The sequence below is a fragment of the Micromonospora sp. DT229 genome, assembly GCF_049844505.1.
Classification (GTDB): Bacteria; Actinomycetota; Actinomycetes; order Mycobacteriales; family Micromonosporaceae; genus Micromonospora.
The window spans coordinates 85,625-143,295 of record NZ_JBNCLD010000003.1; the positions used below are offsets into that span (position 1 = coordinate 85,625).

Consider the following 57,671-nt stretch of genomic DNA (forward strand, 5'->3'; position numbering starts at 1 on the left):
GGTGAGTGCGGGGAGTCTGCCGCCGGGCATGTTGGTGGTCGGTAACTCCCTGGGAGGTTCGCCGACCACGGCCGGCAGCTACACCTTCACCCTGCGGATGACGGACGCGGAGGGCGAGTTCGCCGAGCAGACCGCGACCATCGAGGTACGCGCACCGGAGATCGACATCACCTCGGGTACGCCCCGGTCGCCGAGGTATCTGGGGCAGACGTACGCGATCCATACGGTCGAGGCCAGCGGTGGTACGGCGCCGTATGCGTTGTCGGTGAGTGCGGGGAGTCTGCCGCCGGGCATGTTGGTGGTCGGTAACTCCCTGGGAGGTTCGCCGACCACGGCCGGCACCTACCGCGCCACCCTGCGGATGACCGACAAGAACGGCTTCTTCGGCGAGCAGGACATCACCATCGTCGTGGCCGCTGCCGCAACCGCCTTCACCTCCGGCAACCCGCCCTCCGGCACGGTGGGCCAGCCGTACTCCTTCCCGTTCACCGCCGAGGGCGACGAGAACATCACCTTCTCCCTGGCCGCCGGTGCCCTGCCGAACGGGCTGACCCTGGCCACCAACGGCCTGCTCAGCGGCACCCCCAGCAGCGCCGGCACCTTCGACTTCATGGTCCGGGCGGCCGGCGCCCAGACCAGTGCCACCACCGAGGTGGATCTGGTCATCGTCGCGCGGTCGACCCCCACGGCCACCCCGACCGGTCCCACGGCGACCCCTACCGGTCCCACCGTCACCCCCTCTCCGGTCGACCCGACCGCCACCCCGTCGGAGAGCCCGGCGGCACCGGTCCCCGCACCGTCGAAGACCAGCGGGGCCTGGCTGCCGGTCACCGGATCGAACTCGACGATCGTGCTGCTGTTGCTGAGCGTCCTGGCCTTCTCCATCGGCGGGATCCTGCTGGTGCTGACCGTCAACCACCGTCGACGCTTCAGCGCACCCGAGTGACACCCCGCCTGGGCCCGCCGCAATGACACCCCGCCTCGGCCCGCAGGAGTGATGCCCGGCCGAGGCGGGCCAGGTCCAACGGTTAGGCTTGGCAGCGTTGTGTCCGGATGCCGCCGTGGGCCGGCTACCGCCTGCAAAGCTGGAGTTCTCATGACCACGACGCTGCCCGCGTACGACGAGGTCGTCGCGCGATACGAGCCGGTGATCGGCCTGGAGACCCACGTCGAGCTGGGCACGAACACCAAGATGTGGTGCGGCTGCCCGACCGACTTCGGCGGCGAGCCGAACACCCGGGTCTGCCCGGTCTGCCTGGGCCTGCCCGGCTCCCTGCCGGTGGCCAACAAGGCGGCCATCGAGGCGACCATCCGGATCGGCCTGGCGCTGAACTGCTCCATCGCGCAGTGGTGCCGGTTCGCCCGGAAGAACTACTTCTACCCGGACATGCCGAAGAACTTCCAGATCAGCCAGTACGACGAGCCGCTCTGCTTCGACGGCTACCTGGATGTCGAGGTCAACGGCGAGCTGGTGCGCATCGGCATCGAGCGGGTGCACCTGGAGGAGGACACCGGCAAGACGCTGCACGTCGGTGGCGCCACCGGCCGCATCCACGGTGCCACCGAGTCCCTCGTCGACTACAACCGGGCCGGCATCCCCCTGGTCGAGATCGTCACCAAGCCGATCCCCGGCACCGGCGCCCTGGCCCCCGAGGTGGCCCGCGCGTACGTCGCCGAGCTGCGGGACGTGATCCGCTCCCTGGGGGTCTCCGACGTACGCATGGAGGAAGGTTCGCTGCGGTGTGACGTCAACACCTCGCTGAACCTGCCCGGTGAGGAGTGGGGCACCCGCACCGAGACCAAGAACGTCAACTCCCTGCGCTCGGTCGAGCGGGCGGTCCGCTCGGAGATGCTGCGCCAGGCCTCCGTACTGGATGCCGGCGGTCGGATCACCCAGGAGACCCGGCACTTCCACGAGGACACCGGGGACACCACCCCGGGCCGGTCCAAGGAGACCGCCACCGACTACCGCTACTTCCCGGAGCCGGATCTGGTCCCCATCGCCCCCGACCCGACCTGGGTGGCCGAGCTGAAGGCCGCCCTGCCGGAGCTGCCCCGGCTGCACCGCCGTCGCCTCCAGGAGGTGTGGGGTCTGTCGGATGCGGACATGCAGTCGGTGCTCAACGCCGGTGCCGTCGAGCTGATCGAGCAGACGGTCGCCGCCGGTGCCTCCCCGGCCGCCGCCCGCAAGTGGTGGCTGGGTGAGCTGTCCCGGCGGGCCAACGAGACCGGTGTGGAGCTGGCCGACATCGGGGCCACCCCGGCGCAGGTAGCCGAGCTTCAGAGCCTGGTCGACGCCGGCAAGCTCAACGACAAGCTGGCCCGTACCGTGCTGGAGGGTGTGGTCGCCGGTGAGGGATCACCCACCGAGATCATGACCGCCCGAGGGCTGGAGGTCGTCTCCGACACCGGCGCCCTCACCGCAGCCGTGGACGAGGCGATCGCCGCCAACCCGGACATCGCCGACAAGATCCGCAGCGGCAAGGTGGCCGCCGCCGGAGCCCTGGTAGGCGCGGTCATGAAGACCACCCGAGGCCAGGCCGACGCCAAGACCGTCCGCGACCTGATCCTCACCCGCCTAACCCCCACCCCCTAACCCCAACCCCCCCTCTCGCCTCGTTGATCATGAGGTTGGCTGCGGTTTGAAGATCGACTTTGCCGCTAACCTCATGGTCAACGAGGCGTGGGTCCAGTAGGGCGTCAATGGCGACGTTCGGATGGAGTCCAGTGTGAAGCAGCACGATGTTGGTGTTCTCGATGAGATTCAGCGGCGGGTGTTGTGGTTGGCCACCCGGATTGTGGATGCGGCGAATCGGGAGCGGGTGACCGGGGACGGGGTCAAGGTCGGCGGGCATCAGGCTTCCAGTGCCTCGCTGGTCAGTGCCATGACCGCGCTGTGGTTCGCGCATCTGGATGGCGAGGACCGGGTCGCGGTCAAGCCGCACGCCTCCCCGGTGTTCCATGCCATTCAGTACCTGTTGGGCAACCTGGATCGGTCCTACCTGACTCGGCTGCGGGCCCGGGGTGGTCTCCAGTCGTACCCCTCGCGGACGAAGGACCCCGATGGGGTGGACTTCTCCACCGGGTCGGTCGGGCTGGGCGCGGCCGCGCCGCTGTTCGCCGCAGTGACCCGGCGGTACGTGGACGCGCACTTCGGGGCCCGCCCACACTCACGGTTCGTCGCGTTGATCGGCGACGCCGAACTGGACGAGGGCAACATCTGGGAGGCGGTCGCCGACCCGGCCACCACCGGGCTCGGCAACGTGATGTGGGTGGTCGACTTCAACCGGCAGTCGCTGGACCGGGTCGTGCCGGGGGTACGCATCGACCAGTGGCGGGGGCAGTTCGAAGCGGCCGGTTGGCACGTGGTCGAGGTCAAGTACGGCCGCAAGCTGGCCGAGGCGTACGCCCAGCCGGGTGGGGAGGCACTGCGCGACTGGATCGACGCGATGCCCAACGAGCAGTACCAGTCGCTGTTCGGGCTGACCGGGCCGGAACTGCGCAAGCAGTTCCTCGACGGCGCACCCGCCGAGGTGGCGACCTTCGTCGTGGACATCCCGGACGCCGAACTGGGCCCCCTGGTCACCGACCTGGGCGGGCACGACCTGGCGGCGTTGCTCGACGCGTACGCCCAGTGTGACGCGGTGACCGACCGGCCGAGTGTGGTGTTCGCGTACACCGTCAAGGGTTGGGGTCTGCCGATCGCCGGCAATCCGCGCAACCACTCCGCGCTGCTCACCGGCGAGCAGATCGAGGCCCTGCGGGCCGCGCACGGCCTGACCCCGGACACCGAGTGGGACCGATTGGACCCGGCCTCGCCCGCGGGCATCCGGGCCGGGCAGCGTCGGGAGACGCTGTCCCGCGCGCCCCGCCGGCGGGCGCTGGGGGTCACCGTCCCCCAGACCACGAAGGTACGCGCCACCAAGCCGATCTCCACCCAGGAGGTCTTCGGTCGGGTGCTGGTCGACCTGGCCCGGGATCCGCAGGTGGGCAGGTACCTCGTCACCACCGCGCCGGACGTGGCGACCTCGACCAACCTGGCCGGGTTCATCAACAAGACCGGGGTGTTCGCGCCGACCGCCCAGCGGTCCTGGTCCGAAGACCGGATGCTGCGCTGGACGGAGAGCCCCGAGGGGCAGCACATCGAGCTCGGCATCTCCGAGATGAACCTGTTCCTGCTGCTCGGCCAACTCGGCCTGGCCTGGGACCTGTCCGGGCAGCCGCTGCTGCCGGTCGGCACGGTTTACGACCCCTTCGTGCTGCGTGGCCTGGACGCCTTCCTCTACGGCACCTACTCCGGCGCCCGGTTCGTGGTCGCCGGTACCCCGTCGGGCATCACCCTGGCTCCGGAGGGCGGCGCCCACCAGTCCACGATCACCGCCAGCGTGGGCCTGGAACTGCCCGGGGTGACCTTCATCGAGCCGGCGTACGCGACCAGTCTGGACTGGCTGCTCTGCGACGCCCTGGGGCAGATCGCCGGCCCGGACCAGCCCGCGGCGACCGCGGCACCGACCGAGGACGGGGCGTACTACTTCCGGCTCAGCACCCGGCCGGTGGATCAGGCACCCTTCGAGGCGGCCCGCGCCCGACTCGGTGACGCGGTGCTGCGGCGGCAGGTGCTGGCCGGGGCGTACCGGCTGGTCGACGCCCACCAGGCGTACCCGCACCTGGTCGGGGCCCCTACGGTGCAGCTGGCCGCCTCGGGTGCGGTACTGCCCGAGGTGCTGACCGCCGCGGCGGAACTGGCCGAGGAGGGGGTAGCCGCCCACGTCGTGGACGTCACCAGCCTCGACCGGCTCTACCGGGCCTGGCAGCGCACCCTGCGTCAGGGCGTACGCACGGCGACCGTGCCCAGTGTGCCGGGGGCCCTGCGTTCGGCCTTCGCCGACCGGACGCCGGTGGTCACCGTGCACGACGCCGCCTCGCATGCGATGGCCTGGCTGGGCTCGGCCCTGGCCGCCCCGGCGGTGCCGCTGGGGGTGGACGAGTTCGGCCAGTCCGGCAGCGTCCACGAACTCTACGACCTGCACGACCTGCTCCCCGGCAGCATCGTCAACGCCGCCCTGGCCGCCCTCTCCCTCCACTGACCCCCCTCACCCCCCACCCACCCCGCCGCCACCCCTGCATTTCCGCCTACGCCCCTTCGCCTCGCCGATCTTGCACTTTTTGACGCCACAAACCTCGCAGAACGGGGCGAATCAGCGACCAAAAGTGCAAGATCGGCGAGGCGAGGCGAGGCGAGGCGAGGCGTGGCGTGGCGGGGTGGGGTGGGGCGGGGTGGGACAGGGTGGGGTTAGCGGGTGGGGGTTGGGGTGGGTGGGGTGGGGGTGACGGGGGGAGTGATGACGGTGCGTTCCAGGTTGACCTGGGCTTGGCCGGTGCCTCCGACGGTGATGGTGTCGTAGGCCTGGAGCTGCTTGTCCTGGTCGAAGTAGAGCACCGTCATGGCCAGCGGGGTCGGCTCCTCGCCCTCCAGGCCGCGCAGCCCGGCGCCACCGGTGGAACCCTGCACCATCAGGGTGGTGGGCTGCTGGCCCGGCACCTCCGGCAGCTGTTCGATCTGCCGCCGGTGGGTGTGGCCGGCGAGCACCAGCGGGGTGGTGCCGGACAGCGGGCCGGCGATGACGGGGTCGTGCACCAGCGCGAGGTGCACCGGCTTGGGCGAGCTGCGGATGGTGGCGGCCAGGGTCTGACCGGTGGTGACCAGTTCGTTTGCGGTGGGTGGGATCAGGCCGCCGGCGGCCGGCGAGGTGCTCTTGTCCGGGGTGAAACGGGGGTCGCCGATGCCGGCGATGGTCAGCCCGGCGACCGTGGTGGTCGCATTGTCCAGCACGATCGCGTTCGGTTGGCGGGCCACCGCCGCCGCCGTACGACCGGAGTCGTGGTTGCCCCGGATGTAGACGTACGGCTTGCGCAGCAGGCTGATCGAACCGACGTAGGAGGCCTCCGGCTCGCTGCCCCAGTCGGTGATGTCCCCGGTGTCGATGACCACGTCGATGCCGAACTGCTCCACCACGGTGCGGATGAGCTGCCAGGCGGTCGGGTTGAGGTGCATGTCGGAGATGTGCAGGACCCGGGTGGTGCCGGGATCCTGCTCGTACACCGGTAGCGCCGACACGGTGGTGTAGAGCTGGGTGACGTTGCCGATGAGGCGTTGGAGCTGCTCGGCGTACCGGGTGTAGTCGTTGGCGATCTTGCGTACGTCGCCGACGATGGCGGGGGCGTTAACCAGCAGCCCCTCGTACGTCGGCTCCTCGATGGCCTGTGGTCGCAGGGTCGTCGCGGCGGTGCCCAGGCTGCCCGCGGCGATCAGCAGGGCCAGCCCGCCCGCCCAGGCGGCCCGGCGGGTGTCCCGGAACACCAGCAGGGCCAGCAGCACGGTGGCCAGCACGGTGGCCCCGAGGGTACGCAGCCCGAGCCGCAGTACCCCGTCATGCACCTCGTCGACCGCCGACTGGGTGGCCCGGTTCAGACTCGCCGGGTCGTCCAGCAACGCCTCGACCCGGCTCTGGTCCAGCGCACCCAGCTCCACGGTCAGCTGGGTCGGCCCGTCATGGCTGTTGAGCAGGAGGGCGCCCAACGGCGGGATCTTGATGGTGGTGCCGCCGACCGTGGTCGGTGTGATGGACAGCTTGGCGCGGAAGGGACCGATGTCCGTGTGAACCTGCCCCCCGGCCAGGGTGCCGAGCAGCACACCGGCCAGGGTGACGACCAGCACGGCCAGGGCCGCCCCTGTCCGGCGTAGCCCGGTGAACCGCCCACGGCGGGGTGCCGCGGCTTCGCCCCGCCGCAGCGCCGGGAAGCGGCGGCTACGACGGGTCGGCTTCGTGCCGTCCCGGTCGTGGGACGGCTGCCCGTTTTCCTGATCGCCCATATTGAGACTCTGACCTGCCCGCCGAAGGATCTTGACAAACCTGAGGGTGCTGTATTAGAGCGTGCCTCAGCTTCGCCCAGCTCCGCCACCTGCGAAAACAAGTCGCAACAGTCGGTCGTCCTCGGCGGCCGGCCGGCCCCGCCCGTCGTGGTTGGAGGTGCCCACCCAGATCGAGCCGTCCGGGGCGGTGGCCACCGCGCGCAGCCGCCCGTACCGCTCGGTCAGCAGGGCCTGGGGCTGCCCGAGCACCGTACCGGCGTCGGTCAGCTCGACCAGCCAGAGACGCTGGCCGCGCAGGCAGGCGGTGGCCAGGGTGCGCTCGGTGGCCGCCAGCCCGGAGCAGGAGGCCTCGTCGGTCGACCACTGCACGATCGGGTCGACGTACTTGTCGTCGTCGCCTCGGCCCTCCACCTCGGGCCAGCCGTAGTTCTTGCCCTTGGTGATCTGGTTGATCTCGTCCCAGGTGTTCTGACCGAACTCCACGGCGTACATCCGGTCGCCGTCCCAGGTGATGCCCTGCACGTTGCGGTGGCCCAGGGACCAGACCGGGGAGTCCGGGAAGGGGTTGCCGGGCGCGGGCTTGCCCTCCGGGGTGATCCGCAGGATCTTGCCGCCGAGCTGCTCGGCGTCCTGGGACTGGTCGGTGTCCCCGGCGTCGCCGGTGCTGGCGTAGAGGTGCCCGTCGGGGCCGAAGGCCAGGCCGCCGCCGTTGTGGATGCCGGCCTTGGGGATGCCGGTCAGGATCGGGGTGGGTTTCTCGCCCAGCCGCAGCCGGGCGATCCGATTGTCCTGTTCGGCGGTGTAGTAGACGAAGACCGTCTTGTCCTGCGCGTACTGCGGTGACACCGCGATGCCCAGCAGGCCACCCTCGCCCGAGGCGACCACCTCGTCGATGGTCTGCATCTCGGTGACCCGCAGACCGTCCGTGGTCGACTCCGGGCCGACCTGGACGATCCGGCCGCTGTCCCGTTCGGTGACCAGGGCGCCGCCGTCGGGCAGGAAGGCGATGCCCCACGGCACCCGCAGCCCCTGGGCGAGCACGGTGGCGACGACCTCCCGGCCGCCCTCGCCCGCCCCGGCCGAGGGGGTGGGCAGGTTCGGCGGCTCACCGGCGGGATCCGGCTCCGGTTCGCCGAGGCTGCAACCGGTGGCTACCAGCAGGAGTGTCGCGCAGGACACCCCCAGGAGGGTACGGAGCTTACGGGCACGGGGGAGTGGCAGACGGGCGCTCACGCGGCCCAGGGTAGCCCGCCGTGGACGCCCGCGCCGGTGCCCGCATCCGCCGACCCGCCGTGGCCGTGGCCGTGGCCAGGGCTATCGTCAGCGGGCGTGAAGGTATGGATTCCGCACGAGACCGGCCACGACCTGCTGGGTGAGCTGCCGCCGGAGGTCACCGTCGAGACGATGAGCGACCCGGACCGGCTGCCCTCCTCGACCGCCGGTGTCCGGTTCTGGGTGCCGCCCTTCCTGGCCCCGGCGGCGGCCACCACCCTGCTGCGGGAACTGCCCGACCTGGCGGTGGTCCAGCTGCTCTCGGCCGGGGCGGATCCGTGGATCGGGCGGATCCCGCCGGGGGTCCTGCTCTGCGATGCCCGGGGGGTGCATGATCCCTCCACCGCCGAGTGGGTGGTCACCGCCATCCTGTCCCAGCTGCGCGGCTTCCCGGCACTGGCCCGCGCCCAGGCCCAGCGCCGGTGGGCGTACGACGAGGTGGCCCCGACCGGCGAGTTGACCGGCAAACGCGTGCTGATCGTCGGTGCCGGTTCGATCGGTACCGCCGTGCGGGATCGGCTGGCCCCCTTCGAGGTGCGGTTCGACCTGGTGGCCCGTACGGCGCGGCCGGAGCAGGGGGTGCACGGGGTGGATGCCCTACCCACCCTGCTGCCGCAGGCCGAGGTCGTGGTGCTGCTGGTGCCGCTGACCGAGCAGACCCGGGGCCTGGTCGACGAGTCCTTCCTGGCCGCGATGCCCGACGGGGCGCTGCTGGTGAACGCCGCCAGGGGACCGGTGGTGGACACGAAGGCGCTGGTAGCCGAGGTGACGACCGGCCGGATCAGCGCGGCCCTGGACGTCACCGACCCGGAACCCCTGCCCGCCGACCATCCGCTCTGGGAACTGCCGAACGTGCTGATCACCCCGCATGTGGCCGGGTCGGTACGCGGGCTGCTGCCTCGGGCGTACGACCTGGTGGGGCGACAGATCCGGCGCTTCGTCGCCGGGGAGCAGCCGGACAACGTGGTGGTGGACGGCTACTGAGCCGCCTGGACCTCGCCCTGACCCGCCGCGGCCACCAGCAGCGGCAGGTCCCGCTGGCGTACCGCGGGCAGGACGAGTCGAGAGCCGTCGGCGAGTTGGGCGACCGCCCGGCCGCGGGTGTCGCCGCCCAGCTCGACGATCTGGTCCCAGCGGATCCGGCGGTCGCCGACCAGGGCCCGTAGCCGCAGCCCGTGCCGGTCCGCGTCCGTGCCGGCCCGCCAGGCCCAGACGCCCACGGCCAGGGGCACCAGCAACACCGGCAGCAGGTACGCGCTGGCGCTGGCCAGGGGCAGGGCACCGATGGTGCCGATGATCGCCCCCACCAGGAGGGCCTGATGGTGTCGGAATCGGGTGGTCTCGGTGCGGCTCACCCCTCGATGATTCCACCCGCAGACCGGCGGACGGCACCGGGTCGCAGACGAGGGCCCTGCTGCGTGTGCTCACCCGAGCGCGTACAGTGATCTAGCTCACCGGGCGTCACTGCTTGCGCGCTGGCTCGTTTACGGGGACGAGTGGCCGACTAGCTTGTTCGCCCTCGCACTGCCGCACCGCCCCCGTGCCCCCTCACGAAGGCGAATGTCGTGCCCGTCGTGTCCGTGTTCCGCGCCACCGTCCGACGTACCGCCCTGCCGGAGCTCTGCGTGGTCGCGGTGGCGGCCGTACTCGTCCTGGTCAGCGCCGCCGGAGCGATGCCGGGTCTGGCGGTGGTCGCGCTGGCCGGCGCGGCCGGTTCGACTCTGGCCGGGGTGCGGCTGTCCCGCCTGGCCGCCGGCCCCGAGGTGCCGACCGCCGGTCCAAGCGGCGGGCGGCTGGCCCGTCGCCGCGCGGCCCGGCCCCGTCGGGCCGCCGCTCTGCTGCACGCGGCCGTGGTGATCGCCGGGCTCTCCGTGGCGGTGCTGCCGCTGGTCACCGTCGGTGGCCGCCCGGCGGCGGCCCTGGCCGGACTGGCCGGTACCGCCGGACTGCTGGCCGGTGGCCTGTTCAGCCTGCCCCGCCGGGTGGAACCCTCCGCCCGGATGCGCCGTCGCCGGCTGCTCGACGGAGTCGCGGCCGGAGCCGCCCTGGTGCTCACCGCCTGGCTGCTGCTGCCGTACGCCGGGGTGTCCTCCCGGGTGCGGTTGATCGCCGCGGTGGCCGTCGGGGTGCTGGCGGTCGCCGTGCTCGCCGCGCTGACCGGGCCGCACCGGCACTCCGGTGTCACCCGATGCCGGGCCGGGGCAGGACTGACCCTGCTGGCCCTGACCCTGCTGGCGGCGCTGCCGACCGAGGTGGGGCAGGCGGCCCTGGTGGCGGTGGCCCCGCTGGTGATCGGGGTGCTGCTGACCGCCGCCGGGGTCCGGCGGGTGGTGGAGACGGACTCGGAGCCGCCACCGGCGGCCACGGCGATCTGGCCACGGGTGGTGGTGCCGGCGGCCGGGGTGGTGCTGGCCACCGTCCACCACCTCCAGTCCGGGCGGTTGCCGGACCGCACGACCGTGCTGCTGGCGCTCGCCGTCGTGCCCGCCCTGGTGGCACGCGAGCTGCTAGACACCGGCCCGGAGACCACCCCGACCCCGGTAGGGCGGCCCACTCCGAGCCCGGGAGCGCCGACCACCGGCGGCCAGCCGACCACCCCGGCCTCGGTGACGCCGACTCCCACCGGCCCGCAGAGCACCCCGGACCTGGCTGCTGCGGTCGTCGAGGAGTCCGTACCGAGTGGCCGTGCCGCCCTGCTGCGGGCCCTGGCGGCCCGGTCGCAGTCGGCGGGCGGCACCCTGCTGGTGGTCGACCTGCACCTCACGGAGTTGCCCGGAATGGCCGTGCGGGACGACATGGTCGCCGAGGCCGTCCGCCGGGCCCGGGCTGTGACGACCCCCGAGGACGAGGTGGTCGACCTGACCGGTAGCGGTTTCGCGGTGGTGACCGGTGCCGGGTCGTTGCTGGCCTACGCCCTGGGCGCGCGGCTGCTGGCCGCGTTGAACCGGCCGTACGAGGTGTCCGGGGCGGTGCTGCGCTCGCGGGCCAGTATCGGGCTGGCCGAACTGGCCCAGGGTCGCCCGGAGGACGTGTTGCGCCAGGCGGAACTGGCCCGCCGACGCGCTACCCAGCTCGGTCGGGACCGGATCGAGTGGTACGACGCGTACCTGGAGGAGCAACTGGTCCGCCGACTGGACCTGGAGCGGGAACTGCCCGGCGCGGTCGCCCGAGGCGAGTTGGATCTGGTCTACCAGCCGGTGGTCGGGCTCGGCGACCGGTTGCCGGTCGGTACGGAGGCCCTGCTGCGTTGGCGCAGTCCGGTGCTCGGCACGGTGTTCCCCGCCGAACTGCTGCCGGTGGCCGAGGATCTCGACGTCATCGGCGAGTTGGACGCCTGGGTGCTGGACCGGGCCTGCCGGCAGGTGGCGGAGTGGTCCGTCGGCGGGCGACGGCTGCGGATGGGAGTCAATGTCACAGTCCGCGAGCTGATCTCGCCGGATTTCGTGCCCCGGACGGCGGCGGTCCTGGCGGCGTACGGGGTGGCGCCGAATCAGCTGGTGGTCGAGGTGGCCGAGCCACGGGTGGGTGCCGAGTTGTCGACAGTGGTGGCCCGGTTGGCCGGGCTGCGGTCGATGGGCATCCTGACCGCCCTGGACGACTTCCGGGTCGAGCAGGCCTCCCTGTCCCAGCTCCGGCGACTGCCGATCGACCTGCTCAAGGTGGGGCCGGAGGTGACCGAGGCCGGCGGGGAACGCCCCCTGCTGGACGTGGTGGTCACGGTCGCCGACCGGTTGGGGGTGGAGGTGGTGGCCGACAAGCTGGAATCCGCCCACCAGGTCGAGGCGGCCGGCCGGGCCGGGTTCCGCTACGGCCAGGGGTACGAGCTGGCGCGGCCCGCCACGGCCGAGCGGGTGGAGGCGTACTTCGAGGATTTCCCGTCCGCCTTCCGGTGATCGCTTAACCGGTTCATGGGGCGGGCGGGCCGGTGCTGCCGCGCGGGGTCAGGTGCGCCTGTTCGTCCTGAAGGTCGGTAGCGGGAGCCCCCTCGATGAGCTGAAGGAGTTGCCGGGCGGCATGCGCGCCGTAGGCCGGGATGTCCCGGCCCACCGCGGTCAGCGGCGGATGCACCAGCCGGCACAGTGGGGAGTCGTCCCAGGCCACGATGGACAGATCAGCCGGGACGGCCAGCCCCATCTCCTGGGCCACCGACAACCCGGCGATGGCCATCACGTCGTTGTCGTAGATCACTGCGGTGGGGCGGACCCGGGAACTGAGCAGCCGTCGGGTCGCCCGCGCACCCTCCTCGCCGGTGTAGTCCGTCGAGACGACGACCGAGTCGGCCAGACCCAGACGCTGACACACCTCGGTGAAGGCCCGGGTGCGGATGGCGGTGTGCAGCAGGTCGGGCAGGCCGGCTACCCGGGCCACCCGGCGATGCCCCAGGGCGTACAGGTACTCCACGGCCTCCACCAGCGCTGCGGCATCGTTGGACCAGACACTGGCCAGCCGCCCGGTGCCGGTCGGCCCTCCGATCACCACGGCAGGTAGGCCCAACTCCTCCAGCACCGGCACCCGCTGGTCGCCGGTGCGCAGGTCGCAGACGAGCACCCCGTCGACCCGCCGCTCACCCCACCACCGGCGGTAGACCGCGATCTCGGCCTGCGCGTCGGCGACCACCTGGAGGGTCAGGGCGTACGACCGGGCGGACAGTTCCGCCTCGACACCGCTGATCAGCTCCATGAAGAAGGGTTCTATGCCGAGGGTCTGGGCGGGTCGGGCCAGGATCAGGCCGATGGCCCGGGCGGTCGCCCTGGACAGTGCCCGGGCCGCACTGCTCGGGCTGAAGCCGATCTCGGCGGCGATGGCGAGGATGCGTTGCCGGGTAGCCTCGGAGACTCCGGGTTGGCCGTTGAGCGCGTACGACACTGCGCCCTTGGAAACCCCCGCCCGCCGGGCGACATCCGCGATCGTGGGCCGCTTCACCGGCGTACGCCCCCCTGAGCCTGTCCGTTGTCCGCTGGACAGGCTACCCGCCGACCGCCACCGGCCAGGTGTGGGCCGGAGCGCCGCTACTTGTTCGGTTCAGCGGGTTGGTGACCCACCTTTGACACGCGTGATGCACCCCCGTACGGTGGCCTCACTTATCCGGTTCAGTCGATGTGCCTCGATTTCGGTATCGTCTTGGAGGATGGGTCATGGTGCGGTTCAGCGCCCCGGACATCGCGGCGTGAGCGACACGCGGGGGACCGGTCCGCTCCGGCAGACACTGCACGAGGGTTGGACCCTGCGGGCGGTCTCCGGCCCGCAGGTCCCACCTGAGGTCGAGGGTCGGGTCGTACCGGCCACCGTGCCCGGCTGTGTGCACACCGACCTGCTGGCCGCCGGACTGATCCCCGACCCGTACCTCGACGACAACGAGACCCGGCTGGCCTGGATCGGGCACACCGACTGGGTCTACGAGACCACCTTCGACCGGCCACCCGGCGAGCACCGGCGGCTCGACCTGGTCTGTGCCGGACTGGACACGGTAGCCACGGTGGCCCTCAACGGGGTCGAGATCGGCCGGACGGAGAACATGCACCGCGGCTACCGCTTCGACCTGACCTCACTGCTGCGCGCCGAGCACAACACCCTGGCCGTACGCTTCGACTCCGCCTACCGGTACGCCCACGCCCACCGCGACCGACTGGGGGACCGGCCCAACGCCTACCCGGAGCCGTTCCAGTTCATCCGCAAGATGGCCTGCAACTTCGGCTGGGACTGGGGGCCGACCCTGGTGACCGCCGGCATCTGGCAGGAGATCGGCCTGCACGGCTGGTCGGTCGCCCGGCTGGCCACCGTACGCCCACTGGTCACCGTCGAGGGTGGCGACGGGCGGGTGGACCTGCATGTCGAGGTGGACCGGCTGGCCGAGGTGCCGCTGACCGTACGGGCCCAGGTGGCGGGGGTGCTCGTCGAGGCGACCCTCCCGGCGGGGCAGCGCAGGGTCACTCTGGTCCTCGAGGTGCCCCGGCCCGCCCTGTGGTGGCCGCGCGGCCACGGTGACCAGCCCCGCTACGACCTGGACCTCACCCTGCACGGGCCGGAGGGGGACCTCCTCGACACCCGGCACCGGCGGATCGGCTTCCGCTCGGTACGCCTGGACACCACCCCCGACGCGCACGGTGCCCCGTTCACCCTGCACGTCAACGAGGTGCCGATCTTCGTCCGGGGAGTCAACTGGATTCCCGACGACGTCTTCCCCACCCGGGTCACCCGTCAGCGTCTGGCGCACCGCTTCGACCAGGCCCTGGAGGCCAACGTCAACCTGCTGCGGGTCTGGGGCGGCGGCCGGTACGAGTCGGAGGACTTCTACGACCTGGCCGACGAACGGGGCCTGCTGGTGCAGCAGGACTTCCTCTTCGCCTGCGCGGCCTACCCGGAGGAGCAGCCGTACGCCGGGGAGATCGCCGCCGAGGCCGCCGAGCAGGTGACCCGGCTGGCGTCGCATCCCTGCCTGGTGCTGTGGACCGGCAACAACGAGAACATCTGGGGCTGGCACGACTGGGGCTGGCAGGAGCAGTTGGCCGGGCGCAGTTGGGGTCGCGGCTACTACCTGGACCTGCTGCCCGGCATCCTCGCCGACCTGGACCCCACCCGTCCCTACTGGCCGGGCAGTCCCTGGTCGGGCGCCGAGCAGATCCACCCCAACGACCCGGCGTACGGCACCACCCACATCTGGGACGTCTGGAACACCGAGGACTACCTGAGGTACCGCGACTATCTGCCCCGGTTCGTAGCGGAGTTCGGCTACCAGGGGCCACCGGCCTACGCGACCCTGCGCCGGGCGCTGACCGACGATCCCCTCGCACCCGACTCGCCCGGCATGGCGCACCACCAGAAGGCCACCGACGGCGACGCGAAACTGCGCCGAGGGCTGGCCGCCCACCTGCCCGAGCCGCGCGACTTCGACGACTGGCACTACCTGACCCAGCTCAACCAGGCCCGGGCCATCCAACTGGGCGTGGAGCACTTCCGCTCCCACCGGGGGCGGTGCATGGGCACCATCGTCTGGCAGCTCAACGACTGCTGGCCGGTCACCTCCTGGGCCGCCATCGACGGCGACGGCCGCCGCAAGCCCCTGTGGCACACCCTGCGCCGGGCGTACGCCGACCGGCTGCTCACCCTGCAACCCCGCGACGGCGGGCTGGCCCTGGTCGCGGTCAACGACACCGGCAGACCCTGGCGGGCCCCGGTCACGGTCACCCGGTTCACCCTGGCCGGGGAGCCCAGAGCCAAGACCAGCCTGGAGGTGGCGGTGCCCGGGTACACCACGGTCACCCTGGCCCTACCGGCGGACCTGGCCCGCCCGGACGACCCGTACACCGAACTGTTGGTGGCCGAGGCGGGCGAGGCGGTCGGACGGGCCTGGTGGTTCTTCGCGGAGGACCGCGACCTGCCGTTGCCGACGGCGGACTTCGCGGCCACCGTGCAGCGGGTCGACGGCGGCCTGCGGGTCCGGGTGCACGCCCACACCCTCCTGCGGGACCTGGTGCTCTACCCGGACCGGCTCGATCCCGACGCCGAGGTCGACGAGGCCGGGGTGACCCTGCTGCCCGGGGAGTCGACGACCTTCACGGTGCGCACGGCGCTGCCGATCGACCCGGCCGCCCTCACCACCCGACCCGTGCTGCGCTGCGTCAACGACCTGTCGACCCCGCCACCCGCCTGACCGACCGGCCACCCCGCCCGCCGCCCGCCCCGGTACCGAGTCTCGGGCGGCGGATCGTGGTCGGTGGTCAGTCCGCGACCCGCCAACGTCCGCTGGCGGCCGTGGGGTCCACCCGGGGCCAACTCCACTGGCCACCCTGCTGGACCAGCCCGCCGTTGTCGTTGAGGGCCTGCTGAAGGCTGGTCAGGCTGGTGCTGCGGGTCTGCATGTAGGCGGTGGTCAGGCCCACCGTGGCCGCGATCAGGCCGAGCACCGCGACGGCGGTGGCCCCGGCGTCGACCGGTGCGGCAGGCGCACCGATCAGGGAGGCAAGCAGACCGACCGCGGCGACCAGGCCGACCACGAAGGTGGCGAGGGCACCGGCGATGCCGATCCAGAAGCTGATGACCCCCCAGGCGAGGTCACTGAGGATCTGCTGCACCCGTTCCGCCAGCGGCTTGATCGTCGTCACCGCGCGGGACTGTGCCTCGGCCGAATCCGCGTACGCCGAGGCGGCCGAGCCGGTCCACCGGTTGTCGGCCTTCATGCCGTACGTCGAGACCTTCTGTTCCAGACCGCTGGCCGGCATACCGACGTGCTGGTCCCAGTACTCGCCCAGCCGGAACAGGGTGGGGGGCATACCCGGCTGGGTGATGAACTTCTGCACCTCGTCGAAGATCTCGTTCGCCTTGGGCCGGAACTTCCGCCAGAACCACCGCATCGTCGCCACCACCGGGATGGGCAACCACTTGGCCACCCGGTCGATCCCGTCCGACAGCTTGTTGATCTCCTGCTGAATGTCCTCAAGGAGCTCGTCGACCTCCTTGAGCAGTTCCTCGAAGATGAGTTCGAGTTCGCCGGCCCCCGCTGCGCTCACTTGGGCTCCCCGATCGTCTTGAAGCTGATCGACGCCTCCGCGTCGGTGTACTGGTAGTCCTCGACCACCGAGACCAGGATCCCCGCCATCTCCTGCATGGCGCGGGCACCCTCGGTCAGCAGGCGGACCGCCAGATCCTGCACCTCCTGGTACTTCGTGGTCACTCCACCGGCATCGGCCAGGTAGCCGAAGTGCATCCCGGAGAGGCTGAGGGATCGTGCGTGGGAGGCGGCCGCGTTCAGGGTGTCGGCGGACTGGCGCCAGCTCGAGGCGTCGTGGCGGATCGCCTCGAACGCGGCGGTGACCTCTTCGTTGCTGGGGTTCGACATCGGGCTCCTCGAAGAACGCAGGTGGTCGGAGGCCGACTCAGGCCAGCAGGCCGATGCGGCGCAGCATGGCGGTCGGATCGGCGGCAGTGGACGGATGCGCTGCGGCGATCGCCGGGAAACCGGCCAGCACCTCGGCCGCCTGGGTGGCAGCCCGGTCATAGGCGTCCCGGCAGGCCCGCAGGATCTCCTCGGCCAGTTCCCGACTGCCGGGTCGCTCCCGTAGCCAGCGCGGGCTGATCTCGATGCTGGTCACCTGCCCACCCACCAGCCGTACGGTGACCCGGTCGCCCGCGCGGCCGAGGATCTCCTTCTCGGCCTGCTCCTGGAGGGCCTGCCGGTAGCGCCGCAGATCCGAGCGCACCTGCCGCAGGTCCGTCAGGGTCTGCCGCAGCGCCTCGATCTGACCCGCCAGATCCGGTGCCGGGGCGAAGCGGGGTCGGCTGATCGCCGGGTCCGGCTGCGGCACCGGTCCGGACTCCTCCGCCCGGGTCTCGACCCGACGTGCCCAGGCTTCCCGGCGATCGGAGACCGCCGCCTCGACCGCGGCCTGCACCGCTGTGGGAAGACCAGGTGGGCCCACGATGGAGGCCCACCGAGGAGTGATCTCCAGTCGGGTGACCCGGTCGGCGTGGTCGACCTGAGCGTGGACCACCTGGGCCTCGTCCCGGCCCTCGCCGACGATGTCTGATCCGTCCATCTGCCACATCAGCTGCTGTGCGTCAGCGTGCATGGCGGAAAACTCGCGCTCGGCGACCATCGCATCCCCCCCGGTGTCGTCGCCGGCCGAAGCTAGCAGATCTTGATCGCCCCCGGGGGCCCGTGAAAGGTGGCGGCGGTCAGCCCCGTGGCGCCCGGGTGGCCAGGGCGGACAACTCGTGGGCCACCTCGGCCGCGCCGGGTCGTCGCACGGTGGACAGCACGGTGGCCAAGGCGATCAGTTCGCGCTGCGGCAGCGGCGCCCCGGTGTCAACGGCGAGCATGAGACGGACCGATCCCTCGGGGCCGGTCACCACCAACTCCGGGATGCGTTCCTCGTTCACCCTGGTTGCTCCGGGTGCGGTCACCGTGAACCGGCGGTTCGTCGGCCGCAGGGCCACCTGGTGTGCCGTGGCCAGGTCCACCGTGCGGGGTCGAATCCGCTGCACGGTGAGCCGGGTTCCGTCCAACCAGGCGGCCGACCGCAGCACCACGAGCACGCTGCGGATGACCCAGGCTGTCATGGCCGTGGCCAGCACAGCCGGTGTGCCGAATATCACCACATTGAACAGGGCTCGACTCTCCGTGTCGCTCGAACTCAGCGTCCAGAGCAGGAACATGCCGACGACGGCACCGAGGCAGCCGGCTACCACGACACCGAGTACGCCGAGGAGCACCAGGACCGTCAACCGTCCGGACCGGGTCTGCCGAAAGCCGGACGACAACTGGATTCTCTGGCTGTGGGGGTTCACCCGCTGATCATGTCAAGAAGGCCCGGTCCGGTGCTGCCCCGACCGACCTGGGCCGCCCTGTCGGATTTCTAAGTTGAAGAATCCTTCAAGTGCTAAAGTCTTCAGCGTGCCCGACCCGGGCGCTGTGGAAAGGAGTACGAGGCGTGTCCGTGCCGCTGTACCAGGCGAAGGCGGAGTTGTTCCGCACCCTCGGGCATCCCGTCCGCATCCGGGTGCTGGAGCTGCTCCAGGACGGCCCCAAACCGGTGCGTGACCTGCTCGCTGCCATCGAGGTGGAGGCATCCAACCTCTCCCAGCAGCTGGCCGTGCTGCGCCGGGCCGGCATGGTCACCTCCCACCGGGACGGCCCACTGGTGATGTACGCGTTGAGCACCCCCGACGTGGCTGACCTGTTGGCCGCCGGTCGGCGGATCCTCGGGGCGGTGCTCGCCGACCGGGACGGCCTGCTCGACGAGTTGCGTGCCGGGGGAGTGGTCCAGTGAACGGCGTCGGAGCCGCACACCCCGGCAGGCCAGGCGCCGTGCTGGTCGCCGTCTGGCGGCGTACCCGTGCCCTGCTGCCCGACCGGGCCGACCTTCAGGCGGCCCGGCGAGCGCCGCGTCGCGACCTGGTCGCCGGGCTGACCGTGGCGGTCGTCGCCCTGCCGCTGGCCCTGGCCTTCGGGGTCACCTCCGGGCTGGGGGCGGAGGCCGGGCTGATCACCGCAGTGGTCGCCGGTGCGGTGGCCGCCGTCTTCGGCGGCTCCAACCTCCAGGTCTCCGGGCCCACCGGGGCGATGACTGTGGTGCTGGTGCCGATCGTGGCCCAGTTCGGGGCGGCCGGTGTGCTGATGGTCGGCGTCCTGGCCGGGCTGATCCTGATCGCCCTGGCCTTCGCCCGCATGGGGCGATTTGTGCGCTTTCTTCCGGTCCCGGTGATCGAGGGCTTCACCGCCGGCATCGCCGTGGTCATCGCCCTGCAACAGGTGCCGGCCGCCCTGGGAGTGACCGACGCCGAGGGGGAACGGGTCTGGGCGGTGGCCGCCGACGCGGTGGCCCGTTTCGTCGTACACCCCCAGCCGGCTCCGATCGCGATGGCCCTCGGGGTGGCGGCGGTGATGCTGGTCGGCGCCCGGTGGCGTCCCGGGGTGCCGTTCTCGCTGCTGGCCGTGGCCGCCGCGACCCTGCTGGCGGAGTTCGCGCCGATCGACCTGATCCGCATCGGGGCCCTGCCACAGTCCCTGCCCGCCCCGTCGCTGGACTTCCTGGACCTGGGTGCGGTCGGGGTCCTGCTGCCCGCCGCGCTGGCGGTGGCGGCGCTGGCCGCGTTGGAGAGCCTGCTCTCGGCCACGGTCGCCGACGGCATGACGGTCGGCCAACGGCACGATCCGGATCGGGAGCTGTTCGGGCAGGGCCTGGCGAACCTGGCCGCTCCGCTGTTCGGCGGCATCCCGGCCACCGCGGCGATCGCGCGTACCGCCGTGAACGTGCGGGCCGGCGCGGTGTCCAAGCTGGCCGCCCTGGTCCACGCCCTGGCCCTGGCCGGCATCGTGCTGGCCGCCGCGCCGCTGGTCGGCCGCATCCCACTGGCGGCCCTGGCCGGGGTCCTGCTGGCCACCACGGTACGGATGGTCGAGGCGGCCTCGCTGTGGGCGCTGGCCCGCTCCACCCGGGGCGACGCCCTGGTGCTCGTGCTCACCTTCGCCGTCACCGTCATCTGGGACCTGGTCACCGCCGTGGCGGTCGGGGTGGGGGTCGCCGTCGTGGTGGCCCTGCGTGCCGTGGCCCGCAGCGCCCGGCTGGAACAGGTCCCCCTGGACCGGGGCGAGCACACCGACGAGGAGCAGGCCCTGCTCGCCGAGCACATCGTGGCCTACCGCCTGGACGGCCCCCTCTTCTTCGCGGCCGCGCACAACTTCCTGCTCCAGCTCTCCGACGTGGCCGACGTGCGGGTGGTCATCCTGCGGATGTCCCGGGTCTCCACCATCGACGCCACCGGCGCGCAGGTGCTCGGCGACGCCATCCGCCGCCTCCAGGGCCGGGGCATCACCGTGCTGCTGTCCGGCATCGATCCCGACCACGACCAGGTGCTGGACACCCTGGGGGTGGCCGATCAGCTACGCCGCGACAACCTGATCTTCACCGACACCCCGGCCGCCATCGCGTACGCCCGTACCCTCGCCCTGCCCGCCGCTGCCGCCGCCTAGGCGGGCGGGCGGCCTGCGGGGTTGCCGCCGCCGTTTCGGCGCAATGGCGGGGTCGCGGCGGGCAGGTCACCGCCATTGCGCCGTAACCGCGCACCCGGGCGCCGGGTTCAACGCCAGCCGCTCCGCCGACGGGTCGATCCCGTCCTCGGGCCCTCGGCGCCCGGCCAACGGCGCCGCCGTCGGAGCCCGCTTCTGAGGATCGGCCGCACCGCCTCGTGGTAGGTGCCGGCCGCGAGAGACAGACCAGGGATGAACGCCGGTACGCCCATCCCTGGTGTCTAGCTCATTCGGGCACGCGGCGGTAGGCGCCGTCGCTGGCGGAGGTGGCCATCGAGGCGTACGCGCGCAGCGCCGCGGAGACCGGGCGCTGCCGGTCGACCGGGGTGTACGGACGCTCCCGCTTCTCCTGGGCGATCCGTCGGGCCGCCAGCACCTCCTCCGGCACCTCCAGTGAGATGGACCGGTTCGGGATGTCGATGGCGATCTCGTCGCCCGGCTCGACCAGCGCGATCAGCCCACCGGCGGCGGCCTCGGGGGAGGCGTGGCCGATGGACAGCCCGGAGGTGCCACCGGAGAACCGGCCGTCGGTGAGCAGGGCGCAGGCCCGACCCAGCCCTCGGCCCTTGAGGAAGGAGGTCGGGTAGAGCATCTCCTGCATGCCGGGGCCACCCTTGGGCCCCTCGTAGCGGATCACCACCACGTCCCCGGCGACGACCTCCTTGGCCAGGATGGCGGTCACCGCGTCGTCCTGCGACTCGTAGACCTTGGCCGGGCCCCGGAAGGTCAGGCACTCCTGCGGCACCCCGGCGGTCTTCACCACGCAGCCCTCCGGCGCCAGGTTGCCGTAGAGGATGGCCAACCCACCGTCGGCGCTGTAGGCGTGTTCCAGGTCCCGGATGCAGCCCTCGGCGGCATCGGTGTCCAGGGTGGACCAGCGGTTGGTGGTGGAGAAGGGTTCCGTGGTGCGTACCCCGCCCGGCGCGGCGTGGAACAGCTCGGTCGCCTCGGCGGTGGCCGAGCCGCCCCGCACGTCCCAGTCGGCCAGCCAGCGCTCCAGGGTGGGGGAGTGCACGGCGTGCACGTCCCGGCGCAGCAGCCCGGCGCGGTTCAGTTCGCCGAGGATCGCCGGGATGCCACCGGCCCGGTGCACGTCCTCCATGTGGTACTGCGGGGAGTTCGGGGCGACCTTGGCCAGGCAGGGCACCCGGCGGGAGATCTCGTCGATGTCGGCGACGGTGAAGTCCAGCTCGGCCTCGCGGGCGGCGGCCAGCAGGTGCAGGATGGTGTTGGTCGAGCCGCCCATCGCCACATCCAGGGCCACGGCGTTCTCGAAGGCGGCCCGGGAGGCCACCACCCGGGGCAGCACGGAGGCGTCGTCCTCGTCGTACCACCGCTTGGCGATCTCCACGACGGTGCGACCGGCCTCGACGAACAGGGACCGCCGGGCGGCGTGGGTGGCCAGGGTGGAGCCGTTGCCGGGCAGGGCCAGGCCGATGGCCTCGGTCAGGCAGTTCATCGAGTTCGCGGTGAACATGCCCGAGCAGGAGCCGCAGGTCGGGCAGGCGGAGCGTTCGATCTCGCCGAGTTGGTCGTCCGTGACGGCCTCGTTGGAGGAGGCGATCATCGCGTCGATCAGGTCGATCTTGGAGTGCACGATGCCCTCGATCGCCACCGTCTTGCCGGCCTCCATCGGACCGCCGGAGACGAAGACGGTGGGGATGTTCAGCCGCAGGGCGGCCAGCAACATGCCCGGGGTGATCTTGTCGCAGTTGGAGATGCAGACCAGGGCGTCCGCGCAGTGCGCGTTGACCATGTACTCCACCGCGTCGGCGATCAGCTCCCGGCTGGGCAGGGAGTAGAGCATCCCGCCGTGGCCCATGGCGATGCCGTCGTCGACCGCGATGGTGTTGAACTCCCGGCCCACCCCGCCGGCGGCGGCCACCGCGTCGGCCACCAGGCCACCCATGTCCTTGAGGTGTACGTGACCCGGCACGAACTGGGTGAAACTGTTCGCGATGGCGACGATCGGCTTACCGAAATCGTCATCGGTCATCCCGGTGGCCCGCCACAGGGCCCGGGCACCGGCCATCGTCCGACCGTGCGTGGAGGTCTTCGACCGCAGCTCAGGCATGGGTACCAGTCTGGCACCGTCGCCCCGGCGTCGGACAGGTGAGTCGGATGTGTCCCAACAGATGCACACCCGATCCCCACGGCGCGTGGCCATCCGGCAGAGTGAGGTCGTGCACACACCCCCGGGCATGATCGGCGCCGCGGTGCTGAGCGCGCTTGTCGCCGTCGCGGCCGGGGTACTGCTGGCCGCCGCCGCCCGGCGTCGTGGTGGGCCGCACCGCCAGGCGTACGCCCTGCTCACGGTCGCTGCGGCGGTGTCCCTGATCACCCTGTTGCTGGCTGCGGCCGGCGCCCTGAGCGCCGACGAGCACTGGGCACACGAGCAGGCGCACCGCACCGACTGGGCCAGTGCGGTGGCGGTCGGCACCGCGGTGAGTGGCCTGCTGTTCTGCGGCGGCCTGCTCCGGATGCCCGGGGTCGCCGGTTCGGTGGGCTCGGCCGGTGGACTGGCCCTGGAGGGCGTGGTCGTGGGTGCCGCGCTGTGGTTCGTCGGTTGGGTGCTGATCTCCGAACCGACCCGGCTGCTCGGCGACGCCACCCCGGCGGCCTGCCCGGCGATCCTGCTCACCTCGGTCAGCGCGGCGCTGTGCTGCGGCCTGGCCGCCATCCTGGTGCTGCGGGCCACCCCACCGCGACGTGGCCTGGCCATGCTGGGCGCCGGCATCTCCGTGGCGACCTGCGGGGGCCTCGGGGTAGCGGCCGGGCTCTGCCAGGTCGGTCCCGCGGTGACCTCGGTCAGCCTGGTCGTGCTCGCCGTCGGCCTGCTGACGGCCGCGGTGGCGGTGGGCCGGATCGACCCCTCCGGGCAGCTCACCACGGACGTGATCCGCCACGACGGCGAGTACGCCTTCATCCCGATGGCCGCGATGGCCGGCTCGGCGATGTACCACCTGCTGCGGGGCGGCCAGTTCGACGCCCTGGGCATCATCGCCGGCAGCGTGGAGGGGTTCGCCCTGGTCGCCCGGCAGCACCTCACCCTGCACCTGCTCCGGGCCTACGCCGGGCGGTTGGCGGAGCGGGAGGCCCACTTCCGGCAGCTCGCGCACACGGACGCGCTCACCGGGCTGGACAACCGGCGCGGGCTGCTGCGGGCCCTGCACCGGTGCGCGCAGACCGACAGCCCCTGCATGCTGGTCAGCCTGGACCTGGACGGCTTCAAGAACGTCAACGACATGCGCGGCCACGATGTCGGTGACGCGGTGCTGGCCGAGGTGGGTCGGCGGCTGCGCGACAACCTCCGGCCGGGGGACCTCGCCGCCCGCCTGGGCGGAGACGAGTTCGCGGTACTCATGCACGGGCAACCGGCCGAGGTGGAGGCGCTCGCCGAGCGGTTGCGCAAGGTGCTGGGTGAGGCGTACCGACAGCCCGAGGGGCCGGTCTTCCTCTCGGTCAGCATCGGCCTGGCGACCTGGGCCGACACCCCGGACGTCGAACTGCTGCTGCGGCACGCCGATCTCGCGCTGCGCTACGCCAAGCAGCGGGGCAAGAACCGGACCGAGCGGTACGACGGTGGGTACGACCGGCTGCTGCGCCGGCGTACCACCCTGGAGCACGAGTTGCGGGGCGCGATCGGGCGCGACGAGCTACGGCTGGTCTTCCAGCCGGTGGCCTCCCTGCCCTCGGTGCGGCCGGTCGGGGCGGAGGCGCTGCTGCGCTGGCGCCACCCCGAACTCGGCAACGTCCGCCCGGACGAGTTCATCCCCCTGGCCGAGGAATGCGGCATGATCGCCGAACTCGGTGCCTGGGTGTTGCACCAGGCGTGTCGGCAGCTGTCCCGCTGGCTGGCCGAGGGGCATGACGTCTGGGTGTCCGTGAACGTCTCGCCCCGGGAGTTGCACGCTCCGGCCTACGTGGTCCAGGTGGCCGAGGCGCTGCGGATCCACCACGTCCCGCCGCAGCGGCTGGTGCTGGAGGTCACCGAGCACGCGGTCGCCACCGATCTGGACGAGCTGATCCGCCGGCTGACCGCCCTGCGGCGTACCGGGGTGCGGATCGCCCTGGACGACTTCGGTGCCGGCTACTCCTCCCTGGGACAGCTGCGCCGACTCCCGATCGACATCCTCAAGATCGACCATGGCCTGGTGGCCGAGCACGAGCCGGTCCGCCCGGTCGGGAGCGAGGGGCCGGCCTTCGCCCCCATGGTCGACGTCGTGATGCGGCTGGGGCACCAGTTCGGCCTGGAGGTCATCGCCGAGGGGGTGACCACCCCCACGGAGTTGGCCGCGGTGGTGGCCGCCGGCTGCCGCTTCGGTCAGGGGGCCCTGTTCGGGTGGGGCGTACCGGCCGAGCACCTGGAGGCGATGCTAAAGGCGGCCACCTCGCCGGGGGCCCGCCCGGCGCGTCCGGCCGGGGTGGGGTCGGCGCCCGCCCAGAGGGCCGAAAATGGGACGTCGGGGCAGGTCAAACCGGGTGCTGCGGGCCTGCCAGGGGGCAATTCCCCCGGTCCGTGAACCAAAATGTGGGATCAGTTGACTCATCGCGTGAGATGCGTCAGTCTTGAGCCATGTCGTACCGGTCGCTGCGAGTACTTATCTGAGCGCACTCTCCTCACTGAGAGTGCGCTGGCCCCGTGCATCTGGCACGAGGGCTTTTTTGTTGCCGTCGAACCCACCGCACCCGGCTCGTTCGTGTGCACAGTGTGAGCAGCCCAACCAACTCCAGCCGAAGGCAAATCGCCATGACGAGACCCACACCAGAGACCATTGCCCACTCCGTCCGGCGAGCCCGTAACTCCGCCGAGACCACGGGTGACAACGACCACACCCGCGCGGACGTCACCCCGGCCCCGGCGGTACAGTCCGCCCAGGTCTCGGGGGCCGGCTCGCTGGTGCGCTCCCTGGAGGCGCTCGGGGTCGACGTCGTCTTCGGCATCCCCGGCGGTGCGATCCTGCCGGCGTACGACCCCCTGTACGACTCGACGGTCCGGCACATCCTCGTCCGGCACGAGCAGGGGGCCGGTCACGCGGCCACCGGTTACGCGCAGGCCACCGGCCGGGTCGGGGTCTGCATGGCCACCTCCGGTCCGGGTGCCACCAACCTGGTGACCCCGATCGCGGACGCGTACATGGACTCCGTGCCGCTGGTGGCGATCACCGGCCAGGTGGCCCGTCCGGCGATCGGCACGGACGCCTTCCAGGAGGCGGACATCCAGGGCATCACCCTGCCGATCACCAAGCACAACTTCCTGGTGCAGAGCCCCAGCGAGATCCCCCGCATCCTGGCCGAGGCGTTCCACCTGGCCTCGACCGGTCGGCCCGGCCCGGTCCTGGTGGACATCCCCAAGGACGTCCTCCAGGCGGAGACCACCTTCGTCTGGCCGCCCACCCCGGACCTGCCCGGCTACCGGCCGACGCTGCACCCGCACGGCAAGCAGATCCGCGAGGCGGCCCGGCTGATGACCACCGCCCGCCGCCCGGTGCTCTACGTCGGCGGTGGGGTGCTCAAGGCCGGCGCCACCGAGGGGCTGCGTCGGTTGGCCGAGCTGACCGGCATTCCCGTGGTGACCACGCTGATGGCCCTGGGGGCCTTCCCCGACTCGCACCGCCAGCACCTGGGCATGCCCGGCATGCACGGCACGGTCGCCGCGGTCTACGGGTTGCAGAAGGCCGACCTGATCGTGGCCCTGGGTGCCCGGTTCGACGACCGGGTCACCGGCAAGTTGGACTCCTTCGCCCCGGACGCCACCGTGGTGCACGCCGACATCGACCCGGCCGAGATCGGCAAGAACCGGCACGCCGACGTGCCGATCGTGGGTGACGCCCGGTACGTCATCGACGAGTTGCTCGCGGCGGTCACCGCCGAGCAGACGGCCGGACGGGTCGCCGACCTCGGCGACTGGTGGACCCAGCTCGACGACCTGCGGGAGCGCTACCCGCTGGGCTACGAGGAGCCCTCCGACGGCACCCTCTCCCCGCAGTACGTGATCAAGCGGCTGGGCGAGATCGCCGGCCCGGACGCGATCTACGTCGCCGGGGTCGGCCAGCACCAGATGTGGGCCTCCCAGTTCATCTCGTACGAGAAGCCGCAGACCTGGCTCAACTCCGGTGGTCTCGGCACCATGGGGTACGCCGTGCCGGCCGCGATGGGCGCCAAGGTCGGCAGGCCGGACGCGGTGGTGTGGGGCATCGACGGTGACGGCTGCTTCCAGATGACCAACCAGGAGTTGGCCACCTGCGCGCTGGAGGGCATCCCGGTCAAGATCGCCGTGATCAACAACGGCAACCTCGGCATGGTCCGACAGTGGCAGACCCTGTTCTACGGTGAGCGCTACTCCAACACCGACCTGGGCACCCACAAGCACCGCATCCCGGACTTCGTCAAGCTGGCCGAGGCGCTCGGCTGCGTCGGGCTGCGCTGCGAGACCGCCGAGGACGTCGACAAGACGATCGAGGCGGCGATGTCCATCAACGACGCACCGGTGGTCATCGACTTCGTGGTCGGCAAGGACGCGATGGTCTGGCCGATGGTCGCCGCCGGCACCAGCAACGACGAGATCATGTTCGCCCGCGGCGTCCGCCCGACCTTCGACGAGGATGACCTGTAGTCATGGCCGATTGCACCGAGCGAAGCGAGGGTCAAGAGGACATGACGAGGAAGGCACTGTAATGACGATGCACACGCTGTCCGTGTTGGTGGAGAACAAGCCGGGCGTGCTGGCCCGGGTCTCCGGACTGTTCTCCCGGCGCGGCTTCAACATCGACAGTCTCGCGGTCGGCGAGACCGAGAACCCGGACGTCTCGCGGATCACCATCGTGGTCAACGCCGACTCCTCCCCGTTGGAGCAGGTCACCAAGCAGCTCAACAAGCTGGTCAACGTGCTCAAGATCGTCGAGCTGGACCCCTCGACCTCGGTGGCCCGGGAACTGCTGCTGGTGAAGGTGCGCGCCGACCGCGCCGCCCGGGGACAGGTCCTGGAGACGGTGAGCCTGTTCCGTGCCCGGGTGGTCGACGTGGCCTCCGACACCCTCACCATCGAGGCCACCGGCACCCCCGACAAGCTCGACGCGCTGCTGCGCGACCTTGAGTCCTTCGGCATCAAGGAAATGGTCCAGTCGGGCCTGGTCGCGATCGGACGCGGCCCGCGTGCGATCACCGCCGGCCCGGCCCTGCGGGCCGCCTGATCACCACCGGTCGGCCTGCGGGCCGGGCGTAACCACAGCCACGACGGGCCGCATCGGCCGCCGTACGAAAGGGAAGTCATGAGCGTTGAGGTGTACTACGACGACGACGCCGACCTGGGCCTGATCCAGGCGAAGAAGGTCGCCGTGATCGGGTACGGCAGCCAGGGCCACGCCCACGCGCTGTCGCTGCGCGACTCGGGTGTCGACGTGGTGATCGGTCTGCCGGAGGGCTCGAAGAGCCGCCCCAAGGCCGAGGAGCAGGGCCTGCGGGTGCTCACCCCGGCCGAGGCGGCGGCCGAGGCCGACGTGATCATGATCCTCGCCCCGGACACCGCGCAGCGCCACGTCTACGCCGAGTCGATCGCGCCGAACCTCAGCGCCGGCAAGGCGCTGTTCTTCGGGCACGGGTTCAACATCCGCTACGGCCTGATCAAGCCGCCGGCCGACGTGGATGTGGCGATGGTCGCCCCGAAGGGTCCGGGTCACCTGGTCCGCCGGCAGTACGTCGACGGCAAGGGGGTGCCCTGCCTGGTCGCGGTCGAGCAGGACGCCAGTGGCACCGCTTTCGCGCTGGCCCTGTCGTACGCCAAGGGCATCGGCGGTACCCGGGCGGGTGCGATCAAGACCACCTTCACCGAGGAGACCGAGACCGACCTCTTCGGCGAGCAGGCGGTGCTCTGCGGTGGGGCGGCGGCCCTGGTGCAGACCGGCTTCGAGGTGCTCACCGAGGCCGGGTACGCCCCCGAGGTGGCCTACTTCGAGTGCCTGCACGAGCTGAAGCTGATCGTGGACCTGATGTACGAGGGCGGCATCGCCCGGATGCGCTACAGCGTCTCCGACACCGCCGAGTACGGCGACCTGTCCCGGGGCCCGCGGGTCATCGACAGCCGGGTCAAGGACGAGATGCGCAAGATCCTCGGTGAGATCCAGAACGGCGAGTTCGCCCGCGAGTGGGTGGCCGAGGACGAGGCCGGCCGGCCGAACTTCAGCAAGTGGCAGGCCGAGGGCGCGGCTCACCCGATCGAGGAGACCGGCGCCAAGCTGCGCGGCATGATGAGCTGGGTGGACCGCCCGATCACCGAGACCGCCTGAGATCTTCGCGACGGGTTGCGAGATCCGTCTCACCCGACGGCACCCGCACCGGATGTTCTCCCCGACCTCCGGCGCGGGTGCCGTGCTGTTCGCACCCACCGGCAAGGGGTCAACTCGCACGTCACGTCCGGTTTGTGAGGGCACTCACCCCCTGGTCCGGGCCATCTCGGGCGGCCGGGCCCCTACGATTCCGGGTGGGTGCTCCAGCCGGCACCCTACGGCCATGGCCCTGCCCGCGCCGGGCGCAGCGCAGCGTCCACGCACCGGCCGACCGCTCTGACGACATCTACGAGGACCAATGACTCCTGTCGTACTGATCGCCGAAGAACTCGCTCCTGCCGCAATCGAGGTGCTCGCTCACGACTTCGACGTCCGGCACGTCGACGGCACCGATCGCCCGGCTCTGCTCTCCGCCCTGGCCGAGGCCGACGCCGTCATCGTCCGCAGCGCCACCCAGATTGACGCCGAGGCGATCGCCGCCGCACCCCGGCTCAAGGTCGTGGCCCGGGCGGGCGTGGGTCTGGACAACGTCGAGGTGCCGGCCGCCACCGCGCGGGGCGTCATGGTCGTCAACGCCCCCACCTCCAACATCGTCTCCGCGGCCGAGCAGGCCGTAGCGCTGCTGTTGGCGGTGGCCCGCAACACCGCCAGCGCCAGCGCCGCCCTCAAGGCGGGGGAGTGGAAGCGGTCGAAGTACACCGGTGTGGAGTTGCAGGGCAAGACCGTGGGCGTCGTCGGCCTGGGCCGCATCGGCGTGCTGTTCGCCTCGCGCATCGCCGCCTTCGGCACCCGGCTGATCGCCTACGACCCGTACATCCAGCCGGCCCGGGCCGCGCAGCTCGGGGTGCGCCTGGTCGGCCTGGAGGAGTTGCTGCGGGAGAGCGACTTCATCTCCATCCACCTGCCGAAGACCCCGGAGACCGTGGGCCTGATCGGTGAGAAGGAGCTGTCGATCGTCAAGCCGGGCGTACGGATCGTCAACGCCGCCCGCGGCGGGCTGGTCGACGAGCAGGCGCTGGCCGACGCCCTGGCCGAGGGCCGGGTCGCCGGTGCCGGGGTGGACGTGTACGCCAAGGAGCCCTGCACCTCCTCGCCGCTGTTCGCCTTCGACAACGTGGTGGCCACCCCGCACCTGGGCGCCTCCACCGCCGAGGCGCAGGACAAGGCCGGCCTGGCCGTGGCCAAGAGCGTGAAGCTGGCCCTGCAGGGCGAGTTCGTGCCGGACGCGGTCAACGTGCAGGCCGGTGGGGTGGTCGCCGAGGACGTACGCCCGCTGCTGCCGCTGGCCGAGAAGCTCGGCCGGGCCTTCACCGCGGTCGCCGGTGGGGTCGCCGCCAGCGTCACCGTCGAGGTACGCGGTGAGATCGTCAACCACGACGTCTCGGTGCTCAAGCTGGCCGCCACCAAGGGCCTGTTCAGCTCGGTGGTGGAGGAGCAGGTCACCTACGTCAACGCGCCGCACCTGGCCGCCCAGCGTGGGGTGGAGGTGTCGCTGACCACCCAGACCGAGACCGTGGAGCACCCGGTGCTGGTCACCGTGCGCGGTGCCCTGCCGGACGGTCGTACGGTCAGCGTCTCCGGCACGGTGACCCACGCGGGCACCCGGGACATCATCAAGCTGACCGAGGTGGACGGCTTCGACCTGGAGATCGGGGCGGAGGGCATCCTGCTCTTCCTCCGCTACGCCGACCGTCCCGGGGTGGTCGGCACGGTCGGCACCCTGCTCGGCGAGGCCGGGATCAACATCGCGGCGATGCAGGTGGCCCGCCGGGAGGCCGGTGGCGAGACCCTGATGACCCTCACGGTCGACCAGGCCCTCGGCGCCGACCTGCTCACCTCGGCGGCCGACTCGATCGGCGCGGTCTCGGCCAGCGCGGCGGACCTGCGCGACGAGTAGCAGTTCAGGCGACGCCACCAGGGGCCCGGCCGTCGGCCGGGCCCCTGGTGCTTGACGTCTGCGTGGTGCCGGGTCAGCCGGGCAGCCGGGCGACCGGCGGCGGGTAGACCGAGCCGTCCTGGGCGTCGAAGAGCATCAGCCGGTGCTCTCCGGCCAGCCGCTCGATGTCCAGCAGCACCTCATCCGGGCAGCCGGGGTCGAGATTCATCTCGATATGGTCGGCCGTCGCGTGCAGCGGTGCCACCGCCCAGGGCCCACCCGTGATCCCCGGTTGGTCGGGGTAGCGGGCGGTGATCGCCCGGTAGAAGGCGACCACCCGGGGATCCGGTCGGTGCTGGGCGTGCCAGCCCGCCCGGCACCGCTGCACCGCCGCTCGCACATCGTCAGGCGTCGCCCCGTCCGCCAGGGCCCATACGCTCAGATCGAAACTCACGGCCGACAGCGTGCCATCCGCGATCGTCCCTGTCGAAAACGGCCCTGGCACCGGGCCTACTGTGACCGGTGTGATGGTCCCCTGTAGAGCCTTGCCGCGAAACCCGCCGAGTCGCTAGCGTACCGGTGCGGTTTCTGGCCGATCCGGTGATGCCGGCCCGTCTTCGGGTGGCGAGGTCGACGTCCGACCGACCGGCCCGTACCCCTCGATTGCGCGAGCCATGCGCATTCGTCCTCGACCGGCCTCCGCGGCCGTTGCCGCGGCCGTGGAGGCCGATCGCCGACACTCCACGATGTACTTTCCGCCGCCCTCCGGTCGGGCGGAGCATGTGGACGGTCCCGAAGGGTCAGTGCTGGGTGGCGATGAGGGCGCGGTAGGGCGATCCGGCTTCGAACCAGCTCAGCCCGGTCGGACCGGCGGCGTACAGCGCGGTGGCGTAGGCGTCGGCGACCGCCAGATCCGGGCCCACCACGGTGGCGGCGACCATCCGGTCGGCCGGTTCCCCGGTGCGCGGGTCGACCACATGCCCGCGCCGGCCGGTCACCCCGGAGGTGCCGATCGCACCCGCCGTCATCTCCAGCACCAGCGGCGGCCGGCGGCGGTCGGTCGGATGGTGCACGGCCACCCGCCACGGGCCGCCGTGCCCGGCGTGTCCGCGTACCACCAGGTCGGCGCCGGTGAGCACGGCGTAGTCCGTGATGCCTGCGGCGCGCAGCCGGGCCGCCGCCCGTTCGACCGCCCAGCCGCCGAGCAGGCCACCGGGATCGAACCCGCCCGGCACCGCCCAGGCGTCGAACCAGCCGTCCGTGGCGGCGCGCATCGCGGCGCACCGGTCCACCAGATCCGCCAGCGGCGGGTAGGACTCCGGGCTGATCTCTCCCCGGCGCAGCCGGGACACCAGACTCTCCGGCCGGTTGGGACCGTAGGTCAGGTCGATCGCGCGCAGTTCGGCCACCGCGTCACGCAGCGCCGCACCGACCACCCGCCGACCCAGCGGGGCCGGTGCGTTGACCAGCAGGGTGTACTCGGCGGTGGAGGTGCGTACGGTGTGCCGTACGGTGAGCCCGTCGTCGGCTCCCCGGCCGGCCCGGTCAGGGCGCGGGTCGCGGGTGCCCAGGCGCAGGTCGGGTCGGCGGTAGCGAAAGGTCGCCGGGTCGACCCAGCGGGTACGTGGCTGCTCGTCGGTCCACATCGTGTCCGCCCCCCTTCGACGACCGGCCCACGCCCTAGTGGTCGTCGTCCGGCCCTGTCCGCCGGTTGACGGTCACGTTAGGCAGCCCAGATGACGGCAGCATGAGCGGACGCTGAGAAGCTGCTGTGCGTGTCACATCCCGAAAAGTGGAACACTCGTACCGGGAGGCGGGACGGCGGCGTACCGTCTAGCCGATACGAGCGAAGGAGCTGACGGACGTGGCACGGATCGCAGTGGTGGCCGGAGACGGGATCGGACCCGAGGTGGTCGCGGAGGCCCGCAAGGTCATCGATGCGGTGTTGCCCGGGGTGGAGGCCACCGAGTACGACCTCGGTGCGGCACGCTACCACCGCACCGGCGAGGTGCTGCCGGACTCGGTGTTGACCGAGTTGGCCGGGCACGACGCCATCCTGCTCGGCGCGGTCGGCGACCCCACCGTGCCGCCGGGGGTGCTGGAGCGGGGTCTGCTGCTCAAGCTGCGCTTCGCCTTCGACCAGTACGTCAACCTGCGGCCCTCCCAGCTCTGGCCCGGGGTGGCCAGCCCGCTGGCGGCGGTCAAGCCCGGCGAGGTCGACCTCGTGGTGGTCCGCGAGGGCACCGAGGGGCTGTACGCCGGTGCCGGTGGCACCCTGCACCGCGACACCCCGGCCGAGGTGGCCACCGAGGAGAGCCTGAACACCCGACACGGGGTGGAGCGGGTGGTCCGCGACGCCTTCGCCCGGGCCAGCCGCCGGGAACGACGCAAGGTGACCCTGGTGCACAAGACCAACGTGCTCACCCACGCCGGCTCGTTGTGGGCCCGCGCCTTCGATGCGGTCGCCGCGGAGTACCCCGAGGTGACCACGGAGTACCAGCATGTCGACGCCGCCGCGATGTTCCTGGTGACCCAGCCCCAGCGCTACGACGTGGTGGTCACCGACAACCTCTTCGGCGACATCCTCACCGACATCGCCGCCGCGGTGACCGGCGGGATCGGGCTGGCCGCCAGCGGCAGCATCAACCCCGACCGGACCTACCCCTCCATGTTCGAGCCGGTGCACGGCTCCGCCCCGGACATCGCCGGGCGTGGCATCGCCGACCCGGTGGCCGCGATCCTCTCCGGCGCCCTGCTGCTCGACCAGCTCGGCCACGCCGAGGCCGCGGAGCGGATCACCGCCGCGGTCGGCGCGGAACTCGCCGCCCGTACCCCGGGCGAGGCGGTACGCACCGCCGAGGTGGGCGACCGGATCGCCGCCCAGGTAGCCGCCTGAGTCCGCATCAGGTCTCGCCACCGGCGACAGCCGGTGGCGACCGGCCCGACGGTCCCGGCGGAAGTGACTACTCGCTGGTACTACCGACCAGTGCGCCTATCCGCTGAACGACCGTTCGGGGTAAGTTTCTGGCACAAATACTTCTGATGTGCGCCTCGGCGCATGTCGTCGTCCCCAGGGAGGTCAGCGCGATGAGCGGTGGTGACAAGCTCGAATTCGAGATCCGTCCGAATCCCGCGCCGGTATCCGCCGCCGACCGGGCCGCGCTGCTGGCCAACCCTGGATTCGGCCGGGTGTTCACCGACCACATGGTCACCGTCCGTTACGCCGACGGCAAGGGCTGGTACGACGCCCGGGTCGAGGCCCGGGGGCCGATTCCGATGGATCCCGCCAGCGCGGTGCTGCACTACGCGCAGGAGATCTTCGAGGGGATGAAGGCGTACCGCACGGGCGACGGCGGGGTGACCATGTTCCGCCCGTACGCCAACGCGGCCCGGTTCAACACCTCCGCGACCCGGATGGCCATGCCGACGCTGCCCGAGCAGACCTTCGTCGACTCGCTGCTGCGGCTGATCGAGATCGACCGGGAGTGGATCCCGGAGGGCGAGGACGGCAGCCTCTACCTGCGGCCGTTCATGTTCGCCAGTGAGGTCTTCCTCGGCGTCCGCCCGGCCAACGAGTACCTCTACGTGGTGATCGCCTCCCCGGTGGGGGCGTACTTCTCCGGCGGGGTCAAGCCGGTGACGGTCTGGGTGTCGCCCGACTACACCCGGGCCGCCCCCGGGGGCACCGGCGCGGCGAAGTGCGGTGGCAACTACGCGGCCTCGCTGGCCGCCCAGGCCGAGGCCGCCGAGCACGGCTGCGAGCAGGTGGTCTTCCTGGACGCGGTGGAGCGCCGGTACGTCGACGAGTTGGGCGGCATGAACGTCTTTTTCGTCTACGACGACGGCTCGGTGGTCACCCCGCCGCTGACCGGCACGATCCTGCCCGGCATCACCCGGGAGTCGGTGCTCACCCTGGCCTCGGCGGCCGGTCACCCGGTGCAGGAACGGCCGGTGAGCTTCGACGAGTGGCAGGCGGACGCCAACAGCGGTCGGCTGCGCGAGGTCTTCGCCTGCGGCACCGCCGCGGTGATCACCCCCATCGGCCGGGTCCGGTACCCGGAGGGGGAGTTCACCATGGGCGGTGGTGAGCCGGGTCCGATCACCATGGCGTTGCGTCAGCAGTTGGTCGACCTTCAGCGCGGCAACGCCCCCGACCCCCACAACTGGGTGCACCGCGTCCTCTGAGCTGTGCGAAAGGGCCCCCTGTCGATGTGCAGGGGGCCCTTTCCACAACCAGGCTTCGATCGGGCTCAGTCGAGCAGGTGGGTACGCAGGGCGGCCAGTTGGTCGTCGGTGACCCCGGCGTGCCGCAGGTAGCCGTCGATCGAGCCGTGGCCCTCGCGGATCTCCGTCAGGAACGTCAGCATCGTCTCCGCCGGTGAGAACACGAACGGGGCGGGAAGTTCCGGCAGGTGCGGGTAGGCGGTGGCGAGCCAGGCGGTGAACCGCTGCGAGGCCTCCGTGCTCAGCGCGTAGTCCTCGGCGATCTCGGCGTCATCGACACCGAGGGCCGCCAGGGTGAGGCCGCAGACGATGCCGGTGCGGTCCTTGCCCGCCACGCAGTGCACCACCACGGGCGCGTTGGCGCTGTCGGCGATCAGGCCGATCGCCTGGGCCAGCCCGGCGGTCCCGGTCCGGGCCAGGTCGGCGTACCGGTCGGCCAGGTAGCGGGCCAGATCGCCGCCGGGCTGGTACGGCTGCCTGCCCCATTCCTCGTGCTCGGGGTGGATGTGCCGGTAGTCGAGCCCGTCGAACTCGGGGACCCGGCCGTCGCGTTGGACCTCCTGCGGGCGGCGCAGGTCGACGACCGTGCGTACCCCCAGGGCGCGGAAGGCGTCCAGGTCCGCGCCGTCCATCCGGTGCAGGGAGTCGGAACGGTAGAGCCGGCCGGAGCGCACCCTGCGCCCGTCCAGGCCGCGGTAGCCGCCCACGTCCCGGAAGTTGAACATCGCGGTGAAGGGGATCCTGCGCCTGTCGTCGATCGCGTCCATGCGGACACCGTATCGGCCGGTGGGAGGCTTTCCCACCGGCCGATACCGCGGATCAGTACGTCAGGGTGTCTCAGCGAAGGCCACCGGGCGGGGTGGCGGAGTAGGTGTCGTTGTAGTACCCGCCGAGCTTGTCCCGGTACGCCGGGTCGTTGATCGAGTCGTCGTACTCCGGCGCCGCCTTGATCTGGTCCTTGGTGCGGTCGACGTAGACCTTCTGCTCGTCGTGGTCGACGTGGTTGACCGTCCCGGCCGGCAGCATGACCTTCTTGCCGAAGATCCACGGGCCGGTGTCGACCACCAGGTAACTGGCGTCGACCTCGCTGCTGTCGCTGTCGATCTTGCCGATCGAGCCGTCGCTCGCCTCGACCTTGTAGCCGATCAGGCTGGTGCCGGCGACCCCGGCCTCGGCCCGGTAGCTCCACGGGCTGAAGGCGCTGGGGGAGCCGCCGGTGGTGACCACGTCCTGGTCGACGGCGCGCAGGGCCGGGTCCGGCGTGGCGTGCGTGTTGTTCGGGTCGAGCCTGTCCATGGGATCTCTCCTGTCTCGACTGGGTCAGTCGTCTCGGAGGTACGTGGTTCGTTGTCCCGAAAACTCCTACCCCGTGCGACTCGTCCTACACCCACCATCTCCGATGAGACCCAAGTCATCGTCCCGAGATGTGGATTCCGCCTCCCAGATCCGCCGCCGAGTGGCAGAGTGCAGAACGTGACCAGCACCGCCCGCATTATTGGCAACTAGCGCGCCGGCCTTCCCCTCCGCCGAGCGCGCCGACCTCCCGCAGCCGCGGGGGGTCTTTTTGTTGCGCCGGCCGGTGCCAGACGAAGGGATCACCATGACGTTCCAGGTCTACGACACCACCCTGCGCGACGGTGCCCAGCGCGAGGGGGTCAGCTACTCCGTGGTCGACAAGCTCGCGGTGGCTCGACTGCTCGACGAGTTCGGCGTCGGGTTCATCGAGGGTGGTTGGCCGGGAGCGGTGCCCAAGGACACCGAGTTCTTCCGTCGGGCCCGTACCGAGCTGGACCTGCGGCACGCCGTGCTGGTCGCCTTCGGCGCCACCCGCCGGGCCGGTGCGGTGGCCGCCGACGACCCGCAGGTGCGCGGCCTGCTGGACGCGCAGACCCCGGCGATCGCCCTGGTTGCCAAGGCCGACCTGCGGCATGTGGAGCGGGCCCTGCGGACCACCGCCAAGGAGAACCTGGCGATGGTCCACGACACGGTCACCCACCTGGTCGCGGAGGGGCGTCGGGTCTTCGTCGACGGCGAGCACTTCTACGACGGCTACCGGCACGATCCGGCGTACACCGCCTCGGTGGTGGAGACCGCGCTCGCCGCGGGCGCCGAGCGGTTCGTGCTCTGCGACACCAACGGCGGGATGCTGCCCTCGCAGGTCACCGCGGCCATCACCGACCTGATCGACCGCATCGGGGTGGCGCCAGAGCTGCTCGGCATGCACGCCCAGAACGACACCGCCTGCGCGGTCGCCAACACCATCGCCGCCGTCGAGGCCGGGGTCCGCCACGTGCAGGGCACCGCCAACGGGTACGGCGAGCGGCCGGGCAACGCCGACCTCTTCGCGGTCGTCGCGAACCTCCAACTCAAGCTCGGGCTGCCGGTCCTACCGGAGGGCTGCCTGGAGCAGATGGTGCGGGTCTCCCACGCCATCGCCGAGATCGCAAACATCGCCCCCGACACCCACCAGGCGTACGCCGGGGCCGCCGCCTTCGCTCACAAGGCCGGGCTGCACGCGAGTGCGATCAAAGTGGATCCGCTGCTCTACAACCACATCGAACCCGAGGTGGTCGGTAACGACATGCGGATCCTGGTCACCGAGATGGCCGGCCGGGCCAGCATCGAGCTCAAGAGCCGTGAGCTCGGACTGGATCTGGCCGGTCATCCGGAGACGCTGTCCCGGGTCACCAGGCGGGTCAAGGAGTTGGAGGCCGGCGGCTGGTCGTTCGAGGCCGCGGACGCCTCGTTCGAGCTGCTGGTGCGTTCCGAACTGCCGGACGCCGCGCCGCCGCGGCCGTTCGCTCTGGAGTCGTACCGGGTGCTGGTCGAACACCGCGAGGACGGCGCGGTGGTCTCCGAGGCGACCGTGAAGATCCGGGTACGCGGTGAGCGCGTGATCGCTACCGCGGAGGGCAACGGCCCGGTCAACGCGCTCGACGAGGCGCTTCGGGCCGGCCTGGGCCGACACTACCCAGAGCTGCGCGACTTCGAGCTGGCCGACTACAAGGTGCGCATCCTTGAGGGCAGCCACGGCACCGGCGCGGTGACCCGGGTGCTGGTCGAGACCGCGGATGGTCGGGGCGGCGGCTGGACCACTGTCGGGGTGCATCCCAACGTGGTCGAGGCAAGTTGGCACGCCCTCGTCGATGCCCTCACCTACGGTGTCAACCGCGCCCAGGTGTGAAAAGCGCAGCGGTGTGAGAAGCGGCGCGAACACTGCCGCCGATCACCTCGATGTGCACACCCGAACCATCGCGCAGGTCCCCGAGAAACACCGGCAGCACCTGCTCATCCGCAGCGACTCCGTCGCGGATGAGCAGGTGCCGTGCTGGACCGGCTCCGCGAGCTGCACAAACGTGCCAAACGAATGCATCAACGGCGTCGAGGCGCAGATCCGCTACCATAACTCCACAAATTGCTTGAACCGCCTGAATGTTGATTCGTGTTCGGCCCCCGACCCTGCGCATTGGTCCCAACAACTGACATGATGGAGGCGACATTGCTGCGCTGGACCTCATTAATCAGCCGCAGGAACTCCCCTCGGACTTGTCCAATCGCGTTGTTGTGCAGCGAAGCGGCGTTATCGATTTCACGGTCGTAGGCAACAGCCCCTCCCCTGGCGATGTCCGCAGTAAGCTCCTGCCGTTCGGTTGCGGTCATGTTCTGCTCACCCTCTCTGGTCAGGTGGTGATAGGAAACATTATTGTTCAAGTCGCTACCATGCATATGCCCCGGGTTCTCACGGACCTGCCCGCTGGCCAGATACTCCCGATATGGCCCCCTGTAGAGATCGAGACTGATGCGATAGTCTATATCCCGGATCCTGTTGTACACCTCTTGGACACTCGCCTCCGTGGACTCGTACTCCCGCACAGCTCTGATGAGTCCATCCTGCGATCCGATCCACTGCTTCTGCGCCTCGGATAAATAGTCAAATCGTGCCGCTTCGTTGTCTGAGAGTAGGACTTTGGCCAATTCTGTCACGTGATCGGGGTCGCTGTACGGGTAGGTCATGAGTGTCACTCCTTCTTGGGCGAACGGATGAAAACAGCGTTTCCGCAACTGTGCGTACCCTCGGGCGCCGTGGATCAATAAGCGCCACCCATTCTCGGAGGGCTTCCGGACTTTGCCCTCGTTGATACGAGATCCACGGTCGAGCCCAGGCCTGAGTTCAATGCTGTGATGTGCACAACACCGGGTGTGGGTGCGCGGGGTGCGCGGCGCGAGGTGTGAGAAGGGCCCTTCGCTAGGCTATGCGTTAAGAAGGGGCCCTTCCTTACCCGCTGACCGGTAGGCGTAGTTCGGCGAGGATCATGCGGTGGTCGCTGCCGGGTAGCGGGTGCACCGTGACCGTGTGCACCGCGATCCGGCGGTCGACCAGTACGTGGTCGATCACCACGGGCGGAATCAGGTCGCCGTCGTACGGACCCCAGGTGCCGCTGAGTCCCGTGCCGACCGAGGCGGCGGCGTCGGTGTAGCCGGTGTCGAGCAGGGCCCGCAGCGGCGCGTGGTCGAGGGTGGCGTTGAAGTCGCCGGCGAGGATGCTCAGCGGCCCGTGGGGGGTGGCCGGCGGTTGGGCGGCCAGGTCGGCGCGCCAGTAGCCGGTCTGGTCCAGCGCGTACGGTGCCGACGGGTGCGCCGACTCGACGCGTACCTCGGGTGCGCCCGGGACGGCGACCGTCGCGTATGCCTGGGTGAAACCAAAGCCACCGCGCAGCGTGCGGATGCCGCCGCCGCTGATCGGGTGCCGGGCGTACAGACCTGAGCCGGGTGTGCCCACCACCGGGTTGAGGTGCCGGTAGGGCAGCAGTCGGTCGAGGCCGAGCCGGTCCAGTTCGGCCTGTGCCGACGGGGTGAACTCCTGCACGACCAGCACGTCGACCCGCTCGGTGCGGACCAGGTCGACCACCATGGCGGGGTCGGCGGCGCCGGCCAGCAGGTTGGCGGTGAGCAGCCGTACCGTCGGCCCGGTGACCCCCGGCTGCGCCGACGGCAGCGCCCGCGGCGCCACCACCGCGACCAGCGTCATGGTGACCACCGCCGCGACCACGGCCGGCCAGCGGCGCCGTAGGGCGAGCGCGAGCAGCAGTGGTACCAGACTCCCGAGCAGCGCGTACGGCGTGAACGCCAGCAACTGCACCAGTGGCCCGCGGTCCAGGCCCGCCACTCGGGCGAGTGCCCAACCGGCGCCCGGTGCGACGGCGAGCCAGCAGATCGTGGTGCCCATCCGTCGGCGTCCTGCGTCGGTGGTCCTCACAGCCTGTGAGGCTACTGGGTGGATGTTGCGCCCAGCGCGGGCGAAAGGAGAGCAGAGGTCGCCACCCGGCGATCAGAACCGCATTTTGTGAATGAATGTGCCGTGGTGGCGGCTCGCCTGCAGACCCCCAACGGCGTCTTCATCCAGACCCGCAGCTCCACCGGCAGCCCCGCCGACCTGCCGTTCCACCTTCTCGTGCACCGCTGATCCAGCTGTGCCGTCGCCGGTCCCCTGCGTGGGGGCCGGCGACGCTCCGCTGGTTGGCCGTGCCCGGTTACCTCCTCGCCGATGCCGCCCGACCGCTCTGCGCACTCACGCCCGGTCCAGGCCGTAACGGCGTTGCCGCGCGGTCTGGGTGCGCCAAGGCCGGAATTTCCGACGTTTGTCCGATGGTCGCCGCGGGAAGCAAGCACCGTGACGGACATCTCGGACACCCTGTCCAGCCTGCCCAGCCCGGCCGATCAGGACGCGACCGCGGCCGAGCTGCACCAGACCCTCAACGAGGTCAGACGGGTGATCGTCGGGCAGGATCAGCTCGTCGAACGCCTGCTCACCGCCCTGCTGGCGGACGGGCACTGCCTGCTGGAAGGCGTACCGGGGGTGGCCAAGACCCTCGCCGTGCAGACCCTGGCCACAGTGGTCGGCGGCACCTTCTCCCGGATTCAGTTCACCCCCGACCTGGTGCCCTCGGACATCGTCGGCACCCGCATCTACCGGGCGTCCAGAGAGAGCTTCGACGTCGAACTCGGTCCGATCATGGCCAACCTGGTGTTGGCCGACGAGATCAACCGGGCTCCGGCGAAGGTGCAGTCGGCGCTGCTGGAGGCGATGGCCGAGCGGCAGGTCTCGATCGGTGGGCGCAGCTATCCGGTGCCGGAGCCCTTCCTCGTCCTGGCCACCCAGAACCCGATCGAGTCCGAGGGGGTCTACCAGTTGCCGGAGGCCCAGCGGGACCGCTTTCTCATGAAGATCGTCGTCGACTATCCCGACGACGCCGACGAGCTGGCGATCCTCTACCGGATGAGCGCCGAGCGTCCCCGGGCCCACCGGGTGCTGCGACCGGACCGGCTGCGGGAGTTCCAGCTCCATGCCCGGCAGATCTTCGTCCACCACGCCATCGCGGAGTACGTCGTCCGACTCATCCTGGCCACCCGTGACCCGGCCCGGTACGGGATGCCGGAACTGGCCCCCCTGCTCGCGTACGGTGCCAGTCCCCGCGCCACCCTGGGGATGGTCGCCGCCGCGCGGGCCCGGGCCCTGCTGCGTGGCCGGGAGTACGTGCTGCCGGAGGACGTCCGGGAACTCGCCGTGGACGTGCTGGCCCACCGGCTGGTGCTCTCCTTCGACGCGGTCGCCGACGGGGTGAGCGCCGAATCGGTGGTACGCCGACTGGTCGAGGTGGTGCCGCTGCCCCAGGTGGTCAACGGCCAACCGGAGTACGCCGCCGATCTGGCCGCCGCGTGATGAGAGGTGGGCGGGTCCCGGTGCCGGCGGACCCGGCGCTCACCGAGCTGACCCCCGACCAGCGACTGCGCCGGCTGGAACTGACCGTCACCCGGCGCCTGGACGGTCTGTTGCACGGCGAGTATCGGGGTCTGCTGCCCGGTCCCGGCAGTGAACCCGCAGGCAGCCGCGAGTACCGGCCCGGCGAGGACGAGGTACGCCGGATGGACTGGTCGGTCACGGCCCGTACCACCGTCCCGCACGTGCGGGAGGTCGACGCCGACCGGGAACTGACCACCTGGCTGCTGGTCGACGCCAGCCCCAGCATGGAGTACGGCACCGCCGAGTTGGACAAGCGGGAACTGGCCGTGGCGGCGGTGGCCACCATCGGCTTCCTCACCGCCGGCACCGGCAACCGTCTCGGCGCGCAGGTGCTGACCCCGTACGGGCTGCATCGGGTGCCGGCGCGGGGCGGACGCAGCCATCTGGTCGGCCTGATGCGCGGCCTGCTGGCCGCGCCCCGGCAGGGCGTCGACCCGCCCGCCCGCCCGGCCGGCGAGGAGGTCGACCTGTCCGCCGGGCTGGCCGCGGTGCACCGGACGGCCAACCGGCGGGGTCTGGTGGTGGTGATCTCGGACTTCCTGGACGGGCTGCCGGACGACCCAGGATCACCGGCCGACTGGGAGCGTCCGCTGCGCCGGTTGGCCGTGCGGCATCAGGTGCTGGCGGTGGAGGTGGTCGATCCGCGCGAACTGGAACTGCCGGACGTCGGACTGATCACGCTGACCGATCCGGAGACCGGCGAACGCCGCGAGGTCTGGACCGGCGACCCCGGCCTGCGCGAGCGGTACGCTGCCGCCGCCGCAGCCCAGCGGGACCAGCTCCGCCAGGTCCTTCGCCGAGCCGGAGCGGCCCACCTGGCGTTGCGTACCGACCGGGACTGGGCCACCGACATCGTGCGGCACGTGCACGCCCAGCGCCGGTTGGCCCTGGCACCGGCCGCGCCCAGGCGGGGAGGTGTCGCATGATCTGGGAGTCACCCATCCGGCTCTGGTTGCTGCTCGGGGTGGCCGCGCTGGCGCTGGCCTACCTGGTGGCGCAGCGCCGCCGCAGCCGGTACGCCGTCCGGTTCACCAACCTGCGACTGCTCGACCGGGTGGCGCCCCGGCGCCCGACCTGGCGTCGACACCTGCCGGCCGGTCTCTTCCTGGCCATGCTGGCATTGCTGGTGGTCGGCTTCGCCCGGCCGACGGCGGAGGTTCGGGTGCCCCGGGAGCGGGCCACCGTGATGGTCGCGGTGGACGTCTCCACCTCGATGCTCGCCACCGACGTGGACCCGGATCGGCTCAGCGCCGCCAAGAGCGCCGCCCGGGACTTCGTCGATGCACTGCCCAAGGAGTTCAACGTCGGGCTGGTGGCCTTCGCCGGCAGCGCCGCTGTGCTGGTGCCGCCGAGCATCGACCGGGAGGCGTTGGACGAGGGGATCCAACGCCTGGCGGAGGGCATCACCGGGGTGCAGGGCACCGCCATCGGAGAGGCGATCAGCACCTCCCTGGGCGCGGTCCGGGCCTTGGACGAACAGGCCACCACCGAACCGCCCCCGGCCCGGATCATCGTGCTCTCCGACGGGGCCAACACCTCCGGCATGGATCCGATGGAGGCCGCCGCGGAGGCGGTCGCCGTCGAGGTGCCGGTGCACACGATCTCCTTCGGTACCCCGGGTGGCTTCGTGGACCGGGGCGGGCGACCGATCCAGGTGCCGGTGGACGGGGAGACCCTGCAGGCCGTGGCCGAACAGACCGGGGGGGCCTTCCACCAGGCCGACACCAGCGACGAGTTGCGTGCCGTCTACGACGACATCGGCAGTTCGGTGGGGTGGCGCAAGGAGCGGCAGGACATCTCGGCCCGGTTCATCGGGCTCGGCCTGGTGTTCGCGATGGGGGCGGCGTTCGGCTCGATGCGCTGGTTCTCCCGCCTGCCCTGAACGCGTACCGGCCGGTCCGACCCCGGCCCGGTCCGACCTCCGCAGCAGCTGCGGGCGCACATGTGAGGAGCGTACGAATGGCAGTGCAGACCGGACTGGGTGAGCCCCGTGGGCCCTGGTTCGTCTCGCCGGAGCTCGACCCGCACGGTCGGGACGGGACGGGACAGGCTGCCCGGATGCGCGACGAGGCGGGGTGGGGCTGGCGTCGTCGACTGCTGGGCGGGCTGGCGGTACTGGCCCTGTCGACCGGTTCGGGGGCGGTGGCCGGTGGCTGGGTGGCCAGTCGGGGGATTCCCGAACCGGCTGCGGCCTCGGCCGCGCCGGTGCCCGCCGAGTTGGTGACCGCCGCCGAGAAGACCGTGCCCGGGGTGGTCTCCGTGCTGGTGGGCGGGGCCACCGGGTCCGGCTTTGCGGTCGACTCCGAGCAGCACATCATCACCAACGACCACATCCTGGCCAAGGGTCGGGGTGGCCCGGTGACGGTGGAACTGCCCGACGGCCGCCGGTTCGGCGCCCAGGTGGTCGGCCGGGAACCCGGCAGCGATCTGGCGGTGTTGAAGGTGCCGGGGTCCGCCGGGCTGGCCTCGCTGCCACTTGCCAAGCCGGGCTCGACCCGGGTGGGTGAACCGGTGCTGGCGGTCGGGTCGCCGCTGGGGCTGTCCGGCACGGTCACCGCCGGGATCGTCAGCGCCCTCGATCGTCAGGTGCGCCTCGGGGACAACCGGCACCGGGCGGTGCAGACCGACGCCTCGATCAACCCGGGGAACTCCGGCGGACCGTTGGTCAACGCCCGGGGCGAGGTGGTCGGGGTGAACACCGCGATCGCCACCATCGACGGTAACGGCTCGATCGGCATCGGCTTCGCCATCCCCATCGAGCAGGTGCAGCAGACCGCGGACACGATCATCGGCAAGGGCGGCTGAAAAATCACCGACAGTGACTGTCCGATTACGGAAGCATGGGGCAATCTGTCGGATTCTGGCGATCATTGATCGGAGAATGGAAATATTACGCTGAGTATGGATACTCACGGGAGTGGAGCGTCCTCTCATCGCGGTCCTCCTGCTGGTGGGCCTCATCATCGGAACTGGCGTGGGGTCCTCGTACGCCCGCGCCCGGCGGGGCTGGACCGACTACCAGACCGCCAAGAAGACCGTGCCGGGTGCCCGTCGTGGCGCCTGGCTGCTGATCAAGGTGGCCACCACGAAGATCGGGGTGATCCTCCTGCTGCTGATCGGGGCGGTGGCCTATGCCGCAACCGGGGGAGAAGGCGACTCGGAGCCGCCCTCGCCGAACCCGAGCAGTTCTCCCGAATCGCCCCCGGGGCGCTAGCCTCAGGGCGTGGACGGCGGACTGCGGGTGACCGATCGGTGGGTCGTGCCCGCTGCTGAGCTGCGGGAGCGCTTCTCCCGTTCCTCCGGGCCGGGCGGGCAGGGAGTCAACACCACGGACTCCCGGGTGGAGTTGAGCTTCGACCTGGCCGCCTCGCCCAGCCTGCCGGAGTCGCTGCGGGCGCGGGCGCTGGACCGGCTGGCCGGGCGGCTGGTCGACGGGGTGCTGACCATCGCCGCCAGCGAGCACCGGGCCCAACTGGCCAACCGGGAAGCGGCCCGGGAGCGGTTGGCCGCCCTGTTGCGCGAGGCGGTCGCCCCGCCACCGCCGCCGCGTCGGCCGACCAGGCCCTCGCGCGGGGCCAAGGAACGGCGGCTGGCCGACAAGAAGCGCCGTTCCCAGCGCAAGCGCGACCGGCGGGTGGACGGCGACTAGCCGGTCGATCCCAGGAGAGTCAAGGCATTGATGATTCTCATCATTGTTGGTTGAATGCGCGCGGGAGCGTCCGGGCCGTCACACGAACTTCGACACGTGACAGGAGTCCCTCCACCATGCTCCGTAGGCCTCTGCGCAACGCTGCCGCCGGGTTCGCGGCCGTCCTCCTCGCGATCACCGCCTGGTCCGCGCCATCGACCCCGCTCGCCGACCCCGTCCAGTCCGCCTCGCCGGTCGCCGCCTCGGTGCCGCTCGCTTCGGTGCCGCTCGCCGATCCGGTACGCATCATGCCGCTCGGCGACTCGATCACCGGCTCTCCGGGCTGTTGGCGCGCACTGCTCTGGAACCGCCTCCAGTCCGCCGGGCACTCCGCCATCGACTTCGTCGGCACCCTGGGCCCGCAGGGCTGCGGCCAGCCCTACGACGGGGACAACGAGGGCCACGGCGGCTACCTGGCCACCAACGTGGCCAACCAGAACCTGCTCCCGGGCTGGCTGTCGGCCACCCGGCCGGACATCGTGCTCATGCACTTCGGCACCAACGACGTGTGGAGCAACATCGCCCCGACCACGATCCTCACCGCGTACAGCAGGCTGGTGGACCAGATGCGCGCCAGCAATCCCGCCATGCGCATCCTGGTAGCGAAGATCATCCCGATGGCGCCGAGCAGTTGCCCGGAGTGCGGGCAGCGGACCGTGGCCCTCAACAACGCCATCGACGGCTGGGCGGCGGGCAGGACCACCAGCCAGTCGCCGATCGTCGTGGTGGACCAGTGGACCGGCTTCAACACCGCCACGGACACCTACGACGGGGTGCATCCCAACGCCGCCGGCGACCAGAAGATGTCCGACCGCTGGTATCCCGCCCTGGTGTCGGCCCTGACCGGCATCCCGACCCCCACCCCCACGCCTACTCCGACGGTCACGCCGACGCCGACGGCCACTGCGACCCCGACGCCGCCGCCGGGAGGTTGCGTGGCCAGCTACCGGCTAGCCGGTAGCTGGCAGGGCGGGTTCCAGGCGGAGGTGACCGTACGCAACGACGGTGCGAGCGCACTCACCGGTTGGGTGGTGCGGCTCGACTTCGCCGACGGGCAGCGGGTCACCCAGGCATGGAGCGCCGAGGTGACCCAGACCGGCTCGGTGGTCACCGCCCGAAACGCCGGCTGGAACGGCACCCTGTCGCCCGGTGCGCAGACCACCTTCGGGTTCCTGGCCTCCGCCGGCAGCACCAACACCGCGCCGACGGCACACTGCTCCCGATCGTGACCACGGCTGCGGGGCCACCGGTCGGTGGTCCCGCAGCCTTCCGTCCGCTGCCCGCTGCGACTGGTCAGGTCAGCGCCGGTTGCTCCACTGTGGCCAGCAGGGTGGTGCAGACCTCGATCAGCCGAGCCCGGAGCAGCCCGGAGCGCTGGGCGAACTCCCGTTGCCGGGTCACGTACTCGGCCTTGCCCTCCGGGGTCTCGATGGCCACCGCCGGCTGCCCGTAGGAGGAGAGGTCGTACGGTGAGGCCTGCATGTCCAGCAGCCGGATGTCCCGGGCCAACTCGAAGCAGTCCAGGGCCAGTTCGCCGGGGACGGCCGGGCCCAGCTTGGTGGCCCACTTGTGGCAGTCCATCGCGGCGTGCAGACAGCCCGGTTGGTCCAGATCCACCTGGCTGGCCCGGGTTGGGCGCAGCCGGTTGAGGCCGACGGCCTCCGGGGTGAAGAACCGGTACGCGTCGAAGTGCGAGCATCTGATCTGGTGCGCCTCGACCACCGCGTCGGTGCCCTCCTGGCCCAGCCGCAGGGGAAGGGGGTGCCGATGCTCGCGCTGGCGGTAGACCATTGCCCACTCGTGCAACCCGAAACAGCCCGTGAAGGCCGGGCGGGTGGCGATCGAGGACAGCAGCCGCCAGATGAAACGTACCGACTCGGCCCGGTCGGCGAGGAAGGCCGCCGCGTCGAAGCCGACCGTGCCCTCGGAGTCGGTGGCGTACCACCGCCACTGCCCGTTCGGCGCCGGGCCCTGCGGTCCGGGTTCCAGCCGGACCCCCACCCCGGGATGCCAACGGCGCAGCATGGAGGGCCGGGTGCCGTAGTACTCGTAGAGGAAGTCGTCGATCGCGTGACGTCGTCGGGCCGCCCGGCGCCTGCGATGTGCGGCCGTCAGGGCGTCGGCCCGCTCCTCGTGCGCCTGGGCGCGCGGCATCCACACGGCAGCCGGCAGGCTGTCGAAGCTGGGGTGGGCGGCGGTCACCGTCCAAGGGTACGACCGCCGCTGATCAGGGCACGTCCACCCGTACCCCGGCGGAGAAGACCCCGCTGCGAAGCTCCAGCCGTTGCGGTGCCTCGCCGCCGTCGACCGTGAAGACCAGCGGCAGCACCATGCGGCTGCCTGCGGCCATCGGCTCGGCGAAGACGTCCCGCCCCTGGTTGACCTGTCGGGTGGCCTGCTCGTCGGTGGTCACCCAGTTGCCGTTCGCCAGGTACGCCCGTTGCAGCTTGCCGTGCCAGCTGTGGTGCTCCCGGGTCAGGTTCCGGACCCCGACGGTGGCCTGGCACTGCCGGGCACCCCGGCCCGGGTCGCAGGTCATCCGGTAGACGGTGAACTCGAAGGCGTCCTCCCGCAGGGGTATCCCCAGGCCACCGGTGACCCCGGTGCCCTTCCAGGCCCCGTTGGTCGGCTGGCTGTCGGTGTCGATCGCGGCCACCCGTCGGGTGGCGGTCCACGCCGCCGTGCCCAGGGTGGCCGCCAGCAGCGTCGCGGCCACCGGGACGATCAACCACACCGGCGGGGTGCGGCGGCGGGTGGGCGGCCGGGGCGCGGCCGGTCGGGGATAGATCCGCCCCGGCCCGTCGGAGGCCAGCGCCGCCGCGACCGGGGGCCGGCGACGCCGCCAGGTGGCGAACCCCAGGCCGGCGAGGACCAGCAGCACCGCCACCCCGGCCAGCAGGGCGGGTGCCTGGTCACGCCACCCCGGGGACTCCTGGGAACGCTCCGCGGTGGCACCCGGTGCCGTCCAGGTGGCGGTCGCGCAGTCGTACGGCCGGTGGCCGTCCACGGCGAAAGCGCAGGCCGGAGCGGTCACCGGCTGTTGCGCCGCCGTGCTGCTCAGGGTGGTGTCCAGCTTGGTGGTGCTGCGCGGGGACAACCTCAGCCGCCAGGTCACCTCCGTGGCCGTGGACCCGCCGGGGCGTACCTCCCGACCGCCGTCGCTGATCGCGGTCGCCGAGACCCCCTGGGGCAGTTCCTGGCGCACGGTGGTGTCCACCGGGGTGTTGCCGGCGTTGCGAACCTCGATGCGGTAGCTCGGCTGGGTGGTGCTGGCCGGGGCGACCTGCACGCTGACCTTCGGCGCGGGAGCGGGCGAGGCCAGCCGGGTCGGAGTGGGCACGGCCGGTGGTGCCGAGGGCATCGTCGGCTCCGCCGTCGCCACTGCCGCCGGACGCCCCGCCGCCGCCACTGCAGGCGGACGTTCGGCCGCCGCCACTGCAGGCGGACGTTCGGCCGCTGCGGGCTCTGTCGTGGTGAACGCCGGTAGCGCCGGCACAGCTGCGGTGAGAAACCCCACGCAGTGCACGATCGCCGCCAGGGCCCTGTGGTGTCGTGTCGATGCAGGCATACGAACGAACCTCCGCAGCCGACGCTAGGTCGACGGCATCGTCGGCCGGGTACGAAGCGGCGAATCCGGCACCGAGGGTGATCGTCAGGGGTAAGGTGCCGCACCTGGTCCACGGGCGGGGCTAGATTGTCCTGGTGCGTATCGCTCGTTTCGCTCATGCCAAGGGAATGTCGTTCGGAGTCGTCGAGGGGGAGCCGGGGGCGGGCCCGCAGGGGCTCACCATCGCCGAGATCTCGGGACACCCGTTCGGCCAGATAACCTTCAGCGGCGTCCGTTGGGCGCTGTCCGACGTCCGCCTGCTCTCGCCGATCCTGCCCAGCAAGGTGGTCTGCGTCGGCCGCAACTACGCCGAGCACGCCGCCGAGCACGGCAGCGAGGTGCCCAGCGAGCCGCTGCTGTTCCTCAAGCCCTCCACCTCCGTCATCGGTCCTCGGGACGCGATCCGGCTGCCGGAGTTCAGCAAGCAGGTGGAGCACGAGGCCGAGTTGGCCGTGGTGATCGGTGCCCCGGGGGCGCGCCGCGCCGACCGGGCCGCGGCACAGCGGGCCATCTTCGGCTACACCTGCGCCAACGACGTCACCGCCCGGGACCTGCAACGCTCGGACAACCAGTGGACCCGGGCCAAGGGGTTCGACTCGTTCTGCCCGATCGGCCCCTGGATCACCACCGGCCTGGACGTCGGTGACCTGGAGATCCGGTGTGAGGTGGGACGGGACCCGGAGGAGATGGAGGTCCGCCAACTGGGCCGGACCCGGGACATGGTCTTCGACGTGCCCGCCCTGGTGTCGTACATCTCGCATGTGATGACCCTGTTGCCGGGCGACGTCGTGCTGACCGGCACCCCGGCGGGGGTTAGCCCGCTCGTGGACGGGGATACGGTGACCGTCCGGATCGAGGGGATCGGCGACCTGACCAACCCGGTGGTATCCGCCGCCTGAGGCTGTCTCTGCAGGTCAGAGGCGGTTTGGGGAAGTCGATTTGGCCTGCCGGTGCCGGGAGGGTAAGGTTTGATCCCGGCGCCGCAAGGGGCCGATGGGGTATGGGGTAATTGGCAGCCCAACTGATTCTGGTTCAGTTAGTCTAGGTTCGAGTCCTGGTACCCCAGCGCATCCGAGGTTCGCGAGAACCGAGGTCGCTGGATTCTGGTGGGTTCTCAGCATCCACGTTCCGCCACGGAACATGGTTCGCTAGGTCTGGTAGAGTTCGGCGACACCACCGAAAGGTGGTGTCGCATTGTGTTCTGGCCCCGTCGTCTAGCGGCCCAGGACGCCGCCCTCTCAAGGCGGTAGCGCCGGTTCGAATCCGGTCGGGGCTACAGATGTTCACGGCTCGTCCCTCCTGGGACGAGCCGCTTGCCATTCCCGCTCGGCGCCCTTATTCCCAGCCCCGGCTCGCCCTTCGCGTCGCGCCCTTGGCGCCCGGCTCGCCTCGGCAATCCCGGCTCGACACCCTCTCCTGGAACGGTGCCCCTACTCCCAGCCCTGGCCCAGTGCCCTCTGCGGCTCGCCCAGTGCCCTCTGCGGCTCACAGCGCCTTCCGGCTCAGCCGGACCGACCGCGCCTGCCAGCCCGGCGCAGCAACTCCCGACCCGCCCGCGTCGAGCATTCGACCAGCTAGGGCCTACCGCCAGGGTTCGGCGCTCCGGCGGCGCATCAAGCCCACCCACCCCGCTGATACGGCGCTGGGAATCGCCGCTAGACTACTGCCGCACCGCTGGAAACGGCGGTGAACCAGGAAAGTTCTGGCCCCGTCGTCTAGCGGCCCAGGACGCCGCCCTCTCAAGGCGGTAGCGCCGGTTCGAATCCGGTCGGGGCTACCACACGAAGCCCGTCTCGCCCCGGCGAGACGGGCTTCCCCCTTTCCACACCCACCCCTCCCCACCCCACGCACCCCTCCCGGCCACCCTCCCCGGTCTGGTTGATCAAGAAGTTTGCGTCTCGAATCGACTGTTCGTAGACCAAAACTTCTTGATCAACAGGGGCTAAGTGGTGGGGGCGGGCGGGGAGTGGGGGTGGGGGTGGGGTTAGAGGCCGGAGAGGCGTTGGCCGGCTCTTACTACGGCCATGGCGTGGCGTTCGCCGGGGCGGCGGCCGAGGCGTTCGATGGGGCCGGAGATGCTGATGGCGGCGATCACCCGGCCGGTGCGGTCGCGGATCGGAGCTGAGACGCTGGCCACACCGGCCTCGCGTTCGGCGACGCTCTGCGCCCAACCGCGGCGGCGTACCTCGGCCAGGGTGCGGCCGGTGAACTTGGCCCGCGGCAGCAGTGGCATGACCGCCTCGGGTGGCTCCCAGGCGAGCAGGATCTGGGCCGCCGACCCGGCGGTCATCGGCAGCACCGAGCCGACCGGGACGGTGTCCCGCAGCCCGCTGGCCCGCTCGGCGGCGGCCACGCAGATCCGTTCGTCCGCTCTGCGCAGATAGAGCTGGGCGCTTTCGCCGGTGGCGTCCCGCAATGCGGCCAGCAGTGGCTCGGCCGCGGTCAGCAGGACGTCCGGCGCGGCATTGGCCAGCTCGCCCAGGCGAGGGCCGGGGCGCCAGCGGCCCTGGGTGTCCCGGACCAGCATCCGGTGGATCTCCAGGGCTTGGGCCAGCCGGTGCGCGGTGGCTCGGGGCAGCTTGGTGCGTTCAACGAGTTCGGCCAGGCTGGCGCCGTCGACACAGGCGGCCAGGATGACCACCGCCTTGTCGAGAACGCCGACACCGCTCATACTGTGTCCCACAAGCCGAAACTTACCTCCCAGAATTTAGGATGTCCAGATGGTGGGAGCCACTACTCAGCCGAGAACCTTGGCCGAGAAGGTCTGGGACGCGCATGTCGTCCGGTCTGTCGAGGGAGAGCCCGATCTGCTCTTCATCGACCTGCACCTGCTGCACGAGGTGACCAGCCCGCAGGCGTTCGACGGGCTGCGGCTCGCCGGTCGACGGGTGCGCCGTACCGACCTCACCCTCGCGACCGAGGACCACAACACCCCGACCGGGTACGCCGATCCCTCGTTCCAGCAGCGCCGTGGTGACCTGCTCACCATCGCTGACCCCACCTCGCGTACCCAGATCGAGACGCTGCGCCGCAACTGCGCGGAGTTCGGCGTGAAGCTGCACCCCCTGGGCGACGAGAACCAGGGCATCGTGCACGTCATCGGCCCGCAGCTCGGACTCACCCAGCCCGGCATGACCATCGTCTGTGGCGACTCGCACACCGCCACCCACGGCGCCTTCGGGGCACTGGCCTTCGGCATCGGCACCAGTGAGGTCGAGCACGTGCTGGCCACCCAGACACTGCCGCAGGCCCGTCCGAAGACCATGGCGGTCACCGTCAACGGTCAGCTCAACCCCGGCGTCACCGCCAAGGACCTGGTCCTCGCGCTGATCGCCAAGGTCGGCACCGGTGGCGGTCGCGGACACATCGTCGAGTACCGCGGTGAGGCCATCCGGGCGCTGTCCATGGAGGGCCGGATGACCATCGCCAACATGTCGATCGAGTGGGGTGCCAAGGCCGGCATGATCGCGCCGGACGAGACCACCTTCGCGTACCTGAAGGGGCGGCCGAACGCCCCCACCGGCGCCGACTGGGACGCGGCGCTGGCCTACTGGCGGACCCTGCCCACCGATGAGGGGGCGACCTTCGACGCCGAGGTGATCCTGGACGCGTCGGAGATCACGCCGTTCGTGACCTGGGGCACCAACCCGGGACAGGGCGTTCCGCTGGGCGCGGCCGTGCCGGACCCGGAGGAGTTCGCCACCGACGCGGAACGGGCCGCCGCCCGTCGTGCCCTGGAGTACATGGACCTGCGACCGGGCACCCCGCTGCGTGACCTCGCGGTCGACGTGGTCTTCGTCGGCTCCTGCACCAACGGCCGGCTTGAGGACCTGCGTGCCGCCGCGGACGTGCTGCGCGGTCACCGGGTCGCCGACGGCGTACGCATGATGGTGGTGCCCGGCTCCGCCGCCGTACGGGAGGCGGCCGAGGCCGAGGGGCTGGACAAGGTCTTCACCGACGCGGGTGCGGAGTGGCGCTTCGCCGGCTGCTCGATGTGCCTGGGCATGAACCCGGACACCCTCTCGCCGGGGCAGCGCTCCGCCTCGACCTCCAACCGGAACTTCGAGGGCCGCCAGGGCCGGGGCGGGCGTACTCACCTGGTGAGTCCGCCGGTCGCCGCCGCGACCGCAGTGGTCGGCCGACTGGCCGCTCCCGCCGATCTGTAGAAGGGCTGCGACAGATGGACAAGTTCACCGTGCACACCGGCACCGCCGTGCCGCTGCGTCGGTCCGACGTGGACACCGACCAGATCATCCCGGCCGTCTACCTGAAGCGGGTGACCCGTACCGGTTTCGCCGACGGGTTGTTCAGCGCGTGGCGGGAGGACCCGGGATTCGTACTCAACGATCAATCCTATGCCGGGGCGTCGATTCTTGTCGCCGGTCCGGAGTTCGGCACCGGGTCCTCGCGCGAGCACGCCGTCTGGGCGCTGCGCGACTACGGGTTCCGAGCCGTGATCGCACCCGGCTTCGGTGACATCTTCCGGGGCAACGCTCTTAAGGAAGGGTTGCTTCCGGTAGAGCTGGAATTGAAAGCGGTCGAGGAAATCTGGGGTCTGGTCGAGGCCGCCCCCGACACCTCGATCACCGTGGACCTGGCCACCCGCCAGGTCCGGGCCGGCACCTTCACGTGGTCGTTCCCGCTCGACGATTTCAGCCGCTGGCGGCTGATGGAGGGCTTGGACGACATTGGACTCACCCTGCGGCACGAGGCCCAGATCAGTACCTTCGAGACCACCCGGCCGTCCTTCCTGCCCCGGGTCGCATAGCCGTTCGCCGGGTCTGTTCGCCGATTCCGCCCCCACCGGTGCCACCGGTGGGGGCGAATCCGTTACGACACAAGGGCTTTTTTCCACCGAATGTTTGTGTCCCGGCAGCACAGGGCATACCGTGCGCGCAGAATGGCTCGCGTCGAGTCAGTTGCACAATCAGGAGGAAGTCGTGAACAAGGCCGAGCTCATCGAGGCGCTCGCCGTTCGCCTGGGGGACCGGAAGACGGCGACGGCCGCGCTCGACGCGGTCCTCGCTGAGGTCCAGGCGGCGGTCACCAAGGGCGAGAAGGTGGCGATCACCGGATTCGGAGCGTTCGAGAAGCGTGTTCGTGGCGCTCGAACAGCGCGCAACCCGCGCACAGGCGAGGCGGTGAAGGTCAAGAAGACCTCCGTGCCGACCTTCCGCCCAGGCGCCGGGTTCAAGGAGATGGTGGCCAGCGGCAAGGTGCCGAAGGCCACGGCGGCGGCTAAGAAGGCAGCCGCGGCCACCGCCAAGACCACCGGCGCGAAGGCGACCGGTGCCAAGGCGACCACCGCGAAGGCGACTGGCGCCAAGGCGACCACCGCGAAGAAGACGACCGCGACCAAGACCACCACGGCGGCCAAGACCACGGCGGCCAAGAAGACCACCGCGACGAAGACCGCGGCGGCCACCAAGAAGGCCGCACCGGCGAAGGCCACCGCGACCAAGACCGCGGCGGCCAGGAAGACCACCACGAAGAAGGCCGCACCGGCGAAGACCACCGCCACCAAGACCACCACCACGGCGGCCAAGACCACGGCGGCCAAGAAGGCCCCGGCGAAGAAGGCGCCGGCCAAGAAGACCGCGACCCGGCGCTGATCCGGTCGTACGAGAAGGGCGCCCGCCTCGGTGGTGGGCGCCCTTCGTCGTGTTCGGGCCGCCCCGCACCGCCCCGTTGACCGACGCGCCGCCTGGCACCAGAATCGCCGCACACCCTCGGCGAAATGAGGACCGTGTTGCGTCATCGCCACCTCGGTACCGCCACCCTGGCGTTGGGTCTCGTCGTGTTGACCGACGTGCTGCGGGTTTTCCTGCCGTCGGTCATCACCGTCTTCGGGCAGGCCGCCTCGACCCCCGCCGAACTGCTCGGTGCCTTCGCGCTCGGCTGGTTCGTGCTCGCCCTGGCCGCACCGGCCCTCGTCGTCCGGGTCGGTGCCCGTCCCGTCGGCCTGTTGGCGGTGGCCGTACTGAGCGCCGCCCGGCTGGCGTTGACCGCGACGCCCGGGGGTCGTACCCAACTCTGGTTGGCCACCGCAGGCCTGCTGGCCGGGCTGGTGTGGCTGGCCGCGACCGCCGGCCAGATCAGGCGACCGCTGCACGGGCTGGTCTTCGGACTGACCGCCGGGGCGCTCGGCCACGCCCTGACCGGTACCCACGACCCGGTGTGGTGGGGACGCTGGGAGGCCTGGCTGCTGAGCTTCCTCCTGGTGGCGTCCTTGCTGGTCCTGGCGGTCGCCTTCGCCGCAAAGCCCGGATCCGGCCGGCAGGACGACGACACCGGGGCGCTACCGCCGGGCCGGAGTTGGCTGCTCGTCGGGCCCGCGTTGCTGTTGGGTGGCATGGTCGCGTTGTCACCGGCGGTCGCGGGCACCGCGATGTCCTTCTGGCTCGGTGCGGCCGGCACCGCCGGCACGCCCCTGTTCGGCCTGGCGCCCCTGGCCGCCGCAGTGGCGCTGTTCGTGCTCTGCGCGTTGACCCCGCCGCCGAGCCGTCCCCTGTTCCCGGTGCTGCTGCTGGCCGGGGCGCTGCTGTTCGGGTACGGGCCACCGGGGTTCCTCGGTGTCGCGATGCTGCTCACCGCAGCGGGGCTGGGCGGCTGCCTGGCCCTGACCGCCGCCGACCGAGGGCGGTCGACCGCGGCCAGTCGCGGGTACGCGGCGACCGGCGGCATGGTGGTCTTCGCTCTGGCGGCGGTGCTGTACTACGCCGCCTACGACATCGGCTACCCCAACGGATGGCTGCCCGCCCTGGTGGCGGCGGTGGTGGGGGTCGCCGCGCTGGGCGGACGGCGGCGACCTGCGACAGCGGCCCCCGGTGCCCTGCCGCCGCCGATGCCCCTCGCCACCGGGCGATCGGAGTGGTCGGTCGCCCTGCCGGCCGCCCTGCTGGCCACCGTGCTCGCCCTCGTCGCCGCGGCCGTGCAGGGGCCGTGGCTGGTGGCCACCAACCGGGGCGGGCCACCCGAGCAGATCCGGCTGGTGGCGTACAACATCCGGATGGGCTTCGGCTTGGACGGGCGGCTCGACCTGGCCGGCCTGGAGCGGGCGATCGGGCGGGCCGACGTGGTGGTGCTCAGCGAGATCGACCGGGGCTGGTTGCTCAACGGCGGTCACGACACCCTGCATCTGTTGGCGACCCGGCTGGATATGCCGTACGTCTTCGCGCCCGCCGCCGGGGCCCTGTGGGGCGATGCGGTGCTGAGTCGGTGGCCGGTCCAGCGGGCGCGGACCCGCGCGCTACCCGCGGTCGGCGCACCCACCGGTGCCCAGGCCCTGGGGGTGACTGTCGACTTCAGCGACGGCGTACGGCTGGCGGTCGTGAGCACCCACCTGCAACCCCCGCCGGGTACGGATCCGGTGGTGCAGGCCCGGGTGGTCGCCGAGTTCGCCACCGGGTACGCCGACGGTGGGCCACTCGTCGTCGCTGGTGACTTCAACACCGAGCCGGGTGATCCGGCCTTCACGGCCCTCACCGATGCCGGGCTGGTCGACGCCTTGGCGGCCGTACGCCCGTTGCCCACCAGCCCGGCCGACGACCCGCGTACCCAGATCGACCACATCTTCGTCTCCCCGGACCTGTCGGCCACCGACCCGACCGCAACCCCGAGCACCGCCAGCGACCACCTGCCGGTCGCCGTCACCCTCAAGCTGCCACCGGCCCGGCTGTGACGGGCAGCCGATCGGGCACCGCCGACTCGACCCCCGGCACACCTGGTGGTGGCGGTGGGGTTGTGGGAGGGACTCAGAGGCGGTCGGCTGCTAGCAGGCGGTCGCCGGTGAAGGCGAGCAGCCAGCCGCCGCCCTTTCCGGTGGCGTAGTCGCCGGACTGGCCGACGAGCCGCTCCAACGCGCCGGGGATGACCTTGCCCTGGCTGCACGCCGCGACCGACTCGCTGTTCGCCGCCCATGCGGTCAGTGCTGCCGCTACGGCCAGCGTGCACTCGTCGGCCTGCTGGCCGGCGCGGGGCTCGTCCAGGTCGCCACTGATCTCGATCGGCAGGTCGAGCTGCGCGGCGGCCGGGTCCAGGGTCTGCACGCATCGGCGGGGTGAGGCGGAGAACAGTCGGGTGGGGCGGACCAGCGCGATCAGCGGCGCCAAGGCATGCGCCTGCGACCAGCCACGGGGGTCCAGGGGTCGGCCGGTGTCCGGGCCGGACCAGTCCAGTCGCCGACCGGCGTGGCCGTGGCGGACCAGCAGCATGGTCGCGGTCGCTCGGGGCAGCGCGGCGAAGGCGGCCAGCACCTGGTTGTCGTGCGGGTAGCTGACCAGCCTCATCGCATCGTCCACCCCTAGCCAGCGCACATCGTCGACCTCGGTGCCGGGCTGGAAACCGCCCGTGCCCACCGCCCGCATCGACCAGTAGTCGACCGTCTTGTCCAGGCCCTCGCTGCGGTACCGCACGCTGGGCAGGCGCACCTGGGGTACCGCCTGGGCGTCGGCCTCCTCGGCGACCTCCCGGACGGCGGCCAGCAGTGCATGCTCGCCCGGCTCCAACTTGCCCTTC

The 57,671-nt window shown here is 71.3% G+C and carries 47 protein-coding genes and 3 tRNA genes (1 of these 50 cut by a window edge); 31 read left to right on the forward strand and 19 right to left on the reverse strand.

Annotation, left to right across the window (positions count from 1 at the left end):
* From ACLQ2T_RS05885 to ACLQ2T_RS05895, 3 genes are all read left to right on the forward strand, one after another.
* A partial coding sequence (locus ACLQ2T_RS05885) for a putative Ig domain-containing protein (protein ID WP_425764953.1) occupies nucleotides 1-946 on the forward strand: 946 nt, incomplete at its 5' end.
* A gap of 150 nt (nucleotides 947-1,096) precedes the next feature.
* Nucleotides 1,097-2,596 carry an Asp-tRNA(Asn)/Glu-tRNA(Gln) amidotransferase subunit GatB gene (gene gatB, locus ACLQ2T_RS05890; RefSeq protein ID WP_425764954.1) on the forward strand — a complete coding sequence of 500 codons (1,500 nt, stop codon included), beginning with the start codon at nucleotides 1,097-1,099 and terminating at the stop codon, nucleotides 2,594-2,596.
* 133 nt (nucleotides 2,597-2,729) lie between these two features.
* Nucleotides 2,730-5,087, forward strand: a complete 2,358-nt coding sequence (locus ACLQ2T_RS05895; RefSeq protein WP_425764955.1) for a transketolase-like TK C-terminal-containing protein — start codon at nucleotides 2,730-2,732, stop codon at nucleotides 5,085-5,087.
* A gap of 206 nt (nucleotides 5,088-5,293) precedes the next feature.
* Here the strand turns inward: ACLQ2T_RS05895 and ACLQ2T_RS05900 are convergent, their stop codons facing one another.
* Both ACLQ2T_RS05900 and ACLQ2T_RS05905 read right to left on the reverse strand, forming a co-directional pair.
* Nucleotides 5,294-6,874: a metallophosphoesterase gene (locus ACLQ2T_RS05900; protein WP_425764956.1), complete on the reverse strand. Its 1,581-nt coding sequence runs from the start codon at nucleotides 6,872-6,874 to the stop codon at nucleotides 5,294-5,296.
* Nucleotides 6,875-6,940: 66 nt separating this feature from the next.
* Nucleotides 6,941-8,107 (reverse strand): PQQ-dependent sugar dehydrogenase, encoded by a 1,167-nt coding sequence (locus tag ACLQ2T_RS05905; RefSeq protein WP_425764957.1) that lies wholly within the window; start codon nucleotides 8,105-8,107, stop codon nucleotides 6,941-6,943.
* A 96-nt stretch (nucleotides 8,108-8,203) separates the two neighbouring features.
* On the opposite strand from ACLQ2T_RS05905, the gene ACLQ2T_RS05910 reads away from it, so the two are divergent.
* On the forward strand, nucleotides 8,204-9,130 hold the full coding sequence (locus tag ACLQ2T_RS05910) for a 2-hydroxyacid dehydrogenase (protein ID WP_425764958.1): 927 nt from the start codon (nucleotides 8,204-8,206) through the stop codon (nucleotides 9,128-9,130).
* Here the strand turns inward: ACLQ2T_RS05910 and ACLQ2T_RS05915 are convergent.
* The gene (locus ACLQ2T_RS05915; protein WP_425764959.1) at nucleotides 9,124-9,501 is read right to left on the reverse strand and encodes a PH domain-containing protein; all 378 of its coding nucleotides are present in this window, start codon (nucleotides 9,499-9,501) and stop codon (nucleotides 9,124-9,126) included. The two genes, ACLQ2T_RS05910 and ACLQ2T_RS05915, sit on opposite strands and share 7 nt — an antisense overlap.
* Nucleotides 9,502-9,711: 210 nt before the next feature.
* Here ACLQ2T_RS05915 and ACLQ2T_RS05920 point away from each other — a divergent pair, with 210 nt between their 5' ends.
* Nucleotides 9,712-12,039 carry an EAL domain-containing protein gene (locus tag ACLQ2T_RS05920; RefSeq protein WP_425764960.1) on the forward strand — a complete coding sequence of 776 codons (2,328 nt, stop codon included), beginning with the start codon at nucleotides 9,712-9,714 and terminating at the stop codon, nucleotides 12,037-12,039.
* A gap of 13 nt (nucleotides 12,040-12,052) precedes the next feature.
* Here ACLQ2T_RS05920 and ACLQ2T_RS05925 read toward each other — a convergent pair whose 3' ends face one another.
* On the reverse strand, nucleotides 12,053-13,069 hold the full coding sequence (locus ACLQ2T_RS05925; protein WP_425764961.1) for a LacI family DNA-binding transcriptional regulator: 1,017 nt from the start codon (nucleotides 13,067-13,069) through the stop codon (nucleotides 12,053-12,055).
* A 244-nt stretch (nucleotides 13,070-13,313) separates the two neighbouring features.
* Here ACLQ2T_RS05925 and ACLQ2T_RS05930 point away from each other — a divergent pair, with 244 nt between their 5' ends.
* Entirely contained in the window at nucleotides 13,314-15,797 is a 2,484-nt protein-coding gene (locus tag ACLQ2T_RS05930) for a glycoside hydrolase family 2 protein (protein ID WP_425764962.1), read from the forward strand.
* A gap of 67 nt (nucleotides 15,798-15,864) precedes the next feature.
* Here ACLQ2T_RS05930 and ACLQ2T_RS05935 read toward each other — a convergent pair whose 3' ends face one another.
* The 4 genes from ACLQ2T_RS05935 to ACLQ2T_RS05950 form a co-directional block, all read right to left on the reverse strand.
* On the reverse strand, nucleotides 15,865-16,653 hold the full coding sequence (locus ACLQ2T_RS05935; protein ID WP_425764963.1) for a hypothetical protein: 789 nt from the start codon (nucleotides 16,651-16,653) through the stop codon (nucleotides 15,865-15,867).
* Nucleotides 16,650-16,982: a hypothetical protein gene (locus ACLQ2T_RS05940; RefSeq protein ID WP_425764964.1), complete on the reverse strand. Its 333-nt coding sequence runs from the start codon at nucleotides 16,980-16,982 to the stop codon at nucleotides 16,650-16,652. Before ACLQ2T_RS05940 ends, ACLQ2T_RS05935 begins: the two co-directional genes overlap by 4 nt.
* A gap of 37 nt (nucleotides 16,983-17,019) precedes the next feature.
* Entirely contained in the window at nucleotides 17,020-17,712 is a 693-nt protein-coding gene (locus tag ACLQ2T_RS05945; RefSeq protein WP_425764965.1) for a YbaB/EbfC family nucleoid-associated protein, read from the reverse strand.
* Nucleotides 17,713-17,818: 106 nt separating this feature from the next.
* Complete coding sequence (locus ACLQ2T_RS05950; RefSeq protein WP_425764966.1) at nucleotides 17,819-18,430, reverse strand: hypothetical protein; 612 nt, start codon at nucleotides 18,428-18,430, stop codon at nucleotides 17,819-17,821.
* A gap of 143 nt (nucleotides 18,431-18,573) precedes the next feature.
* On the opposite strand from ACLQ2T_RS05950, the gene ACLQ2T_RS05955 reads away from it, so the two are divergent.
* A complete protein-coding gene (locus ACLQ2T_RS05955) occupies nucleotides 18,574-18,912 on the forward strand; it encodes an ArsR/SmtB family transcription factor (protein ID WP_425764967.1) in 339 nt (112 codons plus the stop codon).
* Nucleotides 18,909-20,615, forward strand: coding sequence for a SulP family inorganic anion transporter (locus ACLQ2T_RS05960; protein ID WP_425764968.1), 1,707 nt, complete (start codon nucleotides 18,909-18,911; stop codon nucleotides 20,613-20,615). The genes ACLQ2T_RS05955 and ACLQ2T_RS05960 overlap by 4 nt, the downstream gene beginning before the upstream one ends.
* 283 nt (nucleotides 20,616-20,898) lie before the next feature.
* Here the strand turns inward: ACLQ2T_RS05960 and ilvD are convergent, their stop codons facing one another.
* Complete coding sequence (ilvD, locus tag ACLQ2T_RS05965) at nucleotides 20,899-22,746, reverse strand: dihydroxy-acid dehydratase (protein ID WP_425764969.1); 1,848 nt, start codon at nucleotides 22,744-22,746, stop codon at nucleotides 20,899-20,901.
* Nucleotides 22,747-22,855: 109 nt separating this feature from the next.
* Between ilvD and ACLQ2T_RS05970 the strand changes: the two genes are divergently transcribed.
* The 5 genes from ACLQ2T_RS05970 (at nucleotide 22,856) to serA (ending at nucleotide 30,854) form a co-directional block, all read left to right on the forward strand.
* Nucleotides 22,856-25,195: a putative bifunctional diguanylate cyclase/phosphodiesterase gene (locus tag ACLQ2T_RS05970; RefSeq protein WP_425764970.1), complete on the forward strand. Its 2,340-nt coding sequence runs from the start codon at nucleotides 22,856-22,858 to the stop codon at nucleotides 25,193-25,195.
* A 227-nt stretch (nucleotides 25,196-25,422) separates the two neighbouring features.
* Nucleotides 25,423-27,288 carry an acetolactate synthase large subunit gene (locus tag ACLQ2T_RS05975; protein WP_425764971.1) on the forward strand — a complete coding sequence of 622 codons (1,866 nt, stop codon included), beginning with the start codon at nucleotides 25,423-25,425 and terminating at the stop codon, nucleotides 27,286-27,288.
* A gap of 61 nt (nucleotides 27,289-27,349) precedes the next feature.
* Nucleotides 27,350-27,865 carry an acetolactate synthase small subunit gene (gene ilvN / locus ACLQ2T_RS05980; protein ID WP_425764972.1) on the forward strand — a complete coding sequence of 172 codons (516 nt, stop codon included), beginning with the start codon at nucleotides 27,350-27,352 and terminating at the stop codon, nucleotides 27,863-27,865.
* 78 nt (nucleotides 27,866-27,943) lie between these two features.
* Entirely contained in the window at nucleotides 27,944-28,957 is a 1,014-nt protein-coding gene (ilvC, locus tag ACLQ2T_RS05985) for a ketol-acid reductoisomerase (protein ID WP_425764973.1), read from the forward strand.
* Nucleotides 28,958-29,255: 298 nt separating this feature from the next.
* Nucleotides 29,256-30,854, forward strand: a complete 1,599-nt coding sequence (serA, locus tag ACLQ2T_RS05990) for a phosphoglycerate dehydrogenase (RefSeq protein WP_425764974.1) — start codon at nucleotides 29,256-29,258, stop codon at nucleotides 30,852-30,854.
* A gap of 73 nt (nucleotides 30,855-30,927) precedes the next feature.
* Here serA and ACLQ2T_RS05995 read toward each other — a convergent pair whose 3' ends face one another.
* Nucleotides 30,928-31,287 (reverse strand): hypothetical protein, encoded by a 360-nt coding sequence (locus ACLQ2T_RS05995; RefSeq protein ID WP_425764975.1) that lies wholly within the window; start codon nucleotides 31,285-31,287, stop codon nucleotides 30,928-30,930.
* 346 nt (nucleotides 31,288-31,633) lie between these two features.
* Nucleotides 31,634-32,479, reverse strand: a complete 846-nt coding sequence (locus ACLQ2T_RS06000; RefSeq protein WP_425764976.1) for an FAD:protein FMN transferase — start codon at nucleotides 32,477-32,479, stop codon at nucleotides 31,634-31,636.
* 218 nt (nucleotides 32,480-32,697) lie between these two features.
* Here ACLQ2T_RS06000 and ACLQ2T_RS06005 point away from each other — a divergent pair, with 218 nt between their 5' ends.
* Together ACLQ2T_RS06005 and ACLQ2T_RS06010 are read left to right on the forward strand one after the other, a co-directional pair.
* Nucleotides 32,698-33,729 (forward strand): 3-isopropylmalate dehydrogenase, encoded by a 1,032-nt coding sequence (locus ACLQ2T_RS06005; protein ID WP_425764978.1) that lies wholly within the window; start codon nucleotides 32,698-32,700, stop codon nucleotides 33,727-33,729.
* 191 nt (nucleotides 33,730-33,920) lie between these two features.
* Nucleotides 33,921-35,018: a branched-chain amino acid aminotransferase gene (locus ACLQ2T_RS06010; RefSeq protein ID WP_425764979.1), complete on the forward strand. Its 1,098-nt coding sequence runs from the start codon at nucleotides 33,921-33,923 to the stop codon at nucleotides 35,016-35,018.
* Nucleotides 35,019-35,083: 65 nt separating this feature from the next.
* Here the strand turns inward: ACLQ2T_RS06010 and ACLQ2T_RS06015 are convergent, their stop codons facing one another.
* Entirely contained in the window at nucleotides 35,084-35,824 is a 741-nt protein-coding gene (locus ACLQ2T_RS06015) for a tyrosine-protein phosphatase (protein ID WP_425764980.1), read from the reverse strand.
* 70 nt (nucleotides 35,825-35,894) lie between these two features.
* A complete protein-coding gene (locus tag ACLQ2T_RS06020) occupies nucleotides 35,895-36,353 on the reverse strand; it encodes a PRC-barrel domain-containing protein (protein ID WP_425764981.1) in 459 nt (152 codons plus the stop codon).
* Nucleotides 36,354-36,657: 304 nt separating this feature from the next.
* Here ACLQ2T_RS06020 and cimA point away from each other — a divergent pair, with 304 nt between their 5' ends.
* Nucleotides 36,658-38,241 (forward strand): citramalate synthase, encoded by a 1,584-nt coding sequence (cimA, locus tag ACLQ2T_RS06025; protein WP_425764982.1) that lies wholly within the window; start codon nucleotides 36,658-36,660, stop codon nucleotides 38,239-38,241.
* Between the two features lie 188 nt (nucleotides 38,242-38,429).
* Here the strand turns inward: cimA and ACLQ2T_RS06030 are convergent, their stop codons facing one another.
* Nucleotides 38,430-39,071, reverse strand: coding sequence for a hypothetical protein (locus ACLQ2T_RS06030; RefSeq protein ID WP_425765248.1), 642 nt, complete (start codon nucleotides 39,069-39,071; stop codon nucleotides 38,430-38,432).
* Nucleotides 39,072-39,333: 262 nt separating this feature from the next.
* Nucleotides 39,334-40,284, reverse strand: coding sequence for an endonuclease/exonuclease/phosphatase family protein (locus ACLQ2T_RS06035; protein WP_425765226.1), 951 nt, complete (start codon nucleotides 40,282-40,284; stop codon nucleotides 39,334-39,336).
* A 444-nt stretch (nucleotides 40,285-40,728) separates the two neighbouring features.
* On the opposite strand from ACLQ2T_RS06035, the gene ACLQ2T_RS06040 reads away from it, so the two are divergent.
* From ACLQ2T_RS06040 to ACLQ2T_RS06070, 7 genes are all read left to right on the forward strand, one after another.
* Nucleotides 40,729-41,778 carry an AAA family ATPase gene (locus tag ACLQ2T_RS06040; protein WP_425764983.1) on the forward strand — a complete coding sequence of 350 codons (1,050 nt, stop codon included), beginning with the start codon at nucleotides 40,729-40,731 and terminating at the stop codon, nucleotides 41,776-41,778.
* A gap of 20 nt (nucleotides 41,779-41,798) precedes the next feature.
* A complete protein-coding gene (locus ACLQ2T_RS06045) occupies nucleotides 41,799-42,785 on the forward strand; it encodes a DUF58 domain-containing protein (protein WP_425764984.1) in 987 nt (328 codons plus the stop codon).
* Nucleotides 42,782-43,741 (forward strand): VWA domain-containing protein, encoded by a 960-nt coding sequence (locus tag ACLQ2T_RS06050; RefSeq protein WP_425764985.1) that lies wholly within the window; start codon nucleotides 42,782-42,784, stop codon nucleotides 43,739-43,741. Before ACLQ2T_RS06045 ends, ACLQ2T_RS06050 begins: the two co-directional genes overlap by 4 nt.
* A 77-nt stretch (nucleotides 43,742-43,818) precedes the next feature.
* Nucleotides 43,819-44,664 (forward strand): S1C family serine protease, encoded by an 846-nt coding sequence (locus ACLQ2T_RS06055; RefSeq protein ID WP_357532263.1) that lies wholly within the window; start codon nucleotides 43,819-43,821, stop codon nucleotides 44,662-44,664.
* A gap of 112 nt (nucleotides 44,665-44,776) precedes the next feature.
* The gene (locus tag ACLQ2T_RS06060; protein WP_425764986.1) at nucleotides 44,777-45,073 is read left to right on the forward strand and encodes a hypothetical protein; all 297 of its coding nucleotides are present in this window, start codon (nucleotides 44,777-44,779) and stop codon (nucleotides 45,071-45,073) included.
* A 9-nt stretch (nucleotides 45,074-45,082) separates the two neighbouring features.
* A complete protein-coding gene (arfB, locus tag ACLQ2T_RS06065) occupies nucleotides 45,083-45,508 on the forward strand; it encodes an alternative ribosome rescue aminoacyl-tRNA hydrolase ArfB (protein WP_425764987.1) in 426 nt (141 codons plus the stop codon).
* 116 nt (nucleotides 45,509-45,624) lie between these two features.
* Entirely contained in the window at nucleotides 45,625-46,776 is a 1,152-nt protein-coding gene (locus ACLQ2T_RS06070) for a cellulose binding domain-containing protein (RefSeq protein ID WP_425764988.1), read from the forward strand.
* 64 nt (nucleotides 46,777-46,840) lie between these two features.
* Here the strand turns inward: ACLQ2T_RS06070 and ACLQ2T_RS06075 are convergent, their stop codons facing one another.
* Nucleotides 46,841-47,701 (reverse strand): 3-methyladenine DNA glycosylase, encoded by an 861-nt coding sequence (locus tag ACLQ2T_RS06075; protein ID WP_425765227.1) that lies wholly within the window; start codon nucleotides 47,699-47,701, stop codon nucleotides 46,841-46,843.
* Between the two features lie 73 nt (nucleotides 47,702-47,774).
* Nucleotides 47,775-49,115 (reverse strand): hypothetical protein, encoded by a 1,341-nt coding sequence (locus ACLQ2T_RS06080; protein ID WP_425764989.1) that lies wholly within the window; start codon nucleotides 49,113-49,115, stop codon nucleotides 47,775-47,777.
* Nucleotides 49,116-49,249: 134 nt separating this feature from the next.
* On the opposite strand from ACLQ2T_RS06080, the gene ACLQ2T_RS06085 reads away from it, so the two are divergent.
* From ACLQ2T_RS06085 to ACLQ2T_RS06100, 4 genes are all read left to right on the forward strand, one after another.
* Entirely contained in the window at nucleotides 49,250-50,053 is an 804-nt protein-coding gene (locus ACLQ2T_RS06085) for a fumarylacetoacetate hydrolase family protein (protein WP_425764990.1), read from the forward strand.
* 95 nt (nucleotides 50,054-50,148) lie between these two features.
* Nucleotides 50,149-50,220 (forward strand) — tRNA-Gln (locus ACLQ2T_RS06090).
* 137 nt (nucleotides 50,221-50,357) lie between these two features.
* Nucleotides 50,358-50,430, forward strand: a tRNA-Glu gene (locus ACLQ2T_RS06095).
* 428 nt (nucleotides 50,431-50,858) lie between these two features.
* Nucleotides 50,859-50,934 (forward strand) — tRNA-Glu (locus ACLQ2T_RS06100).
* Nucleotides 50,935-51,138: 204 nt separating this feature from the next.
* On the opposite strand, the gene ACLQ2T_RS06105 is transcribed toward ACLQ2T_RS06100, so the two are convergent.
* A complete protein-coding gene (locus ACLQ2T_RS06105; RefSeq protein WP_327022305.1) occupies nucleotides 51,139-51,825 on the reverse strand; it encodes an IclR family transcriptional regulator in 687 nt (228 codons plus the stop codon).
* Nucleotides 51,826-51,874: 49 nt separating this feature from the next.
* Between ACLQ2T_RS06105 and leuC the strand changes: the two genes are divergently transcribed.
* From leuC to ACLQ2T_RS06125, 4 genes are all read left to right on the forward strand, one after another.
* Nucleotides 51,875-53,320, forward strand: coding sequence for a 3-isopropylmalate dehydratase large subunit (leuC, locus tag ACLQ2T_RS06110; RefSeq protein WP_425764991.1), 1,446 nt, complete (start codon nucleotides 51,875-51,877; stop codon nucleotides 53,318-53,320).
* Between the two features lie 14 nt (nucleotides 53,321-53,334).
* The gene (gene leuD, locus ACLQ2T_RS06115; protein ID WP_425764992.1) at nucleotides 53,335-53,922 is read left to right on the forward strand and encodes a 3-isopropylmalate dehydratase small subunit; all 588 of its coding nucleotides are present in this window, start codon (nucleotides 53,335-53,337) and stop codon (nucleotides 53,920-53,922) included.
* A 172-nt stretch (nucleotides 53,923-54,094) separates the two neighbouring features.
* A complete protein-coding gene (locus ACLQ2T_RS06120; RefSeq protein ID WP_425764993.1) occupies nucleotides 54,095-54,766 on the forward strand; it encodes an HU family DNA-binding protein in 672 nt (223 codons plus the stop codon).
* Between the two features lie 125 nt (nucleotides 54,767-54,891).
* Nucleotides 54,892-56,835, forward strand: coding sequence for an endonuclease/exonuclease/phosphatase family protein (locus ACLQ2T_RS06125; protein WP_425764994.1), 1,944 nt, complete (start codon nucleotides 54,892-54,894; stop codon nucleotides 56,833-56,835).
* A gap of 73 nt (nucleotides 56,836-56,908) precedes the next feature.
* Here ACLQ2T_RS06125 and ACLQ2T_RS06130 read toward each other — a convergent pair whose 3' ends face one another.
* On the reverse strand, nucleotides 56,909-57,671 hold the 3' portion of the coding sequence (locus ACLQ2T_RS06130) for an NUDIX hydrolase (protein WP_425764995.1). It continues 170 nt past the right edge of the window; only the last 763 of its 933 coding nucleotides appear in the window; its start codon lies off the right edge, out of view — the gene reads right to left on this strand; its stop codon occupies nucleotides 56,909-56,911.

Excerpts from the sequence above, each read along its gene's own strand:
- gatB (WP_425764954.1), top strand. The coding sequence starts at position 1,097 with ATGACCACGACGCTGCCCGCGTACGACGAGGTCGTCGCGCGATACGAG.
- ACLQ2T_RS05900 (WP_425764956.1), bottom strand. The coding sequence starts at position 6,874 with ATGGGCGATCAGGAAAACGGGCAGCCGTCCCACGACCGGGACGGCACG.
- ACLQ2T_RS05940 (WP_425764964.1), bottom strand. The coding sequence starts at position 16,982 with ATGTCGAACCCCAGCAACGAAGAGGTCACCGCCGCGTTCGAGGCGATC.
- ACLQ2T_RS05945 (WP_425764965.1), bottom strand. The coding sequence starts at position 17,712 with ATGCACGCTGACGCACAGCAGCTGATGTGGCAGATGGACGGATCAGAC.
- ilvD (WP_425764969.1), bottom strand. The coding sequence starts at position 22,746 with ATGCCTGAGCTGCGGTCGAAGACCTCCACGCACGGTCGGACGATGGCC.
- ACLQ2T_RS05975 (WP_425764971.1), top strand. The coding sequence starts at position 25,423 with ATGACGAGACCCACACCAGAGACCATTGCCCACTCCGTCCGGCGAGCC.
- ilvN (WP_425764972.1), top strand. The coding sequence starts at position 27,350 with ATGACGATGCACACGCTGTCCGTGTTGGTGGAGAACAAGCCGGGCGTG.
- ilvC (WP_425764973.1), top strand. The coding sequence starts at position 27,944 with ATGAGCGTTGAGGTGTACTACGACGACGACGCCGACCTGGGCCTGATC.
- serA (WP_425764974.1), top strand. The coding sequence starts at position 29,256 with ATGACTCCTGTCGTACTGATCGCCGAAGAACTCGCTCCTGCCGCAATC.
- ACLQ2T_RS06000 (WP_425764976.1), bottom strand. The coding sequence starts at position 32,479 with ATGTGGACCGACGAGCAGCCACGTACCCGCTGGGTCGACCCGGCGACC.
- ACLQ2T_RS06010 (WP_425764979.1), top strand. The coding sequence starts at position 33,921 with ATGAGCGGTGGTGACAAGCTCGAATTCGAGATCCGTCCGAATCCCGCG.
- ACLQ2T_RS06015 (WP_425764980.1), bottom strand. The coding sequence starts at position 35,824 with ATGGACGCGATCGACGACAGGCGCAGGATCCCCTTCACCGCGATGTTC.
- ACLQ2T_RS06020 (WP_425764981.1), bottom strand. The coding sequence starts at position 36,353 with ATGGACAGGCTCGACCCGAACAACACGCACGCCACGCCGGACCCGGCC.
- cimA (WP_425764982.1), top strand. The coding sequence starts at position 36,658 with ATGACGTTCCAGGTCTACGACACCACCCTGCGCGACGGTGCCCAGCGC.
- ACLQ2T_RS06030 (WP_425765248.1), bottom strand. The coding sequence starts at position 39,071 with ATGACCTACCCGTACAGCGACCCCGATCACGTGACAGAATTGGCCAAA.
- ACLQ2T_RS06035 (WP_425765226.1), bottom strand. The coding sequence starts at position 40,284 with ATGGGCACCACGATCTGCTGGCTCGCCGTCGCACCGGGCGCCGGTTGG.
- ACLQ2T_RS06050 (WP_425764985.1), top strand. The coding sequence starts at position 42,782 with ATGATCTGGGAGTCACCCATCCGGCTCTGGTTGCTGCTCGGGGTGGCC.
- ACLQ2T_RS06055 (WP_357532263.1), top strand. The coding sequence starts at position 43,819 with ATGGCAGTGCAGACCGGACTGGGTGAGCCCCGTGGGCCCTGGTTCGTC.
- ACLQ2T_RS06070 (WP_425764988.1), top strand. The coding sequence starts at position 45,625 with ATGCTCCGTAGGCCTCTGCGCAACGCTGCCGCCGGGTTCGCGGCCGTC.
- ACLQ2T_RS06075 (WP_425765227.1), bottom strand. The coding sequence starts at position 47,701 with ATGCCGCGCGCCCAGGCGCACGAGGAGCGGGCCGACGCCCTGACGGCC.
- ACLQ2T_RS06080 (WP_425764989.1), bottom strand. The coding sequence starts at position 49,115 with ATGCCTGCATCGACACGACACCACAGGGCCCTGGCGGCGATCGTGCAC.
- ACLQ2T_RS06105 (WP_327022305.1), bottom strand. The coding sequence starts at position 51,825 with ATGAGCGGTGTCGGCGTTCTCGACAAGGCGGTGGTCATCCTGGCCGCC.
- leuC (WP_425764991.1), top strand. The coding sequence starts at position 51,875 with ATGGTGGGAGCCACTACTCAGCCGAGAACCTTGGCCGAGAAGGTCTGG.
- leuD (WP_425764992.1), top strand. The coding sequence starts at position 53,335 with ATGGACAAGTTCACCGTGCACACCGGCACCGCCGTGCCGCTGCGTCGG.
- ACLQ2T_RS06125 (WP_425764994.1), top strand. The coding sequence starts at position 54,892 with ATGAGGACCGTGTTGCGTCATCGCCACCTCGGTACCGCCACCCTGGCG.